Annotated in this window: 42 protein-coding genes, 4 tRNA genes, 1 rRNA gene and 1 pseudogene (2 of these 48 only partly in view); 44 read left to right on the top strand and 4 right to left on the bottom strand. The window is 45.3% G+C overall.

The genetic code is table 11. The features are described 5' to 3' along the window. From DXA13_RS12155 to DXA13_RS12075, 17 genes are all read left to right on the top strand, one after another. Positions 1-146: ribosomal RNA gene (locus DXA13_RS12155) — 23S ribosomal RNA — on the top strand; the annotation flags it as partial. Between the two features lie 102 nt (positions 147-248). After that, a tRNA-Pro gene (locus DXA13_RS12150) sits at positions 249-323 on the top strand. Between the two features lie 23 nt (positions 324-346). Then, positions 347-418: transfer RNA gene (locus DXA13_RS12145), tRNA-Gly, on the top strand. Positions 419-657: 239 nt separating this feature from the next. Further along, positions 658-1,677, top strand: a complete 1,020-nt coding sequence (locus DXA13_RS12140; RefSeq protein WP_118244796.1) for a LacI family DNA-binding transcriptional regulator — start codon at positions 658-660, stop codon at positions 1,675-1,677. Between the two features lie 347 nt (positions 1,678-2,024). Beyond that, positions 2,025-3,158, top strand: a complete 1,134-nt coding sequence (locus DXA13_RS12135; protein ID WP_118244794.1) for a cysteine desulfurase family protein — start codon at positions 2,025-2,027, stop codon at positions 3,156-3,158. 100 nt (positions 3,159-3,258) lie between these two features. After that, positions 3,259-4,332 (top strand): TRAP transporter substrate-binding protein, encoded by a 1,074-nt coding sequence (locus tag DXA13_RS12130; RefSeq protein ID WP_118244791.1) that lies wholly within the window; start codon positions 3,259-3,261, stop codon positions 4,330-4,332. A 16-nt stretch (positions 4,333-4,348) separates the two neighbouring features. After that, entirely contained in the window at positions 4,349-4,951 is a 603-nt protein-coding gene (locus DXA13_RS12125) for a TRAP transporter small permease (protein ID WP_181995649.1), read from the top strand. Between the two features lie 2 nt (positions 4,952-4,953). After that, a complete protein-coding gene (locus tag DXA13_RS12120) occupies positions 4,954-6,243 on the top strand; it encodes a TRAP transporter large permease (protein WP_118244787.1) in 1,290 nt (429 codons plus the stop codon). A 42-nt stretch (positions 6,244-6,285) separates the two neighbouring features. After that, complete coding sequence (locus tag DXA13_RS12115) at positions 6,286-7,329, top strand: alcohol dehydrogenase catalytic domain-containing protein (RefSeq protein ID WP_118244785.1); 1,044 nt, start codon at positions 6,286-6,288, stop codon at positions 7,327-7,329. Positions 7,330-7,416: 87 nt separating this feature from the next. Then, positions 7,417-8,532, top strand: coding sequence for a 3-dehydro-scyllo-inosose hydrolase (gene iolN / locus DXA13_RS12110; RefSeq protein ID WP_118244783.1), 1,116 nt, complete (start codon positions 7,417-7,419; stop codon positions 8,530-8,532). A 29-nt stretch (positions 8,533-8,561) separates the two neighbouring features. Next, positions 8,562-9,374 (top strand): transketolase, encoded by an 813-nt coding sequence (locus DXA13_RS12105; RefSeq protein WP_347559837.1) that lies wholly within the window; start codon positions 8,562-8,564, stop codon positions 9,372-9,374. Between the two features lie 5 nt (positions 9,375-9,379). Further along, positions 9,380-10,324 (top strand): transketolase C-terminal domain-containing protein, encoded by a 945-nt coding sequence (locus tag DXA13_RS12100; RefSeq protein ID WP_147348027.1) that lies wholly within the window; start codon positions 9,380-9,382, stop codon positions 10,322-10,324. Positions 10,325-10,362: 38 nt separating this feature from the next. After that, positions 10,363-11,433 (top strand): alcohol dehydrogenase catalytic domain-containing protein, encoded by a 1,071-nt coding sequence (locus DXA13_RS12095; protein WP_118244778.1) that lies wholly within the window; start codon positions 10,363-10,365, stop codon positions 11,431-11,433. Positions 11,434-11,451: 18 nt separating this feature from the next. Beyond that, complete coding sequence (locus tag DXA13_RS12090) at positions 11,452-12,333, top strand: CoA ester lyase (RefSeq protein ID WP_118244776.1); 882 nt, start codon at positions 11,452-11,454, stop codon at positions 12,331-12,333. A gap of 24 nt (positions 12,334-12,357) precedes the next feature. Next, positions 12,358-12,657 (top strand): hypothetical protein, encoded by a 300-nt coding sequence (locus DXA13_RS12085; protein WP_118244774.1) that lies wholly within the window; start codon positions 12,358-12,360, stop codon positions 12,655-12,657. Beyond that, positions 12,603-13,769 (top strand): aldehyde dehydrogenase family protein, encoded by a 1,167-nt coding sequence (locus tag DXA13_RS12080; protein WP_118244772.1) that lies wholly within the window; start codon positions 12,603-12,605, stop codon positions 13,767-13,769. The genes DXA13_RS12085 and DXA13_RS12080 overlap by 55 nt, the downstream gene beginning before the upstream one ends. Positions 13,770-13,858: 89 nt before the next feature. Then, complete coding sequence (locus tag DXA13_RS12075) at positions 13,859-15,325, top strand: hypothetical protein (protein ID WP_118244770.1); 1,467 nt, start codon at positions 13,859-13,861, stop codon at positions 15,323-15,325. A 213-nt stretch (positions 15,326-15,538) separates the two neighbouring features. On the opposite strand, the gene DXA13_RS12070 is transcribed toward DXA13_RS12075, so the two are convergent. Beyond that, on the bottom strand, positions 15,539-17,131 hold the full coding sequence (locus DXA13_RS12070) for a DUF262 domain-containing protein (protein ID WP_181995648.1): 1,593 nt from the start codon (positions 17,129-17,131) through the stop codon (positions 15,539-15,541). A 207-nt stretch (positions 17,132-17,338) separates the two neighbouring features. On the opposite strand from DXA13_RS12070, the pseudogene dhaK reads away from it, so the two are divergent. From dhaK to dhaM, 3 genes and pseudogenes are all read left to right on the top strand, one after another. Further along, positions 17,339-18,327, top strand: a pseudogene (gene dhaK, locus DXA13_RS12065) (dihydroxyacetone kinase subunit DhaK). A gap of 28 nt (positions 18,328-18,355) precedes the next feature. Beyond that, complete coding sequence (gene dhaL, locus DXA13_RS12060) at positions 18,356-18,979, top strand: dihydroxyacetone kinase subunit DhaL (RefSeq protein ID WP_118244765.1); 624 nt, start codon at positions 18,356-18,358, stop codon at positions 18,977-18,979. A 16-nt stretch (positions 18,980-18,995) separates the two neighbouring features. Continuing rightward, a complete protein-coding gene (gene dhaM / locus DXA13_RS12055; RefSeq protein WP_118244763.1) occupies positions 18,996-19,376 on the top strand; it encodes a dihydroxyacetone kinase phosphoryl donor subunit DhaM in 381 nt (126 codons plus the stop codon). On the opposite strand, the gene DXA13_RS12050 is transcribed toward dhaM, so the two are convergent. Then, the gene (locus DXA13_RS12050; RefSeq protein WP_118244761.1) at positions 19,373-19,999 is read right to left on the bottom strand and encodes a hypothetical protein; all 627 of its coding nucleotides are present in this window, start codon (positions 19,997-19,999) and stop codon (positions 19,373-19,375) included. The genes dhaM and DXA13_RS12050 overlap by 4 nt on opposite strands. Positions 20,000-20,478: 479 nt before the next feature. Between DXA13_RS12050 and mscL the strand changes: the two genes are divergently transcribed. From mscL to DXA13_RS12000, 10 genes are all read left to right on the top strand, one after another. Beyond that, positions 20,479-20,952 carry a large conductance mechanosensitive channel protein MscL gene (gene mscL, locus DXA13_RS12040; protein WP_347559840.1) on the top strand — a complete coding sequence of 158 codons (474 nt, stop codon included), beginning with the start codon at positions 20,479-20,481 and terminating at the stop codon, positions 20,950-20,952. A gap of 212 nt (positions 20,953-21,164) precedes the next feature. Then, positions 21,165-21,587: a hypothetical protein gene (locus tag DXA13_RS23115; protein ID WP_347559836.1), complete on the top strand. Its 423-nt coding sequence runs from the start codon at positions 21,165-21,167 to the stop codon at positions 21,585-21,587. Then, complete coding sequence (locus tag DXA13_RS23110; protein ID WP_347559835.1) at positions 21,584-21,910, top strand: hypothetical protein; 327 nt, start codon at positions 21,584-21,586, stop codon at positions 21,908-21,910. Before DXA13_RS23115 ends, DXA13_RS23110 begins: the two co-directional genes overlap by 4 nt. Positions 21,911-21,922: 12 nt before the next feature. Further along, on the top strand, positions 21,923-23,101 hold the full coding sequence (locus tag DXA13_RS12030) for a cation diffusion facilitator family transporter (RefSeq protein ID WP_118244755.1): 1,179 nt from the start codon (positions 21,923-21,925) through the stop codon (positions 23,099-23,101). Between the two features lie 77 nt (positions 23,102-23,178). Further along, entirely contained in the window at positions 23,179-23,754 is a 576-nt protein-coding gene (locus DXA13_RS12025) for an RNA polymerase sigma factor (protein WP_118244753.1), read from the top strand. Between the two features lie 27 nt (positions 23,755-23,781). Beyond that, positions 23,782-25,266 carry a hypothetical protein gene (locus tag DXA13_RS12020; RefSeq protein WP_181995647.1) on the top strand — a complete coding sequence of 495 codons (1,485 nt, stop codon included), beginning with the start codon at positions 23,782-23,784 and terminating at the stop codon, positions 25,264-25,266. Positions 25,267-25,370: 104 nt separating this feature from the next. Beyond that, entirely contained in the window at positions 25,371-25,643 is a 273-nt protein-coding gene (locus DXA13_RS12015; RefSeq protein ID WP_118244751.1) for a type II toxin-antitoxin system HicB family antitoxin, read from the top strand. 227 nt (positions 25,644-25,870) lie between these two features. Continuing rightward, a tRNA-Gln gene (locus DXA13_RS12010) sits at positions 25,871-25,939 on the top strand. Positions 25,940-26,018: 79 nt separating this feature from the next. Beyond that, positions 26,019-26,741 (top strand): nuclease-related domain-containing protein, encoded by a 723-nt coding sequence (locus tag DXA13_RS12005; protein WP_118244749.1) that lies wholly within the window; start codon positions 26,019-26,021, stop codon positions 26,739-26,741. 65 nt (positions 26,742-26,806) lie between these two features. Then, positions 26,807-26,878: transfer RNA gene (locus DXA13_RS12000), tRNA-Gln, on the top strand. A gap of 741 nt (positions 26,879-27,619) precedes the next feature. Here the strand turns inward: DXA13_RS12000 and DXA13_RS22440 are convergent. Then, positions 27,620-28,123, bottom strand: coding sequence for a nucleoid-associated protein (locus DXA13_RS22440; protein ID WP_278287050.1), 504 nt, complete (start codon positions 28,121-28,123; stop codon positions 27,620-27,622). A gap of 23 nt (positions 28,124-28,146) precedes the next feature. Continuing rightward, positions 28,147-28,629 (bottom strand): nucleoid-associated protein, encoded by a 483-nt coding sequence (locus DXA13_RS22435; protein WP_278287046.1) that lies wholly within the window; start codon positions 28,627-28,629, stop codon positions 28,147-28,149. Positions 28,630-29,020: 391 nt separating this feature from the next. On the opposite strand from DXA13_RS22435, the gene DXA13_RS11990 reads away from it, so the two are divergent. Continuing rightward, positions 29,021-29,737: an acyl-ACP thioesterase domain-containing protein gene (locus tag DXA13_RS11990; protein WP_118244747.1), complete on the top strand. Its 717-nt coding sequence runs from the start codon at positions 29,021-29,023 to the stop codon at positions 29,735-29,737. Between the two features lie 3 nt (positions 29,738-29,740). After that, on the top strand, positions 29,741-30,574 hold the full coding sequence (locus DXA13_RS11985; RefSeq protein ID WP_118244745.1) for a S1-like domain-containing RNA-binding protein: 834 nt from the start codon (positions 29,741-29,743) through the stop codon (positions 30,572-30,574). Between the two features lie 10 nt (positions 30,575-30,584). Beyond that, positions 30,585-31,175 carry a methyltransferase domain-containing protein gene (locus DXA13_RS11980; protein WP_118244743.1) on the top strand — a complete coding sequence of 197 codons (591 nt, stop codon included), beginning with the start codon at positions 30,585-30,587 and terminating at the stop codon, positions 31,173-31,175. Positions 31,176-31,296: 121 nt separating this feature from the next. Then, positions 31,297-32,145: a YitT family protein gene (locus tag DXA13_RS11975; protein WP_243009091.1), complete on the top strand. Its 849-nt coding sequence runs from the start codon at positions 31,297-31,299 to the stop codon at positions 32,143-32,145. A gap of 278 nt (positions 32,146-32,423) precedes the next feature. Further along, entirely contained in the window at positions 32,424-33,020 is a 597-nt protein-coding gene (locus tag DXA13_RS11970) for an ATP-binding cassette domain-containing protein (RefSeq protein WP_118244741.1), read from the top strand. Continuing rightward, complete coding sequence (locus tag DXA13_RS11965) at positions 33,017-33,523, top strand: TOBE domain-containing protein (protein WP_118244739.1); 507 nt, start codon at positions 33,017-33,019, stop codon at positions 33,521-33,523. The genes DXA13_RS11970 and DXA13_RS11965 overlap by 4 nt, the downstream gene beginning before the upstream one ends. A gap of 113 nt (positions 33,524-33,636) precedes the next feature. Beyond that, positions 33,637-34,725 (top strand): helix-turn-helix domain-containing protein, encoded by a 1,089-nt coding sequence (locus tag DXA13_RS11960; RefSeq protein ID WP_118244737.1) that lies wholly within the window; start codon positions 33,637-33,639, stop codon positions 34,723-34,725. An 18-nt stretch (positions 34,726-34,743) separates the two neighbouring features. Next, positions 34,744-35,430 carry a cell division ATP-binding protein FtsE gene (gene ftsE / locus DXA13_RS11955; protein ID WP_118244735.1) on the top strand — a complete coding sequence of 229 codons (687 nt, stop codon included), beginning with the start codon at positions 34,744-34,746 and terminating at the stop codon, positions 35,428-35,430. After that, on the top strand, positions 35,420-36,340 hold the full coding sequence (locus tag DXA13_RS11950; protein ID WP_118244733.1) for a permease-like cell division protein FtsX: 921 nt from the start codon (positions 35,420-35,422) through the stop codon (positions 36,338-36,340). Before ftsE ends, DXA13_RS11950 begins: the two co-directional genes overlap by 11 nt. A gap of 10 nt (positions 36,341-36,350) precedes the next feature. Further along, complete coding sequence (locus tag DXA13_RS11945) at positions 36,351-37,562, top strand: peptidoglycan DD-metalloendopeptidase family protein (RefSeq protein ID WP_347559834.1); 1,212 nt, start codon at positions 36,351-36,353, stop codon at positions 37,560-37,562. A 19-nt stretch (positions 37,563-37,581) separates the two neighbouring features. Next, positions 37,582-38,901 (top strand): S41 family peptidase, encoded by a 1,320-nt coding sequence (locus DXA13_RS11940; RefSeq protein WP_118244731.1) that lies wholly within the window; start codon positions 37,582-37,584, stop codon positions 38,899-38,901. Positions 38,902-39,236: 335 nt separating this feature from the next. Beyond that, a complete protein-coding gene (locus DXA13_RS11935; RefSeq protein ID WP_118244728.1) occupies positions 39,237-40,175 on the top strand; it encodes a phosphate ABC transporter substrate-binding protein in 939 nt (312 codons plus the stop codon). 166 nt (positions 40,176-40,341) lie between these two features. Next, positions 40,342-41,274 carry the 5' portion of a phosphate ABC transporter permease subunit PstC gene (gene pstC / locus DXA13_RS11930; protein WP_118244726.1) on the top strand. 3 nt of this gene lie beyond the right edge of the window, so the window shows 933 of its 936 coding nt (coding positions 1-933); it begins with the start codon at positions 40,342-40,344; its stop codon lies off the right edge, out of view. Beyond that, a protein-coding gene (gene pstA / locus DXA13_RS11925) for a phosphate ABC transporter permease PstA (protein WP_118244724.1) crosses the window boundary here: on the top strand, positions 41,270-41,274 show its start. It continues 865 nt past the right edge of the window; only the first 5 of its 870 coding nucleotides appear in the window; its start codon is at positions 41,270-41,272; its stop codon lies off the right edge, out of view. Before pstC ends, pstA begins: the two co-directional genes overlap by 8 nt.

Raw genomic sequence — 41,274 nt, 5'->3', positions numbered from 1 at the left:
GGCATCTAAGCGTGAAGCCCCCCTCAAGATGAGATATCCCATCGCAAGAGTAAGACCCCTTGAAGACGACGAGGTAGATAGGGCAGAGGTGGAAGTGCAGCAATGCATGTAGCTGACTGTTACTAATCGGTCGAGGGCTTAACCAGAAGGCGTGAAGGAAGAGAGTTAGGGAAACAAAAGGAAACGGATGAATAATTTCAATATGTGGTTTTGAAGGTATGTGATCATACTTAATAAAACGGTGATGACGGGGTGTGGCTCAGCTTGGCTAGAGCGCCTGGTTTGGGACCAGGAGGTCGCAGGTTCGAATCCTGTCACCCCGATTATTAAAAATATTAGACTTTATGCGCGAGTGGCTCAGGGGTGGAGCACCACCTTGCCAAGGTGGGGGCCGCGGGTTCGAATCCCGTCTCGCGCTTTTTATTTTAAGAGAGAAACCTTAAAGAATAGACTTTGTACTAATGGTTGAGGGGGATTCATAAGAATTCCGCTCCTTTTCTGCGTTTTAAGCAATTTAAATTTATATATTCCCCGGAACCATTTAGAACGGAACATTTGAATAACTTTCTATAAATTGAGATACACAACTGACAGAAATTATTTTTGATACGCACCGGAATGGAAAAAATATAATAGTATTTGGAGGGATATAGCTTAATGGCACGATTGAAAAGAGAGCCTATACATTCTACATCAAAGCAGGTTGCAGAAATGGCAGGAGTATCTCAGGCGACTGTTTCCAGAGTTTTTAGCGGGCAGACAATAGTATCTGAAAAAACGGTGCAGAAAGTAATGAAGGCTGCAGAAGAGCTTGGATATAAGCCAAATGTTATAGCACGAAGTCTATCGGCTAACAAAACAAACATTATTGCAGTTGTACTTTCTGATGTATGCAATCCTTTCTATACTAACGTTTTAGCAAAACTTGTTCAGCGGTTTCAGGAAAGAAACAAACAAATTTTGTTTTTTGAAATGAAAACAAATAAGAATCTGGAACAGATTATGGGACGTGTATTGGAATACCAAGTGGACGGCGTAGTGGTTACCGCTCCGGCGCTTCCCAGCGAACTGACGGAAGCATTAGTTCGAACAAAGAAGCCGCTGGTGCTGTTTAACCGCTATTCTACAAACCGTAATTTGTGTGCGGTATGCAGCGATAATGGAGAGGCCGGACGTATGGTTGCCAATCATCTTCTGGACAAGGGATATAGCCGTTTTGCATTTATATGCGGTAAGAATACAAGTAGTGGAAAGGATCGCTGCTCTGGATTTGTTGAACGTCTCAGGGAACGGGGATATACAAGCGAATATGTAGAAATTGTGGACGAGGGCGACTACACGTATGAATTCGGGTGGAATGCAATGCTGAGACTGTATGAAAAGGATAATCCGCCAGATGGTATATTCTGTTCCAATGATTCGATCGCTATGGGTGCGTTGGATGCGGCAAGGCTTCAGTTGGGTCTTGATGTTCCCGGCAGCGTAGGTATTGTTGGATTTGACGATGTGGAAATGTGTTCCTGGACAAGTGTATCTCTGACAACCATACGCCAGCCCCTCGAAGAAATGATCGATGAACCTGCCGATATCTGTTTGCTGCTGAAGCTGGAGAGGAAAGAGAAGGCGGACTTAGACTTTTTCGGTGTGCTCTCGTTGAAAGAAAAACAACTTAATTAAGAGTTAAAGTCTCGTATAACTTATGATATATGAAGATCAGACCAACCTGTAACAATCAGGCTGGTCTTTTTTTGCTTTTTAGAACAAAAAAGCTAGGAATAATAGGAATGAAAGCGAATTCATTTTAAAAAATAAAAATATAAAAAAGGACTAAGAAAAAAGCGAAAAAACGTTTTTAGGAATATTTCGGATGTGAAAAATAGACAAAAAAGCATAATAAATATAGGAAAAACATACAAAATAGAGACTTTTGATACTGATTCAGAATAAAATTGTTGACACGTTAAATAAATTAATGTATGATAAATCTTGTAAATGAATACGTATTCATTATGAGAGGCGATGATATGAACTTTATATATTTTGACAACAGCGCAACTACACAGGTTGATGATGATATTGCTCAGACGGCTTGTGACGTAATGGTCAATAACTTTGGAAATCCGTCGTCACCATATCATTTAGGACGGGAGGCTCTCCATATTCTGACCCGGGCTCGCCAGCAGGTCGCGATGACGATCAGTGCCCCTACAAAAGATGTTTATTTTACTTCCGGAGGGACGGAGAGTAATAATCTGGCAGTGTTTGGAGTTGCGGAAAACTTTGGCAAGGGAAGAATTGTGACTACAGCGATTGAGCACAATTCCATAATCGATCCGGTCAGACGATTGGGTAAGATGGGATTTGATTCCGTTTTTGTGACTCCTTATAAAGGTGTTATTCGTGCAGAAGACGTAATTAAAGAGGTCAATGAAGAAACAATCCTGGTTTCAGTTATGGCGGTGAACAACGAGACTGGAGAGATTCTGCCTGTAGAAGAAATTGTCCGGGAGGTCCGCAGGAAAAATCCCAATACAATCATACACTGTGATTGTGTACAGGCGTTTGGAAAGATGCCCTTTAAACTTTATCAATGCGGAGTAGATCTGCTTTCGGCAAGTGCACATAAAATTCACGGACCTAAGGGCGTAGGAGCACTTTATGTAAGAGAGGGAACTAAAATCGTGCCAAGGAGATTTGGAGGCGGACAAGAAAGCAGAATCCGTCCGGGAACAGAGCCTGTTCCATTGGCTGCTGCTTTTGGACAGGCGGCAGAAAAGGCTGTCCTTCACATGGATGAGAATAACCGTTATGTGAAGAAACTGAAAGAGAGGCTCATTAACCGTCTGCGGTCCGAACCGGGAATTGTCATTAATTCTCCGGAAAAAAGCCTGGATTATATACTGAATATTTCGGCTCAGGGGATTCGGACGGATGAGATGCTTAATTATTTGAGGTTACATAACGTATATGTTTCTGGCAGTTCGGCCTGTTCAGCAGGGGCGGTCAGTCATGTGATTCAGGCAATGAATCTTGGCGCAGGAAGGCTGGAAAGTGTTTTGAGAATCGGATTCAGCAAGAAAAACACGCTGGAAGAAACAGATACGTTGGCAGATATAATAATTCAGGCAATGAATGAATTGCCGGGGAAGGAGGTTTAACACAGGGAATACTTTAACGAATCGATGAGAGGGGCTGCAAACGGCACAGGGTATGAAAGAAGAAATACGATAGTTTAATCTATGAAAAGGAGAGGGATCTATGAAGAAAATAATAAGAAAATTAGTTTCTGTAATAATTTCGTGTTCACTTGTTTTTGGAATTACAGCATGCGGAGGTTCTGGATCAGGGAAGGAAGCGGCTGATACAGCTGCGGTTGCGGCCGCGGCGGATACGGGTGAAAAAATCATCATTCGTATCGCTCATGATAACAGTGTGACAACACCGGCTCAGAAAGCCTTTGAAAAGTTCAAAGAAGAAGTGGAGGAAAAATCGGAAGGAAGAATAGAGGTTCAGATATTCCCAGGCGGACAGATGGGTAGCGTCCAGGATACATTTGAACAGTGCAGACGGGGTGAAATTGAGATGAGTGCCTCTACTACGAGCAATTTTGTTCAGACAATACCGGAATTTGCTGTATGGGAAAGCTTTTATATGTTTGACAGCCTGGACCATGCCAAGAAAGTGCTGGAAGGGGAGGCTGGTGTGAAAATGATGGAGCCTCTGGAAGCTCACGGGTTAACAGGCATTGGGTATATGCTCATGGGATTTCGTAACTTCTCCAACAGCAAACATCCGATCAATGCTGTGGAAGACATTAAGGGCTTAAAGATGAGAGGCTATAATACGCTTCAAATCAAGGCGTGGGAGTCTGTCGGGGCAGTGCTTACAAATGTGAGCTGGAATGAGTTGTTTACATCACTTCAGCAGAATTTGATCGATGGACAGGAATGTGCAACGGCCAGCTTCTATACGGAAAAGTTCTACGAGGCACAGAAATACTGGTCATTGACCCAGCACGTATTTACCAATTTCCTGTGGTATGCAAATACGAAATTCATGGATAGCCTTTCGGCAGAAGACAGAAAGATTGTTATGGATGCCGCAAAGACAGCAATTGATTACGATTGGAAAGAAATCGCTGATGCAGAGGCGGATGCACTGGAAAAAATTCAGTCAGAAGCAGGTGTGGAAGTAAATGAAGTATCCCTTGAAGTTCGCCATGCATTGGGAGATAAGATGAATGCTGCGGTAAAAGATGACATCATAGCGAATTGCGGTCAGGAAATATATGATATGGTATTCAGCGCATGTGAAGAGGCCAGAACGAATTAAGTTATGGAGGTGGAATATGAAATCAGTCATAAAATGGATTGACGTGAATTTTGAACCCCTTCTTATGGTACTTCTGTTTTTTGCCATGATTCTCCTGGTTACGATGCAGGTATGCCTGCGTATCGTGGGGAAAGGGTTTAACTGGGGCGAGGAAATGTCCAGATTATTATTTGTATGGCTGTCTTATATCAGCTTTGGATATTTGACCCGTAATAACAGGCATGTCCGGATGGCTTTTGCCCGTGATCTGCTGCCGGAAAAAGGCCAGAGGATTGTTATGATTGTCTGTGATCTGCTTTTTTTGGTATTTGTCGTGTTCGGTTTTAAAGCAGCGGTTATTGTATGCGGACAGGTAAATGAGTTTGGCGACCGCCTTGTTACGATTCATGCTACGGCTAATGTTTTATATGCAGCCGGATTAGTTGGATTTCTGCTGATGGCAGTTCGCGGTATTCAAAGTCTTGTGTGGAAACTTATGCACTTTAAAGCAGCTTTCGAGATATTTGCAAACGAAAATGGAGAGCACTATCCGCAGAATCGTCCCTGCTTTATTCCGAAAGCAAGGAAAGCTTTGGATGGAGAATGCGATGCAAAAGCCCATATTAAGGAAGGAGGCTGAAAATGGTACCAGGAATTTTATTTGGTTCACTTATAGCTTTTTTGGTTTTATCTGTACCGATTGGAATTTCCCTTGGACTGGCGGCCTTATCCACAATTACGGCGGTCCATCCCATCAGTATGCAGACTTTCGTGCAGTCCATGATACAGGGGCTGAACTCATTTCCGCTGATGGCGGTACCTCTGTTTACATTTGCAGGAGACGTAATGGGGCAGGGCGGAATTTCTAAAAGGCTGTTAAATGTTACAAGCATATTTTTTGGAAGATTTACTGGTGGATTAGGAATTGTGGCGATTGTTACATCACTGTTCTTTGCAGCGATTTCAGGAACTGGTTCAGCGGCAGTGGCGGCGATTGGAATGATTATGATTCCGTCAATGGTCAGATCAGGATATGACAGGGGGTATTCTGCAGCCCTCGTTGCAACGGCAGGAACGGTAGGAGTCATTATACCTCCCAGCGTCTGCATGGTGGTATATGCAGTTGCGTCCGGCACATCGGTATCGGCCCTTTTTATGAGCGGAATCTTTCCTGGAATTGCAATAGGAATCGCTTTGATTATCTACAACGTTTTCTACTGCAGCCGTCACGGATACAAAGGCACCGATCAAAAATACACATTTAAAGAGGCCATACATGTTATATTGACTGCCATACCTGGATTAATGGTGCCGGTCATCATCCTTGGAGGAATTTACGGAGGCCTTTTTACACCAACGGAGGCAGCGGCAGTGGCCGGAGTGTATGGTGCGATTGTAGCAGTATTTATTTATAAGGAAATTACAGTGAAAGATCTGGTCCCCATAGCCTTTCGGTCATGTACGATGTGTGCGGCAGTGCTGATTATTATCGGCATATCTACAGGCTTTGGCCGTATTCTGACGATCAGTCAGGTGCCGAACAAGGTCGCAGCATTTATTCTCGGTCTGACACAGAGCAAGGTACTCGTGCTGTTATTTATTAATGTGCTGCTGCTGATTGTAGGTACATTTATGGAAACGAACGCAGCAATTATCATATTGACGCCTATTCTGCTGCCGGTAATCACTCAGCTGGGAGTTAATCCGGTACACTTTGGAATTATTATGATTACAAACCTTGCAATCGGATTTATTACACCGCCGCTGGGAGCCAATTTGTTCATGGCAACTCAGGTGGGAGAGATATCGTTTGATAAATTGGTACGAAGAATTGTACCCTGGATTGCTACAATGATAATTGTACTGATGATTATCACCTACATACCACAACTGAGCATATGGCTGCCCGGAGTACTTGGAATCAATGTGTAAGCAATAATTAATTATAAAAAAGAGAGAGGGGTGTGAAGGGCTATGAGAGCATTGATTATGCGAGGCGCGGGGGAATATGAAGTTGAAGAAGTCCCCATGCCGGTATGCCATGCGAATGAAGTAATGGTGAAAATGAAAGCAGTTGCAATATGCGGTTCTGATCCCGTACTGCTAGCAGGCGGAAGCATGGCAGACGGACTTCCGGGGAGCCTTCCCCATATTGCAGGTCACGAAGGGGCCGGAGTTATTGTCGAATGCGGAAAAGATGTGAAAAATTTTGCAGTAGGGGACAGGGTTGCAGTGGAATCTCATTTGGGCTGCGGCTACTGTGAAAACTGCAAGATGGGAAGATACAATCTCTGCCTGAACTTTGGAAATGTATCGGCAGGCCATAAACAGTATGGATTTACAGTACCCGGTTGTTATGCGGAATACTGCGTATACCGCCCGGAGACGGTTCATAAAATTCCGGATAATCTGACGTATGATCATGGCGCGCTGACAGATACGGTCTGTACTGCATTTCATGCGATACAGGAGGCGGGGACAGTTCCGGGAGGCTGGACTGTAATTGTAGGATGCGGGCCGGTTGGGATGGCTATGCTGATGCTGAACAAAGCGATGGGAAGCCGTACCATAGTGTTGGAAACAGGGGCCAGAAAAGATAAGGCGAAAGAATTTGGGGCTGACTATGTGTATGACTTCATGGACCGGGATGTTTTGGAAAACATACATAAAATTACAGGAACGGGAGCAGACCGCTGCTTCGACTGTGCCGGAAATAAAGCGTCCATGGATCTTGCGCTGCATGCCTGCCGCCGGGGCGGAGTTGTGGGATTAGTGGCAATTCCTAAAAAGAATGAGATGGAAATAGATATTAAAACCATTGTATGGGATGAGAAGAAACTGGTAGGAAGCCGGGGAACGCCGAACTCTTCGGACAAGGTGCTGGCGATGATGAGCGCAGGAATGATTCAGGCGGAAAAAATGATTACCCATCATTTCCCCCTGGAGAGATTCCACGAGGCCGTCGAGCTGTTTACGAGCCGCCAGGACGGCGTAATCAAAGTAATTATTACGATCTAAAATAGTGACGCGCCTGAAAAGCGCGGGAAACGAGAGTTAAAAAAGTTATTAAAAAATTATTTAAATAAAAAACAGGAGGAATAAAACATGGCATTAAACAATATCCCAGGAGTAATTTGGAGCGAAAATGGAAAGATGTCTTTTGAGGACACAAAGGTTGGACGCATGAAAAAGGAAATCTTCGATGCGGACGAAGAGCAGCTGGACAAATGGCTTGCCGAATTCGGCTTCCCCTGCGAACCGCAGTTTGGGGCTCCGGGCATGTACATCCAGACGACAATCCGCAAAGATCTGGTAGAAGAAAAGAAAAAGAACGACGTTGTTCTTATCCCTGTAGGATGTACGGAAATGCACGGTGATCACACCGTAAGCGCAATGGATACATTCTTTGTAACTTGTATCTGTGAAGGCGTCCGCCGGTATACGGCCAATAAAGGCTATCCGACAGCAATTGCCCTTCCGCCGCTGAACTATGGCTGCCATCCGCTGCACCATATGGGTATGCCGGGCACAGTTGTTGTGCATGAAGACATCGTAATCGGACAGCTGGAAGATGTTATGCTGGGACTTTGGAACGATGGTTATCGGAAGCAGATCATTGTAAATAACCATGGACAGTTCTGGGTATTGGAATCCGCACTCCAGAGATTCTGCAAGACATATCAGCTGCCAGGTATCTTCCGTTGTATCGACTGGCATCGCGCAGTGCGTGAAATGTTTGCCGTAAAGAGAGACGGCGGTATCTACGACACGCCATTTACCCATGCAGATGAAGCGGAGACATCCTGCGGACTCTATCTGTTCCCTAAGATGGTCAATATGGATTATGCAGTAGATACGGACCCGATGAGTCTGATGAAAACAGACGGGGGACATTTTGACAACTCGGTCGACAGTTACCGCAGACCGTCCAGATGGTCTGAGGGTGAGGGCCATTCCGCAATGGAGATTTTTGCCACTCCGGAAGGCGTCGTAGGCCATCCGACCAGAGCGACGCTGGAAAAGGCAAAACGGCCTTTGCTGTGTATCATGAAGTACATTGTTATGCTCGTAGACGAGTATCTTGAATCCTATCCGGCCGGAACGACTCCAAAGCCAGAGGCTATGACTCTGCGTACAACGGAAGAGATGGAACCATATATGAAAGAACCGTTCTCTGAGGGATGGCGTTCTGTATATGGAATCAACAAGTTTGTATACTGATGTAATACATAAATTAAGAAATCAGGTGAATGATGATGTTATTAAATAAGAAGGCACAGGAACTGCGGAAAAAAACCTTTGAAACGATCTATCGTGCCGGTGGAGGGCATTATGGCGGTTCTCTTTCAGCAATTGAAATAATGACGGCGCTCTATTACGATGTAATGAATATCCAGCCGCAGAATCCTGAATGGGAAGACCGGGACCGGTTTGTTCTGTGCAAGGGCCATGCAGGTCCGCCATTATATGTCATTCTATCCGATTTGGGATTTATTGATCAGGCACGTCTGCCGGAACTGGACCAGGACGGCGGAAGCCTGCCAAAGCATGTGGACAGATTAAAGGTACAGGGAATTGATTACTCATCCGGTCCCTTAGGACAGGGGATTTCTGTAGCATGCGGCATGGCTGCAGCGGCCCGGCTTGATAAAAAAAATTTATATGTCTATGCTCTGCTGGGCGACGGCGAACTTGACGAAGGTCAGGTCTGGGAGGCGGCTATGACAGCCTCCCACTACGGCCTGGATCATCTGATCGCTTTTGTTGACAGAAATATGAATCAAATCGATGGGACGACAGAGGATGTAATGGCTCTGGAACCGCTTTCCGATAAATGGAAGGCTTTTGGCTGGCATGTTCAGGTTGTCGATGGACATGATATTCAGGAGATCACAGAGGCTGTAAAAAAAGCAAAGGACGCAGAAGGCAGGCCGAGCGTGATTATTGCCAATACAATTAAAGGAAAAGGCATTTCCTTTATGGAAAACCAGTATAAGTGGCACAGCGGACAGATTACACAAGAGCAGTTTAATCAGGGCCTGCATGATCTGGAGAGAGGGTGAAGACGATGAGGAATTTTGGAGAGAAAAAAGATACGAAAACCACATACGGTGAAACCCTGGCAGATCTGGCAGAGCAGTATCCGGAACTCGTAGTGGTGGAGGCTGATTTGATGAAAGCATCCGGAAGCGATCCTGTAAAAGCAAAATACCCTGAGCGTACATTTAATGTAGGGATTGCCGAACAGGATGCTCTGGGATTTAGCGCCGGTCTGGCTGCCATGGGAAAACTTCCTTTCGTTTCCGGATTTGCCTGCTTCGTAGCTCAAAGAGCCTGCGACCAGGCAAAGAATTCCATTGCTTATAATGACTTTAATGTAAAAGTGATCGGTACTTATGCCGGCCTTACAAGTGAAAAAAATGGAGGCACTCATATTTCCATCGATGATGTGGCTATTTACCGCAGCATCCCCAGATTTGAAGTATATGATCCGGGAGACGCAAACGAATTCGCCCAGATTTTAAGGTATGCGGCGAAACATAAAGGACCTGTGTACATACGTTCCAACAAAGGGAATGTCCCCACATTTACTCCGGAGGACAGAGAATTCTGCCCGGGTAAGGCAGAACTGCTGTCGGAAGGAACGGACGCAGGGCTGATTACTACGGGAATCACTACGGCAGAGGGAATCCGGGCGGTAGAGGAGCTGAAAAAATCAGGCATAAGCGTTGCTCATCTTCATATGCCCTCAATCAAACCAATCGACAGGGAAGCGATTGCCGAAATAGCAAAAAGGACGAAAGTCATTGTTACGGTTGAAAACCACACGATCTATGGCGGTCTTGGAAGCGCGGTGGCGGAAGTCCTGTGTGAAGAGCAGCCGGCTCATCTCGTAAGGCTTGGCCTTCAGGATCACTTTGGTGAAACGGCCCAGCTGAGCTATATGATGCACAAATATGGCATTGATGAGGAATCGATTGTTGCGGAGATTAAAAAAATACTGGACAAATAGGCTGTTCTCAGGCTGATTCAAGAAAAGAGGTATTTGAAATGAAAGATATTCCCAAGATGATGAAGGCAATGGTTCTTACGGCCTATAATCACCTGGAATTACAGGAAGTGCCGGTACCTGTTCCCCAGAGAAACGAGGTGCTGTGTAAAATCAAGGCAGTGGCTATTTGCGGAAGCGATCCTCAGATTATACGTGGAGACAGGCCAGGAGAATGGCCGCAGAAATTCCCTCATATATTGGGCCATGAATGGGCAGGAGAGATTGTAGCACTGGGGGAAGGAGTTACGGAATTTCAGATTGGAGACCGGGTTGCCGGAGAAGCTCATGCAGGCTGCGGGTATTGCAGAAACTGTCTGGCGGGGAATTATACGATCTGCTTAAACTACGGAAAACCGGAAACAGGAGCACGCCACTTCGGATTTAATTATAATGGTGCAAATTGTGAATACAATGCTTATCCAACAAAGGCGGTCCATCGTATTCCAGATGGTTTAAGCTATGATCATGCAGCGCTTTGTGATATATGCGGTGTTGCAATGCACTGTATTGACAGAGTAGGGATTACCACGGCGGGTACGGTAGCCATATTTGGACCAGGGCCGGCCGGCGTAGCTGCTATGCAGATCGCAAAAGGCTACGGAGCTGCTCGAGTTATTATGATTGGACGAGGCGACAGATTACAGCATGCTAAGGAGTCAGGGGCGGATTACATTGTGGATATCAACAAAGAAGATCCTGTGGAAGCCGTTAGGAAGATTACAAATGGTTTCGGCGTTGATGAGGTCCTGGAATGTTCAGGCGGCGCCGCTACTCCTGTACAGGGAATGAAGATGCTGAAGAGAGGCGGAAGAATGGGGCTGGTAGGCCATTATCACGACCCTGATCTGAAGATTCCTAATCTTACAGACATGATAAGCAACGAATTGACCATATATGGTTCAAGAGCGAATCCTGGAGTTTCGGAGGCCGTTTTGTCCATGCTGGAAAGGAAAGTCATTGACGGGGATACATTAGTTACCCATAGATTCCCGCTGGAAAAATACCAGGAGGCGATGGATGTTTTTGTGGGACGCAAGAACCACAGCCTAAAAGTTGTCATTAATCCGTAAATACAGGAGGTGGTATTTGTGAAAACCAGATATGCAAGGAGGTCTCTTCTATACATACCGGGAAGCTCTCAGAAGATGCTGGGAAAGGCCGCAGATGTCAAGGCAGATGCAGTTATTCTTGATTTAGAAGATGCGGTCAGCATCGACGAAAAGGATCATGCACGCAGATACGTGGCCGACGTTCTTCCCCAGCTGACAGGTGGAGACAGAGAGATCATCGTCAGAATTAATTCAGCAGATACGTCATGGTGTTATAAAGATATAACAGCCGTGGCGGGATTGGGAATTAACACGGTTATTGTTCCAAAGGCAGATGAAAGATCCCTGATCGCAGTGGATACCATGCTGGAAGCTGTAGAAAAGGAGCTGGGATTGGAAATCGGAACAATTGGCATAGTACCTCTTTTCGAGACGGCCTATGCAATTGCAAATGCTTACAGAGTATTAGGCGTTTCGCCCCGCATTGATGGGGTTCAGCTGGGAGCAGAAGACCTTACAAAGGAACAGGAGATTGTCAGGACGTCCGAAGGAAACGAAATACGATATGCCAGACAGCAGCTGGCGATGGCAGCCAGAGCCAGGGGGATTGATATTTTAGATACTCCCTATACGGGCATTAAAGATCTGGATGGACTAAGAAGAGATGCGCAATATGTTAAATCAATTGGCTTTACGGGAAAGACCTGTATTCACCCTGGCCATATTGAGATAATCAACGAAGTGTTCTCACCTTCCGCAGAGGAGATTGACTTTGCCAAAGGCGTTGTAGAAGCCTTTGAAATATCCGTGAAAGAAGGCAAGGGCGCGTGTATGTACCGCAATAAAATGGTAGATAAACCGGTAGCGGAAAGGGCTGTAAAATTGCTGAATAAAGCAAAAAGGCTTGGGATTAACGGTTAACACATGATTGAAGGAGGAGTTGTCATGGAAGTTTCTAAAGAAACAGAACAGTATATCGGCGGACTCGTAAGCAGAGCGCGGGCAGCAATGGATCAGATTCAGAATCTGACACAGGAAGATGTCCGCAGAATATCCAAAGCCATTGGATGGCTGGCGATTAACAGAGCAGAGGAATGGGCGGATTTCAATTACAACGAGACAAAGATGGGACGTATTCCCAGTAAGATTGACAGAACGAGGCCCGTGCGAGAGGGATTACACGGGACCATATGTTTGCAAAAACAGTGGGAGTCGTGGAAGTGGATGAGGCAAAGCAGCTGGTAAAGATCGCAAAGCCAGTAGGAGTTGTCGCATCACTTGTTCCCACAACCGTGCCGATGGGAGTCGTATTTATTGGAGCTATGAATGCAATTATGGGCAGAAATGCAACCGTATTTTCCCCCCATCCACGCGCCAAAAAATCTACTATGCTGGCTTGTGAAGACATTCGTAAGCTGCTTGTAAATATGGGATATCCGGCGGACCTGGTTGTATGTATTGAAGAACCAAGCTTAGAGAAGACCAATTCCCTTATGCAGCAGGCTGATCTGATCGTTGCAACAGGCGGAAAGCCTATGGTTAAAGCGGCATATTCATCCGGAACACCTGCGTTCGGCGTAGGAGCAGGCAATGTAGTAGTTGTCATTGATGAAACGGCAGATTTCAGGGACGCAGCAAACAAGATCATGACTGCGCAGCTGAATGATTATGCAATCGGCTGTTCTACAGAGAATGCAATGGTAATACAGCAGGATGTTTACCAGGAGATGATGAAAGAGTGTGTGGAATCAGGCGCTTACATCTGCAATGAGGAAGAAAAGGCCAAAATGCAGGAGTTCCTCTGGAAAGCACCAGGAAAATTAAATCCTGACGCGATCTGCCTTCCGGCCCCGGTAATGGCTGAAAAAGCCGGATTTAAAATTCCGGAGGACAGGCAGTGGATCATTGTTGAAGAGAGCGGATATGGACCTCAATATCCATTTTCCGGAGAAAAACTTTCAGTTATTGTAACCGCTTATAAATATGATACATTTGATCATGCGATTGAACTTGTAAACGGCATTCAGGCCTACAGCGGAGCAGGACACTCCTGCGGAATTCACAGCTTTAATGACGAGCATATCATGGAATATGCCATGCGTACACATACAAGCCGTGTAGCTGTCCGTATGACCGTAGGTACATCCAACGCAGGAAACTGGAATAACGGAATGCCGTTTACGATTAACCTGGGCTGCGGAACATGGGGAGGAAATATTACTTCTGAAAACGTAACATGGAAGAATTATATTAATACAACATGGGTTGCGCGGGAGATTCCGAACTATACGGTGCCTACAGATGAAGAATTATTCGGGAACATTCCGGATGAAAAGATCTTTGAGGGATTAATCTAAACTTACATCGCAACAGGGGGCATGGCGGTCCTGCAGGGAGTAGGGCCGCCATTTGGAAAACAGAGTTTATTCAAAAAGGAGAAGATTGTATGACAAATATTCCTGAAAGACAAGCATACCCAATTCCGGACTTAAAGAGTCCAATGAAAGAAAAAGTTGTCATTAAACCCATACTTTGGACGATGTACCATATTAATGCATATCAGGGGCCCTGCAGATATGGACAGGGCTACGCGTTAACAACAGAGGCCGATATAGAAACAAGCCAAAGGGAATTTAAGCGTTTTCAGGAACGGATTGCAGAATCGGTAGATGCCGATAAAGCGGAGATTTTGGAACCTGTGCTGCTTCACTGGAATGAGGATTTTATCATTCATCAGGATGTATGGGAAAAGGCATTGGAGGATGATAATAAAGCAGATATGTATCTGATTTGCGGCCTCCGCATATCCGGCTACTTTACCGTTGAGCTGGCAAAGCGTACGACAAAGGCCATTGCTTTTATTCCAAACGAAACTGCATATTCCAAATGCGATCAGGTAGATATGAGCGCCCATCTCATTGCCCTTGGGCGCAAGGAAGTATATGCCTGTATTGATATGGACGACGTGGTGCGTACGATTGATATCATGCGGGTCAAGAAAGTCCTGAGAAAACTGCGGATTTTCTTTCCGTTAAAAAGCGCTCAGCTTACATTCGGCTGCCAAAGCTCTTATCTGACCCTGGATCATGTGAGAAATCAGTTTGGTGTGGAATTTTCTCATATCAATGCCCAGGAGGTTTTCGATGTGATCGATGATCTTTCAGACGAGGAAAAGGCTGCGGCCAAGAAGCTGGCAGATGAGCTTGTTGAAAATGCAGCAGGCGTACATATGCCTGCGGAGTATATTGTTAATGACATGCTGTTTTATGCGGCAATAAAAAAACTCATGGCCGGCCATGACTGCAATGCATTTACGATTCCATGCTTTGAAGTATGCGCTACCCGTGAACTGAATAAACGGAAGTTCACCTTCTGCCTGACAAAATCCATGTTGAAGGAAGAGGGAATTCCGGCTGCATGTGCAGGCGATGTCTGTTCTGTAGTAACCATTGCAATGCTTATGGCAGTTGCTAACGCAGCCCCGTATATGGGCAATACGATGCCTTGGGACAGGGAAAACAATATATGCAGGATTCTCCACGATGTTCCTACCCGTTATATGAAAGGATTCGATCAGGATCCTCTTCCTGTGGAGCTGGTTTCTTTTGCAATGGATGGCTGGGGAACAACCCTCAGATACGATTTTGGCAGGGACAAGGGAGATCAGGTTACGCTCATTAATCTCAGTCCGGATATGAAACGGATCATGATTGTAGTTGGAACGATCGAGGGCTGTGATGATTATCTTACCCCGGAATGTAAGCTGGCTATGCGGTTTAAGGTAGGGGATATTGAGAAGTTTTTGGATGGACAGAAATATGTAGGCCATCACTTTGCTATGGTTTATGGTGATTACAGAGAACAGCTGACAGCTATTTCAAAGGATTATGGTCTGGAGATTCATCAGGCCTAAAGCGTCACAGAGAAAGCAGCCGCCAGAGCAGCTATAAATACAGAGGACATTGCGAAAAAAGCGATGCCCTCTGTATTTTTGTATGCTGTCCGATAAAATGACCATCAATAATCCATGCTACAAAAAGCGATTCAGAAGCGAGCAGGTGATTCGGCTTTTTGCAATCCCCTCTTTTAATATCCAAATATTCTATCAGATGATGAATGATTGCTGCTAAGTGGAGAACCGCTCCGCTGTAGCGACAATTTCCCTTGGATTGCTTAATTTGACGGTATTGCTGTATTTTCTCAGGTAAAGCTCATCCCCGCAATAGGAGAGCTGATTCTGGGGCGGAACAACGAGACAGATGATCGTAAATCCTTTATAATCGAATACCTCCATATGAGCCAGAACAGACAGGACGAGATGCCTGGAAAGATCGGAATGATCGATAAATTCCTTGATCTTTTTACAGTAATCCTCAATGGTGACATTCATGCGCTCTGCCTCCCTTTGAATTCCTACGATATAATGTCCGGCAATCTGTACGGGATGAATTCTGTCCAGCAGAGCAATCCGTTCTGCGTCAGACCGGCTGTCTGCGATTCCAATATAAAGAAAGCTGGGAGTAAGGTCCCCCAGGTTTGCCATTCCGCAGAGCGTGTGCAAAATCTGATCTTTCAGCTGGCAGTCGTAGGAACGATCCAGAGACAGGCGCAAAAAGCCCTGTTTAAATTCAAAACGTGCTGTCTCCAGTTTTGCGCGGCGGAGAGAATTTTCAAATTCTGAGGCTGCGCTTATTTTTTGATAGTCCATATCAGAAAAACTGCTGCCCAGCAGCCAGGTGGCATAATTTTTAATACCATGATACTGGGAGGCCGATTCGGATTTTTGAGGGATTAAAAGCTGAACGGCATTTAAAGCGTTATTGAGCCCGGAATTGTCACAGAAGGTCAAGCACTTTTTGATGGCCAGGTCGAAAGCGGCCAGATAAAGGAGAAAGAACGCCTCTCTGGAACGGTGGCTGTCTTCGCAGGAGAAGGTCAGACCGTCAAAAAAGGAAAAGACGAGCTTCATTTCCCGTATCAGTCGTTCGGCCGTATAGTCCTGCAGCCACTCCTCGGTTTTCTGATATTCAGCCGTGCCGAAAGTGTAGGAAAGGTTCAGCTGGTTTTCATCGTCTGTTTGAGGCACGTCTGACAATATGGACAGGACCAGTCTTGCTATCAGCACCTGATCTTCGCCCTGCCGCACTTCCTGTTCCGTAAAAAAGCCCAGCCGTCCCCAGATGCAGTCACGGAATTCCAAATCAGAAGCAGCAGATGGAAAGACCTCAGACTGACTGCATAATTCTGCAGATAGGATTTCTACGGTCTGGGCGAAGGTACCGGAAGTACCGGCCCGCCTCAGCTCCTGATAACTGAGCCGTTCTCCCGAGGTATTAATTACGCGGAACAGGTCCACAATCTCAGACGGCTCCTCAATTCCACTTAAAGTTACAAAGATCAGCGGCATGCTTAAAAACTGTACCTGCTTTTCCGGCGACAAAGGAGCCTGGCCGTCGCTGCAGCGAAAACCGTTGTCAATAAAGCGGGAAATGGTTCTTAACCGCTGCTGGCCGTCTACAATTTCGTAAGTTTGTCCGAACTTAGACTTTGCGATCAGTATGACACCAATAAAGTGGCCCTGGAGGACGCTTTCAATCAGGCCCTTCTGCTGAGTCTCATCCCAGACAAAATATCGCTGGTAAGGCGGGATCACCAGCTGGCCCGTCTGGAACCTGCGATGAGCTTCTTCTATTGTAATGGTTTGATATGTTTGGTTCAAGCGTACACCTCCTCTGCCGGCGGATACAGCGGTCTGCTGTACGAACACCGTTTCTACTATTTTAACTAAGAAGTGGTGTATGTGTCAATTGCCGCTTTGAAAGAAAGATTGAAAGCAGAAGTAAAGTACATTATAATAGAAATAAGCGGAAAATTATGCACATGTATACAGGTCCATGAAACTTCGGAAGGATGGAGGAATTCAGTGATGAAGAAAATTATCAATAATGTAGATCTGGTAGAAGATCAAATGTTTCTTGGTATGGTGAAAGCATATCCTCAGTATTTAAGAAAGCTGGACTGTGGCAATGTGGCGGTCCGATCCCACAAAAAGGAAGGCAAGGTCGCCATCATCAGCGGCGGAGGCAGCGGTCACGAACCGGCCCATGGAGGATATGTCGGGAAAGGAATGCTGGATGCAGCTGTATCGGGAGCCGTATTTACTTCTCCTACGCCAGACCAGATTTACGAGGGAATTAAGGCGATCGCAACAGAAGCTGGTGTTTTAATGGTTGTGAAGAACTATACCGGCGATGTGATGAATTTTGAGATGGCAGCGGAAATGGCGGAGATGGAAGGGATCCTCGTCAAACAGGTCGTTGTAAATGACGACGTAGCAGTGAAGGACAGTTTATATACGATAGGGCGCCGAGGCGTAGCCGGAACGGTATTTGTACACAAAATAGCAGGTGCAAAGGCGGAAGAAGGAGCAGACCTGGAAGCAGTCCAGGCGGCGGCACAGAAAGTTATTGACAATGTCAGGACGATGGGGGTGGCGATCCGGCCATGCACGGTTCCGGCAGCTGGAAAACCGGGATTTGAGATCGAGGATGGCGAAATGGAGGTGGGGATCGGAATCCATGGAGAACCAGGTACGCATAAAGAAGCGCTGAGACCTGCGACGAGATTGTCGACCTTCTGCTGGAGCAGATTTTGGCGGATATCGATTACAGCGGAAGAGAAGTTGCGGTTATGATCAACGGAGCTGGCGCGACTCCTCTCATGGAACTGTATATTGTCAACAACCGTGTTGCAGATGTACTGTCTGAAAAAGGAATCCGAGTCTATAAGACTTTTGTCGGTGAATATATGACGTCAATCGAGATGGACGGTTTCTCGATCTCTTTGCTGCGGCTGGATGATGAACTCAAAGAACTGCTGGATGCACAGGCTGATACGCCGGCCTTTAAAGCTTAGAATGTGGAATGGAACAGGAGAAATTGATATGGCAGACAGTAAGAAGGTAATTGCCGTGATTCAGGCAATCGGAGATAAAATCATAGAAGAAAAGGATTATCTGACAGAGCTGGATAATCCAATCGGGGATTCGGATCACGGGATTAATATGGCGAAGGGATTTACAGAAGTTAAAAAGAAGCTTCCTTCTCAGGAAAACAATGACATCGGAACGATCTTGAAAACAGTAGGAATGACACTTGTTTCAACGGTAGGCGGTGCTTCCGGGCCGCTATATGGAACTGCTTTCATGAAAGCGGGCATGGTGCTGGCAGGAAAAGAGCAGATGAGTTTTAACGATTTTCTGGCTGCTATGGACGCTGCGGTGGAAGGCGTTCAGATGCGCGGCAGGTCCACGGTTGAAGAAAAGACGATGCTGGATGCGATGGTTCCGGCGTTGAACGCCATGAAAGCAGCCTATGAGAGCGGCCAGGACAGCCGGACAGCAATAGAGGCCGGGGCCGCCGCTGCAGAAAAAGGTGCGGAGCATACAAAGGAAATCATTGCAACGAAAGGGCGTGCCAGTTATTTGGGAGAAAGGAGTCTGGGACACCAGGACCCTGGTGCTGTTTCATTTACCTATATGATTCAGGAGATTTCCAAGAACTTGTAAGGGGGGGGGAGCTTTTATGGTAGGAATAGTGATTGTGTCTCACAGCCGGAACCTGGCAGAAAGCGTAGTGGAATTTACCGCTGTTATGGCTGCGGAGGCGAAGGTTGCAGCTGCCGGCGGACTGGAAGACGGCGGATTCGGAACAAGCTTCGATAAAATATATAAAGCTGTGGACCGTGTATATTCGGAGGACGGTGTAATTATTCTGATGGATATGGGCAGCGCAGTAATGACTGCAGAGATGGTGATAGAGGCATACGGCTCTGACAGAATTCAAATGGCAGACTGCCCCCTGGTAGAGGGGGCAGTAGCTGCCACCATATATGCCGCCGGCGGTATGAATAGAGAAGAAATACTGAATTATTTGAAAACGGTAAAAGATACGCGTAAATTCTAAACCGGTTGATCCGTGACCTTTTCATCTGTGGGCATAGGGGTCATGGTAAACCACCGGCCATTTTCACTTACAAGTATTATGTCCGAATTGAAGGAAAGGTTCTGATAGATTTCGGATTCAGCAGAGATATGACATGCTTCGAAATCCTGCTGGGGAAGCTGCTCTGAGGAATTCAGCATAACCGTGCCGATCCATTCATATCCGTCAGGCGGCTCGGTAAACGTACTTGGCTGTGGATTGCTGTACAGGCGGCCATGAACCATCAGCATGGGCTGTCCAACGCCGTACATGCCGGTTGGCTGTTTGGCTTTAAACTCTTCTGTATAAACGATGACTTTATCAATTTCATCAATACCTTCCTCCCCATGACGTTTGATATGAGCTCTGGCTCTTGTGCCCATAGAGATATCACTCATTGACAGCTGGCGGTCTTTTTCATCATACAGAATATCTGCTGGAACACGCAGGCTGTTGACTTTGAAATCCGTATAATATGGAGGAAGGAAGGCCTTTTGACTGATATCATCCTGAAAATCCAGTCCGTCTGCCTTGGTGATTAACATATAGAAGCTCGGCGGCCTGAGCTCATCCGGTCCGAATTCTGTGACGAGGCCTCGATCCATAGGTGTCCGTCAGGATTCAGACGGCGGTCTGAAAGGAACCTGGCTGCGGTGCAGATCAGGCCAGAGCCAGAAAGCAAGTGGCTGAGATTAAAAAGCCGCGATGCTGCAGATCTTTCATCTTTTTCATATTTGATCCCTCCTGTCTGATAAAACTATACCACGGGAGAAACAGAAGTGCTTTCAGTTTTTCTTACAAAATTCATAATAAAAATGACAAAAGAAAGCCGCACAGCGAAAGGTGGGGCTGTAAGAATTCGCTTAACTTTTATCCATACCCATGATATAATGTCCGTAAAGCGGCATTCTATCTGCGCGGTCGCTATACCAGCGCATGAATGGTTTCTGCGCTGGCTGCAGAAAGCCGTGCGCCAGTCCTGAAGGAGGCTGCTATAGCCGCTTGCGGCTATGGTATAACAGCAGCAGATTGGCTGTTTTACCTGCGTATACAAAGGAAAAGGGGGAACTTATTCATGAAAAAACTGATGCAGGAATTTAAGGACTTTGCATTAAAAGGCAATATGCTGGATCTGGCAGTCGGCGTTATTATAGGCGGCGCTTTCAGCGGAATCGTAAAATCGCTGGTGGATGATATTATCATGCCTCTGATCAGTCTTCTTACAGGAAAGATTGATTTTACGAATATGTTTATCGCCCTGGATGGAGGAACATACGCAACGCTGGACGAGGCAAAAGCGGCAACTTCTGTCCTGGCATACGGATCTTTTTTAACAGGGGTAATCAACTTCCTGATTATGGCGTTTGTTGTATTTATGGTAATCAAAGAGCTCAATAAACTTTATAAGAAACCGGCGGCTCCGACAGAGCCTACCGAAAAAGAATGCCCATACTGCAAATCCAGAATCCCGCTTTCCGCGACGAGGTGTCCTCACTGTACGTCACAGCTGGTACAGAGTCCGGAAATGGAGACGGCTGCCAAGCAGGAGGTTTCATGAGGATACGTTCCTCAGAGCGGAACGTACATATAATCTATACAGCGGTAAAAATCAAGAGAGATCAGGGAGGGCCCTGCAGTGTTCTGCGGGTCCTTTTCTTTTTTAACAAGATAGGGAAAACCGCTGTTTTTCTTGTTTTTCGGACGGATTTGTAATATAATTAGTGCCTGCATATATTAATTTTACATATATGGGAAAGAGAAGAAAAAGGAATGCGGAATATAAAGATAGAGCTTCAATATGATGGAAGCAGATATGACGGCTGGCAGAAGCAGGGAAACACAGACCAGACCATCCAGGGAAAGATAGAAGGAATCCTGGAGAAGATGACAGGAACTGCAGTAGAGGTTCACGGTGCAGGCAGGACGGATGCGGGAGTCCACGCGCTGGCACAGACGGCTAATTTTAAGGTTCCGGATACATTTTCTGTGCAGTCGGTAAAGGAATACATGAATCAGTACCTTCCGGAGGATATAGCCGTGATTGGAGCAGAAGAAAAAGACAGCCGGTTTCACAGCAGGCTGAATGCTGTTACCAAACGTACCGCTATACCATTGAAACGAACAAAAAGAAGGGCGTTTTTGAAAGAAAATACGTTTATGGCCTCGGCAGACGGCTGGATATCGGGAAGATGAGAGAAGCCGCCGGATACCTTACGGGAGAACATGATTTTAAAAGCTTCTGTGCGAACAAGAAAATGAAGAAATCGACGATAAGAACGATATACGGCATAAAAATAGAAGAATGTGGGAGTAAGGTAATACTGACATTTTGCGGAAATGGTTTTCTCTATCATATGGTCAGGATTATGACAGGCACCTTGATTGAAACAGGGCTTGGAAAACGCAATCCTAAGGATGTTTTGGAGATAATAAAAGCAGAAAACCGGCAGGAAGCAGGTTTTACCGCTCCTCCGGAAGGTCTTTTTCTCGTTAAGGCAGAGTATGCAGAGGAATGAGAGTGAGCAGGAATGACAGATTTTTTAGTAAAAAAATTTATTAACAACTATGAAAATGTGCAGGATTCGAGCGTGCGGACCAAATATGGCCTTCTGGCCAGTGTAGTTGGAATCTGCTGCAATCTCCTGCTGTTTACAGTAAAGCTTTCTATCGGTATTTTTGTACACAGTATTTCTGTTATGGCGGATGCATTTAATAACCTGTCGGATGCGGCGTCGTCGATTATCGGATTTATCGGTGTGAAGATGGCAGAAAAACCTGCGGATGACGAACATCCCTTTGGTCATGGCAGAATTGAATATATTTCGGCATTTATTGTGGCGTTCCTCGTTATCCAGGTGGGATTTTCCCTGTTTAAAACGTCGATCGGAAAAATTAGAGAACCGGAGCCCATGAGCTTTCATCTGATTACCGTCGTGATCCTGATTCTTTCTATTGGCGTTAAGCTCTGGATGGGGCTGTTTAACAGCAGGCTGGGACGAAGGATTGACTCCAAGGTGATGATGGCTACTGCAGCTGACTCTCTTGGAGACGTGACGACTACTTCAGCGACGATCATTTCTCTTGTCGTATTCGGGATATGGGGGCTGAATCTGGATGGAATAATTGGTATCATCGTATCCGTTGTCGTTATGATTGCCGGAATAAATATTGCACGAGAGACGCTTGCTCCGCTGATCGGTGAAGCAATCGACCCGGAAGTATACAGGAAAATAAGCCGTTTTGTAGAATCATATGATGGAATTGTGGGAAGCCACGATCTGATCGTGCACAATTATGGACCTTCCAGGAGCATGGCATCCATTCATGCAGAAGTGCCAAGCGATGTGGATATCGAACGGTCCCATGAAGTGATTGATAAAATTGAACGGGATGCCCTGCGCAAAATGAATCTCTTTCTTGTAATCCATATGGATCCTGTAGAAGTTAAGAATGAAATCGTGAATCATTACAGGATTATGGTAGATGATATTATTGATAACCTGGATTCCAGACTGAGCATCCATGATTTTCGCATCGTGGACGGGGCAGAGAGAATTAATCTGATTTTTGATCTGGTTGTGCCGAGGGAATATATGGAAGCGGCCAGAGACAACCTGAAAAAGAAAGTCAGAGAAGAAGTAGCCAATAAAGACAAAAAATGCAGTTGTGTCATCACAATCGAAAGCAGCTTCTGTGCAGAAGACTGACAGAAATGAAAAAAATGTCCAGTTTGTGCAATAAGTTGCTGGTTTCCTGCATTAAGTTAATGAAAGGGTAGAAAACCATGTTGTTTATGGCAATGATGAGTCTGGGAGGAGAAAAGCGCACGCCTACCGATGAGGAACTGTTGGAACGCGTCGGAATGGGCGATGAAGAGGCTTTCAGACAACTATACCAGAGTACAGACAGAACCATATACAGTTTTATACTGTCCATCGTTAAAAACGTACAGGATGCGGAAGAGATTATGCAGGAGACATATCTGAAAGTGTGGACTTCCGCCGCCAGTTACAAGTCACAGGGAAAACCTCTGGCCTGGATGTTTACGATAGCCCGGAATTTATGCTACATGAAATTCAGGGATCAGAAACATCAGGCGGATATTGGGCTTGACGATTTAACAGGAGAAGAAACAGGAGAATTCTGCCCGCAGCTGGAGAATATCGCAGATAAACTGGCGCTTCAGGCAGCGCTGGAGATATTAAAGGAAGAAGAACGGCAGATTGTAATGCTGCATGCAGCAGCAGGAATGAAACATAGGGAAATTGCGGCCAGTCTTAAAATGCCGCTTGCTACTGTGCTGTCAAAATATAACCGAGCCATGAAAAAATTAGAGAATTATCTCGGAGAGGAGGAATAAGGTGAAACGCGATAAAATTGAATACCATTGAAGTCTGCTGTCGACGGGCTGAAGCCGGATGTTTTAAGCCGTATTGACCTTACGACTCCTCAGGAGGAAGCTCCGTTATGGCAGGAAAAAACGGATGAATCGAAGAAGGAGCGTGTGGTGTCCTTTGGAAAGAGATTCCGGGCATGGGGAATTGCGGCAGCTGCATGCCTTTGTGTGATTCTTGCAGGCAGCGGAGGTTATAATTTCTATTTAAATCAGCAGACAGAATCCATTATCGGTATTGATGTCAATCCAAGTGTGGAACTGTCAATTAATAGAAAAAATAAAGTGCTTAAGGCAATCCCTCTGAATGAAGATGCGGAGGCGATACTGGCTGAGATGGATCTGGAAGGCGTTGATTTGAACGTGGCTGTCAATGCGGTGGTCGGTTCACTTGTGACTCACGGGTATCTGGACGATCTCGACAACGCGATTCTTGTAACGGTAACGAATGACAGCATCAGCAAGGCGGATGTGCTTCGTCAGGAAGTGGTCGACGATATCGAACAGTCATTGATGGAAAATCAAGTTCAGGCTGTTGTGTATGACCAGCAGGTAATAGAAAAAGACGAGGTGAAGCAGCTGGCGGAGACTTATGGAATTTCCTATGGAAAAGCATATTTCCTTAACGAACTGATTGAGCAGAACAGCGGTCTTACCATGGACGATATGAAAGAACTTGCTCCGCTGACCATGGAAGAGATTGCGGAGAGAATTACGGACAGCTCTTACGCTTTGGGAGAGAGGACGCAGAAGAAGGAAACGTCTGCTGCAGAAACTGAGGAGACGACTCAGGAAAGTTCTTCTCCGGAAGAACCGACAACGCCGGAAGAGACGACGCAGGATACGTCAGCAGAGACAACGCCGTCGGAAACGACGACAGAGGCTGCGACAACAGAACCTGAAACAGAGGTGGAAGAAGAAGCTGAAAACCGTCTGAAGATCGATTTTGTTGACTATGAAGACGGAATTTTGACCATATATTTTACAACAAGCGTAAAGTGGAAGGATGAGACGGTAAGCATCCGTGATGAAAACGGCGAAAGCTATTCAGCCATGATCGAGGAAACCTATTCCGATTCCTGTGAAGTGAGTGTAAAGGGACTGGAAGGCGGAAAAACTTATAAGTTTTCGCTTGGCGGCGTGCGTCAGAAACAGGGCGGAAAGCCGATGAGCGTAACGGGAACCTTTGAGACGCCTATGATATCGGAGGAGGCAACAGAGGCTCCTGAAGAAGAGACGACGGCAGAGGAAACGACAGGTGAAATGACAACAGAAGCGGAGGAAGGCAGCAGCTCTTCCAGCCAGGAAACGACGTCAGACAGCAGTTCCGGAAACAAAGAGCCGACCGAAACAGAAAATACAGAAAAGGATACAAGCTCAGACCCGGAAGAAAAAAGTTCCGAAGAGACATCAGGGAAAGAAGAATCAGGCCCTAATAAGGAAAGCAGTTCAGGAAGACAGGAACAGACCGCTGAATAAAATTTGATTCCAGGTAGAAACTGCAGTAACTTTATGGTATAATAGGAGCACTTGGTGAGATGTTTTCGAACCTGGTTGATTATCGATAGAGTGAGGTACGAGTTATGAAATTTGTATATCCTGCAATTTTTAAGCCCAGAGAGGACGGAGGATATCACGTTGCATTTCCGGATTTGGAAGAATGCTATGCAGAAGGGGATACTCTCGAAGAGGCGATCGAACATGCCAAAGAGGCAGAAACTACATGGATATCCGTAGAGATGGAAGATGGAATTGAACTTCCTCAGTCAGCAGCAATTGACGAATCCAAACTGGAAGAAGGAAGCTTTGTACGCTCCGTCTCAGCAATTATCAAATTTGTAGATGATTACGATTGATCATCCGTAATTACAATAATGAGTCCGCCGAAATTTCCGGCGGACATCTTATTGTCAGGCCAAGGTCCTGCTTTCATTCTGCAGCAATAGAAAAATAGTTTGGAAGTGACTTCACTTCGCTGCAGCGACCGCGCTCGGCGCGAGAGATGGCTTTAGCGAACTCGCTGTTCATAAAAAAAGGCTTGACGGAATGAGATCCTTCATGTATAATACGATTTGTTGTTGTGATGGCTATCGCCAAATGGTAAGGCAACGGACTCTGACTCCGTCATTTCAAGGTTCGAATCCTTGTAGCCCAGTTTCAAGAAAGTCTGCAGACAAGATCTGCAGACTTTCTTTTCATTATATCATAAATTACAGTGGAGACCGACAAACATGCCTGTTTACATTATATTTTTTCTTCTGTTTGTAACAGCGGTTCTTCTGGCAAAAAAGACATACCGTTTCCGAAGATACAGGCGCTCAGAATACCGAATGGAAACAGGAAAACGGAGAAAAAAAATTGAAAATGACAAGGGTACGGCAGGAGAGTACGAAACTTCCCTGGTACTTGAGAAGATCAAAGGAAAGAAACGCTTTGTATTTAATGCATATATTCCGAAGGCTGACGGAAAAGGATATGTAGAAACAGATATTATCATGATTCATGAGAATGGGATTTTTGTAATAGAGAATAAAAATTATTCGGGAACGATTATCGGCAGAGCTGACAGGGAATTTTGGTGCCAGATTCTTCCGGGAAGAAAACGGTCCTTTTACAGCCCGGTATATCAGAACCAAAATCATATCAGGCATCTGAAAAGCTATCTCATAAGAGAACGGAACGGGCTGCCGGAAATTCCGATAGTTTCGGCGATCGTATTTAATGACGGCGTTAAACTGCGCCGGATCTGGCGTATGGGAACGTCCGACGTGATCGTCAGCCTGAGCAGCAGGGCAGCAGGAAAAATCAGGCGCCGGATTAAGCATATGGATTGCGTACTGGACGAAAGAGAAGTGGAGGATATATATAGACTCCTGAAAGACCGGTCGGAAGTATTCCGGTGGGTCAAGAAGAAACATGCAAAAAAAGTAAAAAAATATATGAAAAAGGCTTGACTAAATAGAAGATTATGGGTATAATAAACTCCGCAATCGCCAATAAGATTGTGAGTTTATATGAATTGGCTATCGCCAAATGGTAAGGCAACGGACTCTGACTCCGTCATTTCAAGGTTCGAATCCTTGTAGCCCAGCGCGGAAAAAACTGGTAATTACGAGGGATACCTTGTACTTTCCGGTTTTTTTGTTATATAGGAAAGTTCTCCGAACTATCCTATGTAACAAAAAAACCCTCCGGGCAGGGTCGCCCTGCGCCGGTAAGGAATGATGTCGCTGAAGCGACCCGCCGCAGGCGGAGAATCCCGCGAGCGGGATTCTTTCGTATGTTTCAAAAACTGACGTGAATTATAGTGCAACAAAAAGGAATGGATACCGATTTCACTAATCAGCACCCATTCCTAATACATTGTATCCATTGGACTTTACTCCTTTATGCTATTAATAATTTACAGTACTCTCAACTGCTTTTGATAATATCCTCTATTATCATCTTTGCTTCTATCTCTGATTTTAATACTTTCTCGTCATATTAAAACCATTTCCTGAGGATGATCTTATGTTCCCTTTGGACTATACCTCTCTTTCTTTAAATTTTTTATAACTCTTTGTTTGATATCTTTATTATACATAATAAGTTATAAAATGTCAATCAATTTTTGCTGTTAAAATAAAAAAACTTTAAATTGTCGAATTGACTAGAAAAAAACTAATTATTTAGAATAATATAAAAAAATAACAGTAATCATATTGCGCAAGGAACGGCAGTAGAAAGCGGTTTTGCACATGACTTCTCATAAAAATCCCCCTTACGGCATTTGTCCTATACGTGTAAGAGGGAATGACGGTTATCCATACAAAACGGATGTGCTGCATGTTTATCTGGAATCTAAATGTCCAATGTTCTTAATCAGTACCGAGATCGTTCCATCCGCGTTTGTAATAAACTCCACCCGGTCTGGATTTCTGTATTCTTCCATTGGAATAGTGATTTCAATTCCTGTATCCGTAGTCAGGTGCTGCTTCTGAAACTTTTTGATAGTTCTCTCACTTTTAGGCTGAACCACTTCTTTTTCCATGTGATATTTTTCCAGCTTTTTTTCAAAATCTTCCTGCATTTCCGGGCTGTCGGAAAAAACTTTTTCTTTGATTTCTTCTACCTGAATGCTTCCTTTCTCTTCCAGCTCCTTGCAGATGACATTCTTAATTTCCATTTTCCTTTCGGGAGCTTCGCTGCCGTAGTATTTGGAGTTTACCTGTTCTACTGCCTTTGTAACGATGTCAAGCCGCGATTTCTGAGACATGGGGGCGTGGCACTGAAGGAACAGTTCGGAAAAATAAAGGCGTTTTTCTCCGTTTACTTCATATTTCCGTTCGGTCAGAAGAATCTCTCCCGTAGACAGGTCTACAACGAAGCCTCGGAAAGTTTCTGCCCCTGGGCGGGGAGTAGCGCACGGTGGACGATGAAGTCATTGCTGTTTCCATTTTCCAGCTGCTTCGTGGAATGAGTATAGGACGTACGGTAGTTTAACTTCAGCAGAGCCATGTAATCATTGCCGCTGCAGCTGAAAACGAGCAGAGCGATATCGGCGGCAGGAATCGCAATATTGGAATTCATGATCTGGAAAAGGTTGACTGCCAGTTCCTTGCTGGTTTCCACAAAGTTCTCAGGCGTACAGTCGCGAATCAGCGCCATAGTAGGGGATTCATCAGAGAACTGACATATTTTGACATCGTCGCTTTCTGTAAAACGTTCGATGTGAGCTTTCAGAAAATCACAAAGGTCAGAGCCCAGATCGATGGGGTAATCGGAAAGCACAGGCATGGACATGGATGAGTCCAGAATGTGGATGATGCCGGCTTTCATAATCATATCGTCTTTTAACATAAATTTGTCCTCCGTTTATGTAAATGTACTATCGGAATCCTTTTACATCTTCCTTCACATCAGACATTGCGGTTGATTTTCCGCCGGCTGTGTACAAAGCTGCTCGGCGTACGCGCCGCATAAGCCTCATAAATTGGCGCACATCTGATGAAAAACCATCCTGCCAAATCGAACACAAAGAGATTCCTGAAGTACATGTAAAAGTATAGTAGAAATGGGAAGGATAATCAATAATTAAATTTTTTCGGTGTGAGAAATACCCCTCGCGCCTTTATTCCGTGAATTTTGAAAAATTTTTGTCGACAAGTTCCCTAAAGTCTGGACATTTAGTGAAAAAAGCTATATACTATAGTCTGGCAAAGTTTTTGATAAAGGAAAGGATAAGACCTTTATGTACACATTTGACAGCCGTGTGAGGTACAGTGAAACGGATGAGAATGGCAATTTATCTGTTACAGGAATCATCAACTACCTGCAGGACTGCTCTACATTTCAGTCGGAATCCCTTGGACTGGGTGTGGAGTATCTGAATCATCACAACCGTGCATGGTGGCTGTCTTCCTGGCAAATTATCATCGACAGGTATCCGCGATTGGGGGAGAAGATTGTGATAGGTACCTGGCCATATGATTTTAAGGGGATATATGGTTACAGGAACTTTACGATTCAGGATACGTCAGGAAATTATCTGGTACGGGCCAATTCCATCTGGTTTTTCTTCGATACGGCCGCCGGCCGTCCTGTAAAGGTAACAGAAGATGATGTGAGGGGATACGGAGATCCTCATGCAGAGCGTCTTAATATGGATTACGCTCCAAGAAAAATCGAAATACCACAAACATTTGTAAACGGAAACTCTGTTCAGGTTTGCAAACACCATATAGATACGAATCACCATGTAAATAATGCCCAGTACGTGGAAATAGCAAGGGAATTTCTTCCTGAAAATTTCAGGATCAGGGAACTGCGGATCGAGTATAAGAAGGCTGCAGTACTGGGAAATGTGATGATGCCGCGGATTAGCGAGACGGATGAAGGATATGTCGTGTCCCTTTGCGGGGAAGACGAAATCTTTGCAGTCGTCTGGTTTGGTGCGCAGAAAGGATAAGAAATGATTGAATTAGGAAAAGTACAGACGCTGAAAGTTTTAAGAATCAAGAATTTCGGTGTCTATGTGGGTGAAGAGGCGGACAGCGAGGCAAGTGTTCTGCTTCCGAAAAAACAGGTGCCAGAGGGAACAAAGGTAGGAGATGAGCTAAGCGTTTTCATTTATAAGGATTCAGAAGACAGGCTGATTGCAACAACAGGAGTCCCAAGGCTGCAGGTAGGAGAAGTAGGGGTACTGGAGGTGAAGGATGTAGCCAAAATCGGCGCGTTCCTCGACATGGGCCTGGAGAAGGATCTGCTGCTCCCGTTTAAAGAGCAGAATCATAAAGTAAAAATGGGTGAGAAGTGCCTGGTGGCTCTTTATGTGGACAAGAGCAAACGTCTGGCTGCTACCATGAGGGTATACTCTTATATGAGCAATGAATCGCCATACCACAAAGACGATTGGGTAACCGGAACGATTTATGAGATCAATGAGAACCTGGGGGCATTCGTTGCCGTAGATAACCGGTATTACGGCCTGATTCCAAGACGCGAGATGTTCGGTGAATATCACGAGGGCGAAATGGTTGAGGCGCGTGTGATTAAGGTTCGGGACGACGGAAAGCTGGATTTGAGCCCAAGGGATAAAGCGTATGTGCAGATCAACGACGATTCCGACCGGGTGCTGAAGGTCCTCGATGAATTCGAGGGTGTGCTCCCATTTAATGATAAAGTTTCCCCGGATATTATAAAAAGGGAATTTAATTTAAGCAAGAATGCATTTAAGAGAGCTGTAGGACATTTGCTGAAAGAAGGCAAAGTAAAGATTACGGATAAGACCATAGAGAGGGTATAGGAGGATTATTTTGGACTCGATTGATTATTATAATAAGTACGCTGCAAGAGTATTTGAAGACACCGCTGAGCAGGATATGAGTGATATCATGAAGGAGTTCCTGGAGTGTATGGAAGAAGGAGACACGATTCTGGATCTGGGCTGCGGATCCGGAAGGGACAGTCTGTCCTTTTATGAAATGGGATATGACGTGACTCCTCTGGACGCTTCAGAAGAGATGTGTAAACTGGCGGAAATACATACCGATCTGGAGGTGCTTCAGATGGATTTCCGCGAGATGGAATTTGATGACGCATTTGACGGTATCTGGGCGTGTGCCTCACTCATCCATATCCCCAAGAAGGAGCTTCCGGAGATACTGGACAGGATCTCGGAGGCGCTGAAAGAAGACGGGGTCGCATACATGTCCTTCCATGAGGGGGATTTTGAAGGTTTCAGCGGCGAACGTTATTTCAGCGATTACACTGCAAAAGAGATGGAGCGAATTATTAAAGAGTCTGATGGATTAAAAATGATTAAATTGTGGGAGACTGAAGATAAAGGACACAGTTCCAGCCATGAGAACGGAACATGGCTCAATGTTCTCGCAAGAAAAGCATAAAATTACCCGTATGGCCCGGATTGCATGGAAAATTGTGTCCGGGCCGTACCATATTTGTACGCAGGGAAACAGGGAGCTGAAGCCTTGTGTAATAAACAGGAAAGAAAAGAGGAAACAAAGGGTGTCTTATAAAAGAACAGCATTTACGGACTATTTAGTGATCGGCCTGGGGGCTTTCATGATCGCGTTTGCAATAAAGAATATTTATGATCCGATGGGTCTTGTAACAGGGGGAATTTCGGGTATTGCGATTATTTTAAAGGCGAAACTGGATATTCCTCTGTGGGCCACCAATACCGTGCTGAACATTCCTCTGTTTATATTTTCGGTGAAGTCACTCGGCTGGACCTTTGTAAAGCGGACCATATTTGCGACAGCCGCCCTTTCCGTATTTCTTGGCGCAATTCCATACTATCCCTTCCTGCATGAGGACATGCTCCTCACGGCCCTTTTCGGCGGCGTCATTACGGGAATCGGCACGGGACTTCTCCTGCTGTGCCATGCGACGACAGGAGGAACGGATACGATGGCTGTCTTGTTCCAGAGGAAGATGCGCCATATATCCATTGCCCAGATTCTGCAGATTCTGGACGGAATCGTTGTCATAGCCGGTATTTCCGTGTTCGGAATCACATGCGCCTGCTATGCGGTCATCGCGGTGATCTGCCTCGGAAAAGTTTCCGATAGTATTGTGGCCGGCGTGCATTATTCAAAGGTCGCATATGTGATTTCGGACCAGAAAGAAAAAATTGCTTCGGTCATCATGGAGCGGCTGGAACGGGGCGTTACGGATATCAAGGCGACGGGTATGTACACAGGCGACAGAAAAGATATTCTGTTCTGCGTTGTTTCACCGAAAGAGATCGTAGAAGTAAAAGAGATTGCGGCGGCAATTGATCCCAGGGCGTTCATCATCGTTACGGATGCCCGCGAAGTACGGGGCGAAGGATTTTCCGCTCACGAGGTATAGGGACGGAATAAAAAGAAAAATGACAAAGATTGCAGATTGGGAAAACTTCACAGGAAAAAATGAGAAATTAGATATTATTTTGTTATTTTGGTGTGTTTGATTTAACAATATACAAAATAGCTAAAAGCCTGCAATTGTTTTTGGTTAAATGGAATATGGATGAAAAATTGTCTGTCATGTTATGATATGCTTGTATATATTTTGTACTGAGCATGTATGAAAACGTGCTGAGTATTCATAGCATAAAAATGAAATGAAAGTCCAGGAGGAAGTTTGAGATGACCAGATTGTCATTAAGAAATGTAAATAAAAAATGTCCCAATAACGATATGGTAGTGAAAAATTTTAGCTTGGACATTGCAGATAAGGAATTCGTCGTTCTTGCAGGACCTGCGGGCTGCGGGAAAACTTTGCTGATCCGAATGATTGCAGGCCTGGAAGAAAGCAACTCCGGAGAAATTTATATTGACGGTGAACTTGTCAATGATAGGGAGACGAAGGACAGAGGAGTGGCTATGATTTTCTCCAATTATGCGCTGTATCCTCAGATGAATGTATATGACAATATTGCATTTGCTCTGAAGCTGGCGCGTATTCCCCAGGAAGAGATGGACAGAAGAATTCATGCAATTGCAGAATTTATGAAGATCGAGGGACTTCTCAGCAGGATGCCGGAGAAGCTTTCAGAGGAGGAAACCCTTCAAGCAGTCATTGCAAGGGCGATTGTAAAAGAGCCGAAGGTGCTTTTAATGGATGATCCTCTGATCAGAATTACGGGAGAGAATAAGACGACTATCGAGCATAAGATGGCGGAACTTAAAGAAAAACTGGATATTCCGATCGTATATGCACACAGGGACAGGAAGAGGCCATGACGATGGCCAGCAGGATCGTGGTTTTAAAGGAAGGCGAGATTCAGCAGGAGGGAACGCCAAAAGAGCTGTACAGCCATCCGGCAAATGCGTTTGTAGCCCGGTTCCTCGGTATGCCGTCGATCAATATGGTGGAGGCCTCCGTTGCGTCCAGGGAAGGCAGCATTGTTATTCGCTTTGATGAAAATGAGATTGTCCTTCCGGAAGAGAAAGCGTTCCGGCTTCGGAAAACGGAGTTTGAGGGCAAGAAGGTGTTCCTGGGGATCAGACCGGAAGACGTACAGGTGACATCTGCAGAGACATCGGAGGAAGCGGTTATGGAGGCTGCGGTTACAGGATGCGAAGAGGCTGGCGGCAGGACGCTGATTTATGCAAATGTGGACGACAACAGCTGGACAATCGTGGCAGAAGGGGCAGAATTCCAGCCTAATGATATGGTGAAACTAGCACTTGATACAAAAAAAGTACATATCTTTTGTGCAGAAACTGGAGACATTATCTGTTAAAGAAACTGAGATATGGCAAAAATTAAGCAAGCAGAAGCAATACCTGCTTGCTTTTTTTATCTTTTTGCATTAATATAAAATCAGGGTAAATTTACAAAAAGGAGAGTGTAGAAATGATTTCAAATCAGATACTTCAGACCACGATAGAAGGGTTGAAGGGAATTACACGGATTGATTTCTGTATTTGTGATACAGAAGCCAAAGTACTTGCTTCCACTTTTCCGGAAGCTGAGGAATACGAGAGCTCCATCCTTGCTTTTGTAGACTCTCCGGCAGACAGTCAGGTTATTCAGGGATATCAGTTCTTTAAAGTGTTCGACGAACATCAGTTGGAATATATTTTGCTGGCAAAAGGCGGAAGCGACGACGTATATATGGTGGGCAAACTGGTAGTGTTCCAGATTCAGAACCTTCTGGTAGCATATAAGGAGAGATTTGATAAGGATAACTTTATCAAGAACCTTCTGCTGGATAACCTCTTGCTGGTAGATATCTACAACAGGGCCAAGAAGCTCCATATAGAGACAAACGTTAAGCGGGTGGTGTTCCTGATCGAGACAAAGCATGAGAAGGATACGAACGCATTGGAAACTGTCCGCAGCCTGTTTGCAACGAAGACAAAGGATTTTGTCACTGCGGTGGACGAGAAGAACATCATTCTCGTTAAAGAAGTAAAGCCGGGCGAGACATACGATGACCTGGAAAAGACGGCTAATATGGTATTGGATATGCTGAATACGGAGGCTCTTACAAAGGTACACGTATCATTTGGTACCATTGTCAATGAGATTAAGGATGTATCACGTTCGTACAAAGAGGCAAAGATGGCTCTGGATGTAGGAAAGATCTTCTACAGCAGTAAGAACGTCGTAGCTTACAGCAACTTGGGAATCGGACGTCTGATTTATCAGCTGCCGCTGCCGTTGTGCCGTATGTTTATTAAAGAGATTTTTGACGGCAAGTCGCCGGATGATTTCGATGAGGAGACTCTTACTACGATCAATAAGTTCTTTGAGAACAGCCTGAACGTATCCGAGACATCGAGGCAGCTGTATATTCACAGAAATACACTCGTATATCGTCTGGATAAGCTTCAGAAGAGCACAGGACTGGATCTCCGCGTATTTGAGGACGCAATTACCTTTAAGATTGCGCTTATGGTCGTTAAGTATATGAAGTATATGGAGAGTCTGGATTACTAATCACATCGAGGATAGATAATGATAGAAATATGTAATATAAGCAAAACGTATGAGACTGGAAACAAGGCGCTGCGGAATGTTAATATCACGATTGAAAACGGCGAATTCGTATTTGTCGTAGGGCGCAGCGGATCGGGAAAGTCCACTCTCTTAAAACTTTTGCTGAAAGAGACAGAACCCAGTTACGGAAAAATTGTAGTGAATGATATGAGTTTACAGAAGATGCCCAGGCGTTTTGTGCCGAAATACCGCAGACGGCTGGGCGTCGTCTTTCAGGATTTCCGCCTTTTAAAGGATAAGACGGTATTTGAAAACGTAGCGTTCGCTCAGCGAGTTGTCGGCGTATCCACCCGGAAGATCCGGGAGTCGGTGCCGGCCATGCTGCAGATGGTCGGACTTTCATCCAAGTATAAGTTTTATCCCAACCAGCTTTCCGGCGGTGAACAGCAGCGAGTTGCCATTGCCAGAGCATTGATTAACAATCCGGAAGTCCTTCTGGCAGATGAACCGACAGGCAATCTTGACCATCAGAATGCAGATGAGATCATGAAGCTTTTAGAGGAGATCAATTCCAGAGGTACGACGGTAATCGTAGTGACCCACAGCCGAGAGATTGTGGAACGCATGAAAAAACGTGTAATTACCATGGAACGAGGAGCTGTGGTAAGCGACACAAAAGAAGGCGGAGATACACATGAGGATTAGTACACTTTTATATTGCCTTAAACAAGGAATCATAAATATATGCAGAAATGTATTGTTTTCACTGGCTTCTGTGGCAACGATTTCTGCGTGTATTTTTTTATTTTGCCTCTTTTTCTCCCTGATAGCAAATGTGCAGAATATTACGCATACTGCGGAGACAAAAGTTGGAATTACTGTATTTTTTAATGATGATATCAATGAGCAGGATATCCTGACGATCGGTAATGAGATCAAACAGCAGCCGAACGTGCGGGAAATCAGATATATATCAGCCGAAGAAGCATGGGAAGGATTCCAGAAAGAATATTTCAAGGATATGGAAGGTCTGGCAGAAGGATTTGCGGATGACAATCCGTTGGCAGGATCTGCTTCGTATGAGATTTTTCTGGAAGATATATCGAAACAGAATGAGATGGTCACATATTTAAACGGTACCGCGGGAGTACGGCGCGTCGTATACTCCAACGCGGTCGTGGCGGGATTTTCCAGTCTGAACCGTATCATAGGCGGGCTGTCGGCGGTTATTATCGGCATCCTTTTGGCCGTATCGGTTTTTTTGATCAGCAATACCATTCATGTGGCGGCTGCATTCAGAAAAAATGAAAATGAAATTATGCGCCTGATTGGGGCCACGAATTTTATGATCCGCGCGCCGTTTGTCGTGGAAGGTGTGATTCTCGGTCTGCTGGGAGCTGTTATTCCACTGTCCGGGATGTATTATATCTATCACAGGGCTGTTGGGTATATTATGAATAATTTCGGATTCCTGACAGGGGACGCGGCGGGAGTTTTCAACCTCCTTCCGGCAGAGGCAATTTTCCCTTCTATGGTATCGGTTGCCCTGGGACTCGGCGTCGGAATCGGATTTTTTGTCAGCTTCTTCACGATCAGAAAACATTTGAAAGTGTAGGAGGAACTCTATGAGAAGAATGAAAATAAAGCCTGGAATTCTTCTGGCTCTTTCTTTGTCCCTTGCTGTACCGGCGTGCGTATTTCCGGCCTATGCCACCAAAAATGAGGTAGAGGATGAAAAGAAGAAAAAATCCTCGCTGGAAGAGGAAAAGAAAAAAGTAGAGGCCACGCTGAAGGACCTGGAAGGTTTAAAGAGCGACGCTGCGGCGTATGTGAAACGTCTGGATCAAGATCTCAATGTCCTGGGCGCCGAACTTACGGAGCTGGAAGGAAAGATCGCCTCGAAGGAATCGGACATACAGGTCGCAAAAGAGGAGCTGGAGGAAGCCAGACTGGTGGAGGAAAATCAGTACGAGTCCATGAAGCTGCGCATCAAATATATGTATGAAACCGGCGGAACGAGCTTTATGGATGTCATTCTGGAATCAAAAAGCTTTTCCGATCTGCTGAACAGGGCGGAATACGTTTCCCAGATATCTCAGTATGACAGAAAGAAGCTGGAACAGTACGCGGTTGCGAAGGATACGGTCGAAAAGAAGAAGGCGGAGCTGGAATATGAGCGGTCAGAGCTTCTGGATATGCAGGAGACTACGAAAGCGAAGCAGGCTTCTGTAGAAAAGCTGATCGATGAAAAGAGCACAGAGCTTAAAAACTATGAATCCAAGATTTCTGCGGCTGAGGGCCAGTTAACCGAGTATGAAAAGGATATCAAGGCCCAGGAAGATAAGATTAAGAAAATCGAGGAAGAAATCAAGCGGAAAGAAGAAGAGGAGAGAAAAAAGGCGGAAGAGGCCGGTAAGAAGTATAATACGGTAAGTATTGGGAATATTAGTTTTATATGGCCGTGCCCTGCCAGCAGCAGGATCACATCTAATTTCGGCGGAAGAGAATCACCGACGGAAGGGGCTTCCACAAATCATCAGGGAGTGGATATATCGGCGCCGGCGGGAAGCAGCATTCTTGCAGCAGCTTCCGGTGAAGTGATTATCTCTACATACAGCTATTCCGCTGGAAATTATATTATGATCAACCATGGCGGCGGTGTTTATACGGTGTATATGCATTGCTCGCAGCTCCTGGCTTCCGTAGGAGACCAGGTGAAACAGGGGCAGGTCATTGCAAAGGTTGGTTCTACCGGATATTCAACCGGTTCCCACCTGCATTTTGGAGTCCGTACCGGAGGAAAATACGTAAATCCGTTGAATTATGTGAGTCCGTGACGGATGGATAGGAGATATTTTGGAAAGTAAAAGTAAATTTTGGCATGGCGTTCTCGTTGGTGCCCTTGTAACTGTATTTGGCGGCCTTCTTGTAATCGGCGCCTCAAGCGGCATTTTGATGCTGGGCAGGAGAACCCTGAACGTAGAACAGCAACAGCAGATTCAGACAGTTGAGTCGGAAACAGACATGGAAAAAGGAGAGCTGGATTACCAGAAGATCAACGTGAAACTGGAACTGCTCAATCAGAAGGTCGGAGAAGCCTTTTATTTCGAACCCGATGAAAAGAACATGGAAGAGGGCATTTATGCCGGTCTGATGGCCGGCCTGGGCGACCCGTATTCTGGCTACTATACGCCGGAAGAGTATGCGGATCTTATGGAAGACACTCAGGGCGTCTACTGTGGAATCGGCGCTATGATCAGCCAGAACCTGGAGACTAAGGTGATGACGGTTATCCGCGTATTTGAAGGAAGCCCGGCTGCTGAGGCAGGACTTCTGGCGGGAGATATGATTTTCAAAATTGACGGCAAGGATGTCAGTCAGGAAAATGTGGATCTCGTTGTGAAAAATTACGTCAAGGGCAAAGAGGGAACCGATGTGGTGGTTACTGTGCTGCGCCCGTCAGCCAGCGATTATATTGATATCACAATGACGAGAAGAAACATTGAAGTGCCTACGGTCGAGCATAAGATGCTGGAGGATGGGATCGGATATGTGCTGATCACCCAGTTTGAGATGGTTACGGCAGACCAGTTTAAGGCCGCCGTAAAGGACCTTCAGGATCAGGGAATGAAAAAATTGATGATCGATCTGAGAAGCAATCCGGGCGGAGTGGTAGACGGTGCCGTGTCCATTGCGGCGTTTCTGCTGCCGGAAGGGGATATTCTCAGAACCGAGTATAAAAATGGCCAGGAGGACGTTTACAGGACGAAGGACAAGAAACTGAGAGTCGATACGACTACAGGATCGAAATTTCCTCAGTACCCCGTTCTGGATGAAGATGAACTGGATATTCCAATCGCTATCCTGGTAAACGGTAATTCTGCAAGTGCTTCTGAAATCCTCGCAGGAGCCATGAAGGATTACAAACGCGCCACTCTGGTCGGAACAAAGACATTCGGCAAGGGAATTGTGCAGAACGTGTATCCGTTAAGGGATGGTTCGGCGATTAAATTAACAGTCGCCAAGTATTTTACTCCAAGCGGATATGACCTTCATGAAAAAGGAATTGAGCCGGATGTGGAAGTTGAATTGAGCGATGAGCTGATTGCAAAAGGATATTATTCTCTGGAAGAGGATAATCAGGTACAGAAGGCTATTGAAATATTAAATGAATAGAAATATCGGTTTGTAAAGTTTGTAAAGTCCGTAAATTAAGGAAAGCTGCTGTAAAGTATTTGTAAAATACTTTGTAAAATCAGAAGCTTTCTTTTTTTATACCGCCAAACAACACATTCTGTAAGGGCAGTGCACTGTAATGAGGCACAGCACCTATGTAAAGGAAAAAGCTGCCTTTTGCATGAAAAATCGAATGTGATTTTACATGGATTTTACAAACATTATACAGAAACGTGATAGTTGAAAATCCTTTTGTGCCTTATACTGGCCATGTAATCAAGCAGGGCATATCAAATGCCTGTAAGATAAGGTAAAAAGAAAAGAGGATAAAAATTATGAGAAAAGAATTTATGAAGGCAGCAGCAGTACTTGGGGCAGCAGTGCTTACAATGGGAATGTTGGCAGGATGCGGTTCTAATACAGCAGATGAAACAACGGCTCAGGCAGCAGACACAACGGCCGCAGCTACAGCAGGTTCTGAAGCGAAAAAGGAAGACGGCTCAGAAGGAGAGACAGACAAGGAACCGGCAAAGGATTTAAAAGGATCGATTACTCTGGCCGGATCCACTTCCATGGAGAAGTTCTCAAATGCTCTGGCTGAGGGATTTATGGAAAAATATCCTGATGTGACGGTTCAGGCTGAATTTACAGGATCATCCGCAGGAGTAGAGGGAGTGCTTGCAGGACAGTGTGATATAGGTAATTCATCCAGAAATTTAAAGGAAGAGGAGAAGTCAAAAGGAGCTGCAGAGAACATCGTTGCAATTGACGGAATCGCAGTTGTTACAGATCCATCCAATACAGTAGCCGATCTGACAAAGGACCAGCTGAGCAGTATCTACAACGGATCAGTTGTTAACTGGAAAGATGTAGGCGGAGCAGACCAGCCGATCGTAGTTGTAGGACGTGAAGCAGGTTCCGGCACAAGAGGCGCATTCGAAGAGATTTTAGAGCTTGAAGATGCATGCAAGTATGCTAATGAACTGGATTCTACAGGAGCCGTTATGGCAAAAGTAGCTTCTACACCAGGATCCATCGGATATGTTTCCCTGGATGTTCTGGATGATACGGTTAAGGCCTTTACCCTGGACGGCGTTGAGGCGAATGAAGAAAACATCAAATCCGGAGATTACTTCCTGAGCCGTCCATTCGTTATGGCTACGAATGGAGAAATCGATGCACAGAATGATCTGGTGAAAGCGCTGTTTGACTATGTATACTCTGATGAAGGCGATGAACTGATCCAGTCCGTAGGACTTATTACAACAAAGTAATCCTGTAGGGGATGCTGCAAAAGTAATATGATATATGGCCTCAATACCAGATTTAGTTCCGAGGCGGCAGCCAAGTTACTAAATCTGGTCTGAGGCTGTTTTCTGTTCATAGGAAACCATTCCTTTTGACAGCAGGCCGCTTCATCATAAATAGAAGGAGATAGATATGCACGAGAAAAATTTTTCTATTGTCGGCAACAGAAAGAATAAATCGATGGTGGAGAAAACCGCGGAGTATATTTTTACAGCATGTGCCTGTCTTGCAGTACTGGCGGTTTTTTCCATCACCCTGTACATGATTATCAGCGGAACGCCTGCCCTGTTTAAGGTTGGAATTCTGGATATTCTGTTCGGGCCCGTATGGAAGCCTACTGCGAATCCGCCCATGTTCGGTATCTTATATGTAATTCTGACCTCTATTGTAGGAACATTTCTGGCAATACTCATCGGAGTCCCGATCGGCGTATTTACAGCGATCTTCCTTGCAGAGGTCGCACCGCCCAGACTGGCAAGCATTGTGAGACCGGCAGTTGAACTTCTGGCAGGAATCCCATCCGTAATTTACGGCCTGCTGGGAATTCTGATTCTCAATCCTCTTATGTATAAATTGGAGCTGAAAATTTTTGAAGGCTCCACAACACACCAGTTTACGGGAGGTGCGAACCTCATATCCGCAGTTCTCGTGCTGGCCCTTATGATACTTCCAACTGTAATCAACATCAGTGAATCGGCGCTCCGAGCGGTGCCAAAGCATTACAAGAGCTCTTCTCTGGCCCTTGGGGCCACACATATGCAGACGATTTTTAAAGTGCTGCTTCCGGCGGCCAGGTCAGGAATTATGACAGCAATTGTCCTTGGCTGCGGCCGTGCAATTGGAGAGGCTATGGCAATCAGCCTTGTCTCGGGAAGTTCGGTCAATATACCGCTTCCATTTAATTCCGTTCGTTTTCTTACAACCGCTATCGTTGCGGAAATGTCCTATTCGCAGGGACTTCACAGGGAAGTGCTGTTTACCATCGGACTTGTCCTGTTTGCATTTATTATGTTCATCAATATTGTACTGACCAGAATATTCCAGAAAGGAGGGGAGGATAATGAA

The organism is Clostridium sp. AM58-1XD (genome assembly GCF_003464085.1).
In the GTDB taxonomy this organism is placed as follows: Bacteria; Bacillota; Clostridia; order Lachnospirales; family Lachnospiraceae; genus Lachnoclostridium_A.
Note: the sequence above shows the minus strand (reverse complement) of the source record. Positions and strands in the feature narration are given on the sequence as shown.

Coding starts and splice junctions, on each gene's coding strand:
- DXA13_RS22435 (WP_278287046.1), bottom strand. CDS start 28,629: ATGTTAAAAGACGATATGATTATGAAAGCCGGCATCATCCACATTCTG.
- DXA13_RS23110 (WP_347559835.1), top strand. CDS start 21,584: ATGAGAGAAGCCGCCGGATACCTTACGGGAGAACATGATTTTAAAAGC.
- DXA13_RS12085 (WP_118244774.1), top strand. CDS start 12,358: ATGGAAGTTTCTAAAGAAACAGAACAGTATATCGGCGGACTCGTAAGC.
- DXA13_RS23115 (WP_347559836.1), top strand. CDS start 21,165: ATGCGGAATATAAAGATAGAGCTTCAATATGATGGAAGCAGATATGAC.
- dhaM (WP_118244763.1), top strand. CDS start 18,996: ATGGTAGGAATAGTGATTGTGTCTCACAGCCGGAACCTGGCAGAAAGC.
- DXA13_RS12130 (WP_118244791.1), top strand. CDS start 3,259: ATGAAGAAAATAATAAGAAAATTAGTTTCTGTAATAATTTCGTGTTCA.
- DXA13_RS12015 (WP_118244751.1), top strand. CDS start 25,371: ATGAAATTTGTATATCCTGCAATTTTTAAGCCCAGAGAGGACGGAGGA.
- DXA13_RS12030 (WP_118244755.1), top strand. CDS start 21,923: ATGACAGATTTTTTAGTAAAAAAATTTATTAACAACTATGAAAATGTG.
- DXA13_RS11935 (WP_118244728.1), top strand. CDS start 39,237: ATGAGAAAAGAATTTATGAAGGCAGCAGCAGTACTTGGGGCAGCAGTG.
- DXA13_RS11970 (WP_118244741.1), top strand. CDS start 32,424: ATGACCAGATTGTCATTAAGAAATGTAAATAAAAAATGTCCCAATAAC.
- DXA13_RS12120 (WP_118244787.1), top strand. CDS start 4,954: ATGGTACCAGGAATTTTATTTGGTTCACTTATAGCTTTTTTGGTTTTA.
- DXA13_RS11945 (WP_347559834.1), top strand. CDS start 36,351: ATGAGAAGAATGAAAATAAAGCCTGGAATTCTTCTGGCTCTTTCTTTG.
- DXA13_RS11990 (WP_118244747.1), top strand. CDS start 29,021: ATGTACACATTTGACAGCCGTGTGAGGTACAGTGAAACGGATGAGAAT.
- DXA13_RS12125 (WP_181995649.1), top strand. CDS start 4,349: ATGAAATCAGTCATAAAATGGATTGACGTGAATTTTGAACCCCTTCTT.
- dhaL (WP_118244765.1), top strand. CDS start 18,356: ATGGCAGACAGTAAGAAGGTAATTGCCGTGATTCAGGCAATCGGAGAT.
- DXA13_RS12140 (WP_118244796.1), top strand. CDS start 658: ATGGCACGATTGAAAAGAGAGCCTATACATTCTACATCAAAGCAGGTT.
- ftsE (WP_118244735.1), top strand. CDS start 34,744: ATGATAGAAATATGTAATATAAGCAAAACGTATGAGACTGGAAACAAG.
- DXA13_RS11965 (WP_118244739.1), top strand. CDS start 33,017: ATGACGATGGCCAGCAGGATCGTGGTTTTAAAGGAAGGCGAGATTCAG.
- DXA13_RS12135 (WP_118244794.1), top strand. CDS start 2,025: ATGAACTTTATATATTTTGACAACAGCGCAACTACACAGGTTGATGAT.
- iolN (WP_118244783.1), top strand. CDS start 7,417: ATGGCATTAAACAATATCCCAGGAGTAATTTGGAGCGAAAATGGAAAG.
- DXA13_RS12005 (WP_118244749.1), top strand. CDS start 26,019: ATGCCTGTTTACATTATATTTTTTCTTCTGTTTGTAACAGCGGTTCTT.
- DXA13_RS11960 (WP_118244737.1), top strand. CDS start 33,637: ATGATTTCAAATCAGATACTTCAGACCACGATAGAAGGGTTGAAGGGA.
- DXA13_RS12115 (WP_118244785.1), top strand. CDS start 6,286: ATGAGAGCATTGATTATGCGAGGCGCGGGGGAATATGAAGTTGAAGAA.
- DXA13_RS12050 (WP_118244761.1), bottom strand. CDS start 19,999: ATGGATCGAGGCCTCGTCACAGAATTCGGACCGGATGAGCTCAGGCCG.
- DXA13_RS12100 (WP_147348027.1), top strand. CDS start 9,380: ATGAGGAATTTTGGAGAGAAAAAAGATACGAAAACCACATACGGTGAA.
- DXA13_RS12105 (WP_347559837.1), top strand. CDS start 8,562: ATGATGATGTTATTAAATAAGAAGGCACAGGAACTGCGGAAAAAAACC.
- DXA13_RS12095 (WP_118244778.1), top strand. CDS start 10,363: ATGAAAGATATTCCCAAGATGATGAAGGCAATGGTTCTTACGGCCTAT.
- DXA13_RS12075 (WP_118244770.1), top strand. CDS start 13,859: ATGACAAATATTCCTGAAAGACAAGCATACCCAATTCCGGACTTAAAG.
- DXA13_RS11985 (WP_118244745.1), top strand. CDS start 29,741: ATGATTGAATTAGGAAAAGTACAGACGCTGAAAGTTTTAAGAATCAAG.
- DXA13_RS11950 (WP_118244733.1), top strand. CDS start 35,420: ATGAGGATTAGTACACTTTTATATTGCCTTAAACAAGGAATCATAAAT.
- DXA13_RS12080 (WP_118244772.1), top strand. CDS start 12,603: ATGTTTGCAAAAACAGTGGGAGTCGTGGAAGTGGATGAGGCAAAGCAG.
- DXA13_RS12025 (WP_118244753.1), top strand. CDS start 23,179: ATGTTGTTTATGGCAATGATGAGTCTGGGAGGAGAAAAGCGCACGCCT.